Annotated in this window: 56 protein-coding genes, 1 tRNA gene and 1 riboswitch (2 of these 58 running past the window's edge); of the genes, 20 read left to right on the top strand and 37 right to left on the bottom strand. The window is 40.5% G+C overall.

What is annotated here, in order from left to right:
- Window positions 1-317: the 3' portion of an exodeoxyribonuclease I gene (sbcB, locus tag QMA12_RS02395; RefSeq protein ID WP_290208628.1), read on the top strand. It extends 1,129 nt beyond the left edge of the window; only the last 317 of its 1,446 coding nucleotides appear in the window; its start codon lies beyond the left edge, outside the window; it ends in the stop codon at window positions 315-317.
- A gap of 84 nt (window positions 318-401) precedes the next feature.
- On the opposite strand, the gene QMA12_RS02390 is transcribed toward sbcB, so the two are convergent.
- The 11 genes from QMA12_RS02390 to QMA12_RS02340 all read right to left on the bottom strand — a co-directional run bounded on the left by QMA12_RS02390 (window position 402) and on the right by QMA12_RS02340 (window position 9,444).
- Entirely contained in the window at window positions 402-1,106 is a 705-nt protein-coding gene (locus QMA12_RS02390) for a hypothetical protein (RefSeq protein WP_290208629.1), read from the bottom strand.
- Complete coding sequence (locus tag QMA12_RS02385; protein WP_290208630.1) at window positions 1,103-1,843, bottom strand: iron transporter; 741 nt, start codon at window positions 1,841-1,843, stop codon at window positions 1,103-1,105. The genes QMA12_RS02390 and QMA12_RS02385 overlap by 4 nt, the downstream gene beginning before the upstream one ends.
- Window positions 1,830-2,156, bottom strand: a complete 327-nt coding sequence (locus QMA12_RS02380; RefSeq protein ID WP_290208836.1) for a cupredoxin domain-containing protein — start codon at window positions 2,154-2,156, stop codon at window positions 1,830-1,832. Before QMA12_RS02380 ends, QMA12_RS02385 begins: the two co-directional genes overlap by 14 nt.
- 13 nt (window positions 2,157-2,169) lie before the next feature.
- Window positions 2,170-3,474 (bottom strand): ATP-binding protein, encoded by a 1,305-nt coding sequence (locus QMA12_RS02375; RefSeq protein ID WP_087531623.1) that lies wholly within the window; start codon window positions 3,472-3,474, stop codon window positions 2,170-2,172.
- Window positions 3,474-4,133 (bottom strand): response regulator transcription factor, encoded by a 660-nt coding sequence (locus tag QMA12_RS02370; RefSeq protein WP_290208631.1) that lies wholly within the window; start codon window positions 4,131-4,133, stop codon window positions 3,474-3,476. Before QMA12_RS02370 ends, QMA12_RS02375 begins: the two co-directional genes overlap by 1 nt.
- A gap of 1 nt (window position 4,134) precedes the next feature.
- Window positions 4,135-4,782 (bottom strand): hypothetical protein, encoded by a 648-nt coding sequence (locus QMA12_RS02365; RefSeq protein WP_290208632.1) that lies wholly within the window; start codon window positions 4,780-4,782, stop codon window positions 4,135-4,137.
- Between the two features lie 2 nt (window positions 4,783-4,784).
- Entirely contained in the window at window positions 4,785-5,579 is a 795-nt protein-coding gene (locus tag QMA12_RS02360; RefSeq protein ID WP_290208633.1) for an SDR family oxidoreductase, read from the bottom strand.
- Window positions 5,576-6,265: an iron-containing redox enzyme family protein gene (locus QMA12_RS02355; RefSeq protein ID WP_290208634.1), complete on the bottom strand. Its 690-nt coding sequence runs from the start codon at window positions 6,263-6,265 to the stop codon at window positions 5,576-5,578. Before QMA12_RS02355 ends, QMA12_RS02360 begins: the two co-directional genes overlap by 4 nt.
- Complete coding sequence (locus QMA12_RS02350; RefSeq protein WP_290208635.1) at window positions 6,262-7,734, bottom strand: AMP-binding protein; 1,473 nt, start codon at window positions 7,732-7,734, stop codon at window positions 6,262-6,264. The genes QMA12_RS02355 and QMA12_RS02350 overlap by 4 nt, the downstream gene beginning before the upstream one ends.
- Window positions 7,734-8,372 (bottom strand): thermostable hemolysin, encoded by a 639-nt coding sequence (locus QMA12_RS02345; protein ID WP_290208636.1) that lies wholly within the window; start codon window positions 8,370-8,372, stop codon window positions 7,734-7,736. Before QMA12_RS02345 ends, QMA12_RS02350 begins: the two co-directional genes overlap by 1 nt.
- Before the next feature lie 190 nt (window positions 8,373-8,562).
- Window positions 8,563-9,444 carry an NAD(P)-dependent oxidoreductase gene (locus QMA12_RS02340; RefSeq protein ID WP_290208639.1) on the bottom strand — a complete coding sequence of 294 codons (882 nt, stop codon included), beginning with the start codon at window positions 9,442-9,444 and terminating at the stop codon, window positions 8,563-8,565.
- 122 nt (window positions 9,445-9,566) lie between these two features.
- Between QMA12_RS02340 and QMA12_RS02335 the strand changes: the two genes are divergently transcribed.
- The 5 genes from QMA12_RS02335 (at window position 9,567) to QMA12_RS02315 (ending at window position 13,009) form a co-directional block, all read left to right on the top strand.
- Window positions 9,567-10,088 (top strand): glutathione peroxidase, encoded by a 522-nt coding sequence (locus QMA12_RS02335; RefSeq protein WP_087531631.1) that lies wholly within the window; start codon window positions 9,567-9,569, stop codon window positions 10,086-10,088.
- Window positions 10,054-11,034 carry a 2-hydroxyacid dehydrogenase gene (locus tag QMA12_RS02330; RefSeq protein ID WP_290208837.1) on the top strand — a complete coding sequence of 327 codons (981 nt, stop codon included), beginning with the start codon at window positions 10,054-10,056 and terminating at the stop codon, window positions 11,032-11,034. Before QMA12_RS02335 ends, QMA12_RS02330 begins: the two co-directional genes overlap by 35 nt.
- Before the next feature lie 279 nt (window positions 11,035-11,313).
- Window positions 11,314-11,401 (top strand) — tRNA-OTHER (locus QMA12_RS02325).
- Between the two features lie 13 nt (window positions 11,402-11,414).
- Window positions 11,415-12,233 carry a hypothetical protein gene (locus QMA12_RS02320; RefSeq protein WP_290208642.1) on the top strand — a complete coding sequence of 273 codons (819 nt, stop codon included), beginning with the start codon at window positions 11,415-11,417 and terminating at the stop codon, window positions 12,231-12,233.
- Between the two features lie 92 nt (window positions 12,234-12,325).
- The gene (locus tag QMA12_RS02315) at window positions 12,326-13,009 is read left to right on the top strand and encodes a hypothetical protein (protein WP_290208644.1); all 684 of its coding nucleotides are present in this window, start codon (window positions 12,326-12,328) and stop codon (window positions 13,007-13,009) included.
- Between the two features lie 140 nt (window positions 13,010-13,149).
- On the opposite strand, the gene QMA12_RS02310 is transcribed toward QMA12_RS02315, so the two are convergent.
- From QMA12_RS02310 to QMA12_RS02300, 3 genes are all read right to left on the bottom strand, one after another.
- Window positions 13,150-13,629, bottom strand: coding sequence for a zinc-ribbon domain containing protein (locus QMA12_RS02310; RefSeq protein ID WP_290208646.1), 480 nt, complete (start codon window positions 13,627-13,629; stop codon window positions 13,150-13,152).
- Between the two features lie 5 nt (window positions 13,630-13,634).
- Window positions 13,635-14,039 carry a biotin/lipoyl-containing protein gene (locus QMA12_RS02305; protein ID WP_290208649.1) on the bottom strand — a complete coding sequence of 135 codons (405 nt, stop codon included), beginning with the start codon at window positions 14,037-14,039 and terminating at the stop codon, window positions 13,635-13,637.
- Between the two features lie 81 nt (window positions 14,040-14,120).
- Complete coding sequence (locus QMA12_RS02300) at window positions 14,121-15,443, bottom strand: sodium-dependent transporter (RefSeq protein WP_290208650.1); 1,323 nt, start codon at window positions 15,441-15,443, stop codon at window positions 14,121-14,123.
- A 153-nt stretch (window positions 15,444-15,596) separates the two neighbouring features.
- Between QMA12_RS02300 and QMA12_RS02295 the strand changes: the two genes are divergently transcribed.
- Window positions 15,597-16,346, top strand: a complete 750-nt coding sequence (locus QMA12_RS02295) for a 4'-phosphopantetheinyl transferase superfamily protein (protein ID WP_290208652.1) — start codon at window positions 15,597-15,599, stop codon at window positions 16,344-16,346.
- On the opposite strand, the gene lysC is transcribed toward QMA12_RS02295, so the two are convergent.
- Both lysC and nhaD read right to left on the bottom strand, forming a co-directional pair.
- Complete coding sequence (lysC, locus tag QMA12_RS02290; RefSeq protein WP_290208654.1) at window positions 16,320-17,720, bottom strand: lysine-sensitive aspartokinase 3; 1,401 nt, start codon at window positions 17,718-17,720, stop codon at window positions 16,320-16,322. The two genes, QMA12_RS02295 and lysC, sit on opposite strands and share 27 nt — an antisense overlap.
- Window positions 17,721-17,795: 75 nt before the next feature.
- A riboswitch (Lysine riboswitch) is annotated at window positions 17,796-17,967 on the bottom strand.
- Window positions 17,968-18,081: 114 nt separating this feature from the next.
- On the bottom strand, window positions 18,082-19,329 hold the full coding sequence (nhaD, locus tag QMA12_RS02285) for a sodium:proton antiporter NhaD (protein WP_290208838.1): 1,248 nt from the start codon (window positions 19,327-19,329) through the stop codon (window positions 18,082-18,084).
- 162 nt (window positions 19,330-19,491) lie between these two features.
- Between nhaD and QMA12_RS02280 the strand changes: the two genes are divergently transcribed.
- The 4 genes from QMA12_RS02280 to QMA12_RS02265 all read left to right on the top strand — a co-directional run bounded on the left by QMA12_RS02280 (window position 19,492) and on the right by QMA12_RS02265 (window position 24,818).
- Entirely contained in the window at window positions 19,492-20,772 is a 1,281-nt protein-coding gene (locus QMA12_RS02280; RefSeq protein WP_290208656.1) for a hypothetical protein, read from the top strand.
- A 5-nt stretch (window positions 20,773-20,777) separates the two neighbouring features.
- The gene (locus QMA12_RS02275; protein ID WP_290208658.1) at window positions 20,778-21,323 is read left to right on the top strand and encodes a hypothetical protein; all 546 of its coding nucleotides are present in this window, start codon (window positions 20,778-20,780) and stop codon (window positions 21,321-21,323) included.
- Window positions 21,323-24,100, top strand: a complete 2,778-nt coding sequence (locus QMA12_RS02270) for an ATPase (RefSeq protein ID WP_290208660.1) — start codon at window positions 21,323-21,325, stop codon at window positions 24,098-24,100. Before QMA12_RS02275 ends, QMA12_RS02270 begins: the two co-directional genes overlap by 1 nt.
- A 169-nt stretch (window positions 24,101-24,269) precedes the next feature.
- Entirely contained in the window at window positions 24,270-24,818 is a 549-nt protein-coding gene (locus QMA12_RS02265; RefSeq protein WP_290208661.1) for a DUF4136 domain-containing protein, read from the top strand.
- 62 nt (window positions 24,819-24,880) lie between these two features.
- Here QMA12_RS02265 and QMA12_RS02260 read toward each other — a convergent pair whose 3' ends face one another.
- On the bottom strand, window positions 24,881-25,381 hold the full coding sequence (locus QMA12_RS02260; RefSeq protein WP_087531643.1) for a peptide-methionine (S)-S-oxide reductase: 501 nt from the start codon (window positions 25,379-25,381) through the stop codon (window positions 24,881-24,883).
- A 159-nt stretch (window positions 25,382-25,540) separates the two neighbouring features.
- Here QMA12_RS02260 and QMA12_RS02255 point away from each other — a divergent pair, with 159 nt between their 5' ends.
- On the top strand, window positions 25,541-27,388 hold the full coding sequence (locus tag QMA12_RS02255; protein WP_290208665.1) for a TonB-dependent receptor: 1,848 nt from the start codon (window positions 25,541-25,543) through the stop codon (window positions 27,386-27,388).
- Between the two features lie 68 nt (window positions 27,389-27,456).
- Here QMA12_RS02255 and QMA12_RS02250 read toward each other — a convergent pair whose 3' ends face one another.
- Window positions 27,457-27,720: a YkgJ family cysteine cluster protein gene (locus QMA12_RS02250; RefSeq protein ID WP_087531645.1), complete on the bottom strand. Its 264-nt coding sequence runs from the start codon at window positions 27,718-27,720 to the stop codon at window positions 27,457-27,459.
- A gap of 126 nt (window positions 27,721-27,846) precedes the next feature.
- On the opposite strand from QMA12_RS02250, the gene QMA12_RS02245 reads away from it, so the two are divergent.
- The 3 genes from QMA12_RS02245 to QMA12_RS02235 all read left to right on the top strand — a co-directional run bounded on the left by QMA12_RS02245 (window position 27,847) and on the right by QMA12_RS02235 (window position 33,831).
- A complete protein-coding gene (locus QMA12_RS02245) occupies window positions 27,847-29,019 on the top strand; it encodes an efflux RND transporter periplasmic adaptor subunit (RefSeq protein WP_087531646.1) in 1,173 nt (390 codons plus the stop codon).
- Window positions 29,020-29,024: 5 nt separating this feature from the next.
- Complete coding sequence (locus QMA12_RS02240) at window positions 29,025-32,204, top strand: efflux RND transporter permease subunit (RefSeq protein WP_290208671.1); 3,180 nt, start codon at window positions 29,025-29,027, stop codon at window positions 32,202-32,204.
- 172 nt (window positions 32,205-32,376) lie between these two features.
- A complete protein-coding gene (locus QMA12_RS02235; protein WP_087531648.1) occupies window positions 32,377-33,831 on the top strand; it encodes a serine hydrolase in 1,455 nt (484 codons plus the stop codon).
- Between the two features lie 27 nt (window positions 33,832-33,858).
- Here the strand turns inward: QMA12_RS02235 and QMA12_RS02230 are convergent, their stop codons facing one another.
- Complete coding sequence (locus QMA12_RS02230; RefSeq protein ID WP_087531785.1) at window positions 33,859-34,794, bottom strand: LysR family transcriptional regulator; 936 nt, start codon at window positions 34,792-34,794, stop codon at window positions 33,859-33,861.
- A 116-nt stretch (window positions 34,795-34,910) separates the two neighbouring features.
- On the opposite strand from QMA12_RS02230, the gene QMA12_RS02225 reads away from it, so the two are divergent.
- Entirely contained in the window at window positions 34,911-35,201 is a 291-nt protein-coding gene (locus QMA12_RS02225; RefSeq protein WP_087531649.1) for a putative quinol monooxygenase, read from the top strand.
- Between the two features lie 23 nt (window positions 35,202-35,224).
- Complete coding sequence (locus QMA12_RS02220; protein WP_087531650.1) at window positions 35,225-35,881, top strand: nitroreductase family protein; 657 nt, start codon at window positions 35,225-35,227, stop codon at window positions 35,879-35,881.
- 39 nt (window positions 35,882-35,920) lie between these two features.
- On the opposite strand, the gene QMA12_RS02215 is transcribed toward QMA12_RS02220, so the two are convergent.
- From QMA12_RS02215 to dapB, 5 genes are all read right to left on the bottom strand, one after another.
- Window positions 35,921-36,964, bottom strand: a complete 1,044-nt coding sequence (locus QMA12_RS02215; protein ID WP_087531651.1) for a S66 peptidase family protein — start codon at window positions 36,962-36,964, stop codon at window positions 35,921-35,923.
- A 170-nt stretch (window positions 36,965-37,134) separates the two neighbouring features.
- A complete protein-coding gene (gene greA, locus QMA12_RS02210) occupies window positions 37,135-37,611 on the bottom strand; it encodes a transcription elongation factor GreA (protein ID WP_087531652.1) in 477 nt (158 codons plus the stop codon).
- 51 nt (window positions 37,612-37,662) lie between these two features.
- A complete protein-coding gene (gene carB, locus QMA12_RS02205) occupies window positions 37,663-40,881 on the bottom strand; it encodes a carbamoyl-phosphate synthase large subunit (protein ID WP_087531653.1) in 3,219 nt (1,072 codons plus the stop codon).
- Between the two features lie 16 nt (window positions 40,882-40,897).
- Window positions 40,898-42,034: a glutamine-hydrolyzing carbamoyl-phosphate synthase small subunit gene (carA, locus tag QMA12_RS02200; RefSeq protein WP_087531654.1), complete on the bottom strand. Its 1,137-nt coding sequence runs from the start codon at window positions 42,032-42,034 to the stop codon at window positions 40,898-40,900.
- A gap of 207 nt (window positions 42,035-42,241) precedes the next feature.
- Window positions 42,242-43,042, bottom strand: a complete 801-nt coding sequence (gene dapB, locus QMA12_RS02195; protein ID WP_290208679.1) for a 4-hydroxy-tetrahydrodipicolinate reductase — start codon at window positions 43,040-43,042, stop codon at window positions 42,242-42,244.
- A gap of 260 nt (window positions 43,043-43,302) precedes the next feature.
- On the opposite strand from dapB, the gene QMA12_RS02190 reads away from it, so the two are divergent.
- Window positions 43,303-44,616, top strand: coding sequence for a Na+/H+ antiporter NhaC family protein (locus QMA12_RS02190; RefSeq protein WP_087531656.1), 1,314 nt, complete (start codon window positions 43,303-43,305; stop codon window positions 44,614-44,616).
- Between the two features lie 89 nt (window positions 44,617-44,705).
- Window positions 44,706-45,482, top strand: a complete 777-nt coding sequence (locus QMA12_RS02185; RefSeq protein ID WP_087531657.1) for a nucleoside-binding protein — start codon at window positions 44,706-44,708, stop codon at window positions 45,480-45,482.
- A 67-nt stretch (window positions 45,483-45,549) separates the two neighbouring features.
- Here the strand turns inward: QMA12_RS02185 and QMA12_RS02180 are convergent, their stop codons facing one another.
- The 13 genes from QMA12_RS02180 to QMA12_RS02120 form a co-directional block, all read right to left on the bottom strand.
- Complete coding sequence (locus QMA12_RS02180; protein WP_087531658.1) at window positions 45,550-46,338, bottom strand: putative porin; 789 nt, start codon at window positions 46,336-46,338, stop codon at window positions 45,550-45,552.
- A gap of 218 nt (window positions 46,339-46,556) precedes the next feature.
- The gene (locus tag QMA12_RS02175) at window positions 46,557-46,931 is read right to left on the bottom strand and encodes a PH domain-containing protein (protein WP_087531659.1); all 375 of its coding nucleotides are present in this window, start codon (window positions 46,929-46,931) and stop codon (window positions 46,557-46,559) included.
- Entirely contained in the window at window positions 46,931-47,842 is a 912-nt protein-coding gene (locus QMA12_RS02170) for an ABC transporter ATP-binding protein (RefSeq protein WP_087531660.1), read from the bottom strand. The genes QMA12_RS02175 and QMA12_RS02170 overlap by 1 nt, the downstream gene beginning before the upstream one ends.
- Entirely contained in the window at window positions 47,839-48,657 is an 819-nt protein-coding gene (locus tag QMA12_RS02165) for an ABC transporter permease subunit (RefSeq protein WP_254911144.1), read from the bottom strand. The genes QMA12_RS02170 and QMA12_RS02165 overlap by 4 nt, the downstream gene beginning before the upstream one ends.
- 120 nt (window positions 48,658-48,777) lie before the next feature.
- On the bottom strand, window positions 48,778-49,959 hold the full coding sequence (locus QMA12_RS02160) for a cystathionine beta-lyase (RefSeq protein WP_290208685.1): 1,182 nt from the start codon (window positions 49,957-49,959) through the stop codon (window positions 48,778-48,780).
- Between the two features lie 13 nt (window positions 49,960-49,972).
- Complete coding sequence (gene nudC / locus QMA12_RS02155; RefSeq protein ID WP_087531662.1) at window positions 49,973-50,896, bottom strand: NAD(+) diphosphatase; 924 nt, start codon at window positions 50,894-50,896, stop codon at window positions 49,973-49,975.
- 135 nt (window positions 50,897-51,031) lie between these two features.
- Entirely contained in the window at window positions 51,032-51,826 is a 795-nt protein-coding gene (nagB, locus tag QMA12_RS02150) for a glucosamine-6-phosphate deaminase (protein WP_087531663.1), read from the bottom strand.
- A 215-nt stretch (window positions 51,827-52,041) separates the two neighbouring features.
- Window positions 52,042-53,184 carry a transmembrane glucosamine N-acetyltransferase NagX gene (gene nagX, locus QMA12_RS02145; RefSeq protein ID WP_290208687.1) on the bottom strand — a complete coding sequence of 381 codons (1,143 nt, stop codon included), beginning with the start codon at window positions 53,182-53,184 and terminating at the stop codon, window positions 52,042-52,044.
- Between the two features lie 63 nt (window positions 53,185-53,247).
- Complete coding sequence (nagA, locus tag QMA12_RS02140; RefSeq protein WP_290208689.1) at window positions 53,248-54,366, bottom strand: N-acetylglucosamine-6-phosphate deacetylase; 1,119 nt, start codon at window positions 54,364-54,366, stop codon at window positions 53,248-53,250.
- A complete protein-coding gene (gene nagK, locus QMA12_RS02135) occupies window positions 54,366-55,280 on the bottom strand; it encodes an N-acetylglucosamine kinase (RefSeq protein ID WP_290208690.1) in 915 nt (304 codons plus the stop codon). Before nagK ends, nagA begins: the two co-directional genes overlap by 1 nt.
- 349 nt (window positions 55,281-55,629) lie before the next feature.
- Complete coding sequence (locus QMA12_RS02130) at window positions 55,630-55,842, bottom strand: helix-turn-helix transcriptional regulator (RefSeq protein ID WP_290208691.1); 213 nt, start codon at window positions 55,840-55,842, stop codon at window positions 55,630-55,632.
- Between the two features lies 1 nt (window position 55,843).
- Window positions 55,844-56,272, bottom strand: coding sequence for a hypothetical protein (locus QMA12_RS02125; RefSeq protein WP_290208693.1), 429 nt, complete (start codon window positions 56,270-56,272; stop codon window positions 55,844-55,846).
- Window positions 56,273-56,413: 141 nt separating this feature from the next.
- Window positions 56,414-56,932 carry an NYN domain-containing protein gene (locus QMA12_RS02120; protein WP_290208694.1) on the bottom strand — a complete coding sequence of 173 codons (519 nt, stop codon included), beginning with the start codon at window positions 56,930-56,932 and terminating at the stop codon, window positions 56,414-56,416.
- 154 nt (window positions 56,933-57,086) lie between these two features.
- On the opposite strand from QMA12_RS02120, the gene QMA12_RS02115 reads away from it, so the two are divergent.
- On the top strand, window positions 57,087-57,671 hold the 5' portion of the coding sequence (locus tag QMA12_RS02115; protein ID WP_290208695.1) for a hypothetical protein. Its footprint extends 42 nt past the window's final position; 585 of the gene's 627 nt are visible here — the first part of the coding sequence; the start codon lies at window positions 57,087-57,089; its stop codon lies beyond the right edge, outside the window.

Genomic DNA, 57,671 nt, shown 5'->3' with positions numbered 1-57,671 from the left:
ATAAAGCCAAGTTTGCTATTATTCGTGATGCCAGCCCTGAGCAATTAGCAGGTATGCAACTTGATTTTGAAGATAAGAAGTTTGATAACTTATTATTTAAATACCGTGCCCGCAATTGGCCACAATCACTTAGCCAAGACGAACTCGATCAATGGCGTCAGTATTGCCAAAACAAACTCATGCATGGTGAAGATCAACCATCGATCAGCGCGCAAGATTTTATGATCACGCTTGAAAACCTTGCCCATGAACATGATGATAATGAAAAGAATTTAACTATTTTAAAGGCGCTGTATAACTACGCGCAGAGTATGTAGTTTCCCTATTGCTTATAAACAAACAGCGCTAGTTTGCAAAACTAGCGACGAGATTTAAGGCCGCGATTAGTCGCGGCTTTTTACTTAAAATTCAAACTCTAGGGCAAGACGAAAACTGTGATCTTTACCTGGTTGGCTAAGCTCGGTGACAAACCCTGCTTCCCACTTGAGTTGTCGCTTCGCCGAAAATCGATGCAGGCCAATAAAACCGGGGCCAATCCCCAAGAAGTCTTCTCCGGCGTATAGCTCTAAAGCAGGCTGAAACTCAGAGCGAAAACGATAGCGATACTGTGCGCGAAACTCAGTTTCCCATTCGTTTTTAATATCACCGCCCCATTCATACACTAAAAATGCATTCATAGTGAGGCTAGTACGACCAAACTCTTTTTCCCATAAAAAGCCCGTTGTGGCTTCATAACTGTCTTTGCCTTCTTGCATTTCAAGTTCAAATAAAGCGCCCCAGTCAGCCCAAAAGCGCCCTTGTTCAACCAACTGCCAACGCAGTTCTAACTCGTAGGCTGAAAAGCCAAAGTTACCGTCATCATCGCGCTCTCCAACCGCATAGCCTTCCAAACTCATGGTGTCGTTAAATGAGCCACCTAAGCCAACTCGTTGGGCTAAAATATTGCCTTTATCGGTTTGGTGAGAGATCAAACGCCATTCAAATTCGCGTTCAAATGGTAAAACGTAAGGGTGGTAAACTTTGTCTACGACTATTCCATCGGCTCGCACATTAAACGATGTTATAAACAAAAGTGAAGTTAAGCACCACGCGAGAATAAATCTCATGATTGCTCCTTTTGAGAAAATTGCCGATTAAATACCATACTGGTGCCAATAAAGGCTAAAACCGCTACTAGATACAACCATAATGCAGTTTTGCTTGGCGTTGCTTCATAGCCCACTAAGGCCTTTAGTACACGACCTAACTCCGAGTTTTCGACTAGCACGACACGCCAATCAAAGTAATTGGAGGTAATATTGATCAAATCAATTTGGCTGGCTAAATCTAATGCGATAAGTAGTTTTGCCGAGGCATTAAAAGCCAAAAATAACATCAGTGGATATACACCAAATCGTGCTTTAACACTGTGCAGTAAAAATAATAGCAACACACCAAAACTACCGCAGATCCCGATTCCCAGAGATGTTCCTATAAGCAAGGGTTTTGCTGTGTCAGTGTTATGCCAAAAACCAACCAGATAAATAAAATAGTGACTCAGATACAACGCCATAACCGCCACTATTGCAAGTAATGCGAATAAATGTCGCTGCTTACAACTTACAAGTGACGCAACATACACAATGACGCACAACAGCATTTGACTAAACTCTAAGCCGCGATAATCAAATAACTGGCTCAACCACGCTGCACTTTGTACATAAATAATACTACACAGCAACCCAACAAAAGCGGTTGCTATGAGCATTCGCTGGTTTAGTGTTAGCAATGACTGTAACAGCACGAGCAAAATTACGACTGGTAAAAGCTGATTAATACTCATCAACAAACTAGTTATCAGCATCAGTCTTTCCTTCTACTAATACTGCGCCATGGGCCGTATTAGGTGAAAACTCGCCAAAAAACTCATAACGCCCAGGGCTCAGTGGCCCAATATAAATCACACTACGGCGATTTGGATACAGCACTTTCTCACGATTTAAATCGAAGCTGTCAAACTCTTCTGGTGTACTATCTTGATTTTCAATCAAAAGTTTTAGTTTAGTATTGGCCGGTACGATGATCTCCGCAGGGTAAAAAAGATGATCTTTTAAAATTAATTTATATTCTTTAGCAACACACGAAAACGGTAATACGCTAAATAGCAGCAGGCTAATAAACCCTAAGCAGTTATTCACTCCCTGCTCCTTGCATAAATTCAACTCGCACTTGTAAGCCACCTAATTCACTATCAGCTAAAGAAATACTCGCGCCATAAATTGTTACTATATGTTCAACTATCGCCATACCTAATCCGGCACCTTGCTCACCAGAGGGGTGTTTATCACCTCCAACACGGTAAAAGCGATTAAAAATTCGTGCTTTATGGGCATCATCAATGCCAGAACCTGAATCATCAATTTGCCAACCTAACACACCGTGTATATTGTTTAAGCGGATCACTATATTACCACCACTTGGCGTATACTTTATGGCGTTACTTAATAAATTACTAAATAGGGTTGCTAAGGTAAATTGGTCGCCATTAATAACATAATCATCGCCTTCAATACTGATCGTATGCTGTTTTTCATCAAGTCGTTCGTATAGCTGTGCAACCACTTGCTGGCTGATCTCAAGCACTGAAATTGGGCTAAATTGCGCCTGCCATTGCTCAGGATATGTGCGCCCTAAAATCAACATTTGTTCAACAATATTACTTAGTTTATCGATACCTTTAGCCATTGCATCAAGCTCTAAACTATTATTACCTTGAGTGCGTAAGTTATGTACATTTATTTTTAAACTACTTAATGGAGTACGTAATTCATGGGCAGCATCTGAGGCAAAAAAGCGCTCTCTTAAGTAAGCACTTTCTACACGCTTAAACAGGTCATTTAAACGTGAGATCACCGGTTTAATTTCATGCGCGTTTACTTGCCAATCAATTGCAGTGAAGTCATTAGCTTGCCTCGTCTTTAAAAGCTTTGAAAGACGAGTTAAAGGGCTTAGACCTTGCTTAACGAATAAACTAATTAATATCGCCAGTAACGGCACGCTCCAAAGCAAAGGAGTCATTGCTGATAAAATCATCGTTTCGCTAAGGGCATAGCGTTTACTTAATGGCTCTGCCACCAGCACTTGTTTTGTCTGCATGGTTAACCTAAATACTCGCATACGCTGCCCAGCTAAGTTTTCAACACTAAATCCATTCAGACTCGGTTTTTGCGCAAGCTCGGCTAATGATTCAGACGCACTGAGTAAGTTGTTATCTTGCCATATTTGAAACAGTAATTGGGTGAGATCACTGCGTAGCATCGGCGCATCTGTGTGTATAGGTTGTTCGATTAATACATGAGCAATAGTCTTTAATTCATTATCAAGTAACTGCTCAGCTTGCATCATGCTTTCGCGGTAACCTTTACTAAAGGCTAAAAAACAAGTCAAAATCACTGTTGATAAAATAATCAGCGTGAGTCTGCGTTTGATTGACACTAGCGCTTGCCTACCACGTAACCGATACCTCGTAAGGTTTTGATCAACTCTTTAGGAAGTTTTTTACGAAGATGGTGAATGTGTACTTCGATAGTATTTGACCCGACTTCTTCTCCCCACTCGTAGAGCTTGCTCTCTAATTGTTGTTTAGATAACACGCGACCTTGGTTTTCGAACAGTGCTTTAAGAAGCATGAACTCTTTACGTGGTAAATTAATAGCTTGCTGATCCACTGACACAGTGAATGCTGAAGTATCCATCACAATGTTAGCCACTGTAATTTTACTTGATTGCGTTTGAGTTACACGCCGACTAGCGACTCTTAAACGGGCAAATAACTCAGCAGGATCAAATGGTTTAGCTAAATAATCATCAGCGCCTAAATCTAACCCTTGTACTTTATCGTCAATACTACCGCGTGCCGTTAAAATAACGACAGGTAAGTTAGGGCGATGTTTTTTGACGTATTTTAAAACATCGATACCATCGCCATCAGGTAGCCCTAAATCCAATACTAGCAGTTCAATTTCATCGCTTTGTAACCATTGCATCGCTGAACTTATACTCGCACAATGTTCAACACTGTAACCTTGTTGGCGAAGTGATCGACATAAGCCTTCAGCCACCAATTTATCATCTTCAACAAGCAATAAATGCATATTATCTCTTTAGTTTCTTCTCGACTTTGGCCAACAGTTGAGTTATTTCTTGCTGGCGATATAAATCTGCTTTTGGTCTTTCTGGGCGAGCCGGTGCCTGTTGGGCAGCAAGTAAATGTTTTTTGGCCTTTTTGTACTCTCTTTCGTCATACAAAAATGCCGCGTATAAATAATTACTATCGATGCCGTTTGGATTTATAGCAAGCGCTTGGTTAAATAGTTCATTCGCTTTGTCATCATCACCAAATCCAATTGGCCAACCCGGTACTTTACTGTAAAGAGTCGCTAAACTGGTGTAAGCAGAGCCTGATAACGCATTAGCATCAATTTCTATGGCTTGCTCTAACTGTACTTTAGCGTCTTTTGCAAATCCTAACGCACCTAAGCCCCCTTTTGCCCCAGCGTAACTCGAAAGCACAATACCATACCAAATATGGCTTTGAGCCTTATCATCATAGTTTTTTGCAAACCCAGCAGCCTGCTTTGATAACTTTTCAAATGCATTGAGCTGCGCTTTATCTACTAATTCATAATTCACAGTAGCCCAACTGGTTTGCACTTGAGCTAATTCGCTAGCAAGATCAGCATGTGCAGTACTGGTTAAAAATATCCCAGATAACAAGCAGCTAGTATAAAGTAGTTTAGTCATAATCATTCACCTTTATCAATTTTATCTACAAAAAAACTTTTAATTTTAGGAAGTTGCTTTGCAATTGCGTTATCTACTAAGGAGGGAAATGCCCCATTTAGTTTGACAAATAAGCGCTCTGGAAAGCCAATGTAACTGCGTGAGTTTCCGGATTTTAATAATGAAATAAGCGCATCTGCCACTTTATCAGGGGGATCCATTGTATTGCCTAAAGCTTTATTCATCGCCCTTACCTGCACTGAATTGATAGTTGTATCAGTAGCTCTAGGTGCTAAATATAATATTTTTACATCACAGTGACTGAGTTCGCGGGCCAGCGCTTCTGTCATTCCTCGTAAGCCAAATTTACTTGCGCAATATAAGGTTTGATAAGGGTAACCAATACTGCCAAACGATGATCCCACATTAACTATTGAGCCTTTTTTAGCTAAAATTTGTGGTAAAAATAGCTGGCATAGCTTAATTGGCACCGACAAATTAACTATCAGTAAGTCATCTATTTGCTGCTCCGTCATTTCACTAAAACCTTGCATCACATTAATGCCAGCGCTATTTATAAGCATTGCTGCACCGCCGAGTGATTTAGCATGTTCGAGTAAATTTTGCCGAGTCTGTGCTGATGTTAAATCGCCAATAAATATCTCACAGTCTTGACCACACTTAACCTGTAATGCCTCAAGCTGTGCTTGTTGACGACCCACTAACAGTAAACGCCAGCCATGCTGAATCAACTTTAATGCCACGGCTTGACCAATTCCGCCTGTCGCACCTGTTAACACGCAAAGTGGGCGGTTCATGCACTTTGCTCCAAGTCGCTAGTTACAAACTGTGGATCTGTATCTAATTCACGGAAAATATTGCCATATAACTTATAAAAACATTTAGCGGCATACACAATTGCTTGTTGATCTGCAGGAGACTCTATTTTATTCATTAAATCTTCAAAAAATTTCACATGCTCAATGTCCAAAGCGCCATGAGATGTTAAATAGCTAAATGCTTTTTTAGGTAACCCGGTCATATTGGCTATGTTACTTGCCGCATTATCGGCTAACGCAATTGATGTACCTTCGAGCACATGCACCATGCCAAAAAATGCCAATGGGTTACCCCGATTAATTGTATCGTAGGCATAAGCTACCATTAATTCAGTGGCAAATTTGGGAGCACTTTGACGTACTTGTTGTTTATCAAAACCACAGGCTGCAATATCATTGAGCACCCATTCTTGATGACCTATTTCTTCTTCTATATATTCTGCAACAGCCTCGCGGATCCACTCTTGTTCAGTCGATAATTTCGCGCCCACGGCCATCATTAATGGCACCGTATGTTTAACGTGATGATAAGCTTGAGCTAAAAATGAAGCATACTCAGTCGTGCTTACTTGCCCGTTAAATACCCGGGTAATGATCGGTGCAGCCAATAAATACTCGCGCTCTGCTTGGGTGTGTGATTTTAATGTCTCGAAAAAATTACTCATAATATTGCCTCACTGTACAGTGCTGTTAGTTGTGCATGATAATAGTTTGCTATTGCTTGACGTTTAGGACGGTTATTACTGGTTAATAACCCCCTCTCTGCAGTAAATGGTTCAGCTAAGCGATGAAATGTTTTAATTTGGGCATATTCAGGCAATTGTGCGTTAATACCTCTAAAATGCTCGGCTAACACAGCATCAGCCATATTTACTGATGTATAAATAAGCGCCACTAAATGCGCTTTACCTTCACCAAAGACTACAGCTTGTTGTACTTCGCTGTTACTGAGTAGCAAAGATTCAGGCCACTCAGCGCTGATGTTGCGCCCAAAGCTAGTAATAATTTGGTTTTTTAAACGCCCCTTAATAGTTAACCGACCTTGTTGTTGAGAAACCAAATCTCCCGTTGCATACCAACTCGTTTGATCATGAGACTGTTGGCCTAAATAGCCTAAAAATAAGGGTCCTTTAATAAATAGCTGTCCGTCTACCAGTTTGCTTTGCAAGTGATTTAACACCCGCCCTGCACACTCTATATCATCATCATTTGGCGTGTTTAAGCTCACGACTGATGAAGCTTCAGATAAGCCATAACCTTGGTAAACTGGTAACCCTAAACTGCGCGCTATACTGATCAATTCACTGCTGAGTACAGCGCCACCAACGGCAATAAACTTCAGGCTCTTTGGTACTGTCCATCCCCGCTTGGTAAACCAGACTAAACAGGTCAATAATTCAGGTACCAAAATAAGCGTGTTCGGTTGCACACGATCAATGGCGTTGATCAGTTGACTGGCATCATTTAATTTTGCTCCAGAGAAGCCTAATTCTGGCAGTGTCATAACATGCACTTCACCTGCGGCTAATAACGGTGCAAAAACCCCTGCAATGTTTTCAAGTAATACTGGTAAAGGTAATAAACACAGATGTTTTGGCTGTTTTATCGCTATTTTTTTATGTAATGAGGTCGCCACTTGTAATTGACTTTGTAAAGATAAACACACTCCCTTTGGCTCACCGGTAGAGCCTGAAGTAAATGTCACCTTTTGGGTATCTGTAAAAAATGTTGTTGGGCTCGAAGCGCTTACTTTATAGATATAAAGTGAGTAGCGGGTTAACACGCTCAACGTCGTAATACATTCTAAGCCATCAAGTTCACAGAGAGTGTCGCTGACAAAATGCGAGACGCCGCTTTTATTCACGCTATTAGTTAGCTGTTGTGGACTAAAAAAGGTTGGCAACGGAATACTCACCTTTTGTAACTCAATCAATGCAAAGTCTACAATTAACCAAGCTGGTGTATTGTCCATTACAAACGCCACAGCTGATATATCCAGCGCTTTTAAGTCGTTAATTAACTCGGCCACTGCTTGCATTAGCGCCTGCTTACTGATCGGCTGCATTTGTTGGTCATGATGATCAACAATCACAGTATCAAGCGCTGCATGTGGTAGTTGCGATAAAAACCCCATTATGCCTCCAATTGAGATGCTAATTGGCAACTCGCTTGATGATAGCGCTGTTTAATATTAAATAAATGAGGAGTGTTTAATACACAATCATGAGCAGCCGCTAAATCAACTACACACAGTGTTGGTTTATTTTCATAATAAGTCCCCCAATCAGCTGGGTTATCAATTGCCTGACTATTAGCTAATGCAATTTCAGTGCAATTAACCCCCAGCACTTTTAATAATGCTCTCACCTTTACAGTGGCACAAAATACTAAGCATTTTGCGCCAATTTGGTAAAGTGCTTCAGTCGTTAGTACAAAATGAGCGAGAGTTGCTTTGCGATTGGTTGAACATAAATTACCAAGCTCGTAAATATCTACCCTCGGTACATCAACAAAGGTATCAATCGGCTCTGGTAAGTATTGCTCAATAAATAGTGATTGAGTAGCAGCTCTAAGTCCTAATGTGCAAGAATCAGCAGCAATACTTAATTGGCATAATATCGGCATAAACTGCTTAATATTAGCGCCATAGGCTCTGGCAAAACTCGCTTTAACAACCTGCTCTAGTTGCACACGCAATGGCATGTTCGCATTTGCACACACATAATCGTGTGTGTTCGTAATAGGCAAGTTAGTAACTTGAAGTGATTGCATAGTGTTCGCTCTTTTTAGACTATGGGTAAAATCTAACGAGCCAAACTTAAATAAACCTTAAGAAAAATTAATTTTTATAAAAAACCCAAACAATGTTTGGGTCAGTGATTACCTAAGCGAAGATTTCAGAGATAACAAAGCACATCTACCCGCTAACTACATGCTGAAAATAGATTTATTATCCGATAATCTACTTTTTATGAAGTGCTTCAATACGTGCTAATAAGCTTGAAGTGTCATAGCGACCACCACCAAGTGCTTGTACATCAGCGTAATATTGATCAACCGTTGCAGTCATCGGTAAAGTAGCGCCGTTGTTTTTCGCTTCATCTAACGCAATACCTAAGTCTTTACGCATCCAATCTACGGCAAAGCCAAATTCGTACTCGCCCTGCCACATGGTTTTATAACGATTTTCCATTTGCCATGAGCCAGCGGCTCCTTTTGAAATAGTTTCAATCACTTTTTCGCCATCAAGACCGGCTTGCTTGGCAAAATGCAGCCCTTCAGCCAAACCTTGTACAACACCAGCAATACAAATTTGATTAACCATTTTACATAATTGACCAGAGCCAACTTCACCAAGTAGCTGGCTAAAGCGACTAAAAGCAGCCATCACGGGTTGCACTTTAGCAAAGACGGTTTCGTCTCCACCAGCCATTACCGTCAATACGCCATTTTCAGCGCCCGCCTGACCACCTGAAACAGGCGCATCAATAAACGCGATATTTTGTAATGCCGCCTTTGCAGACACTTCGCGTGCAACTTCAGCTGAGGTTGTCGTGTGATCCACTAAAATAGTGCCATCTGTCATTCCTGCCAGAACGCCATCGTTACCGTAAACCACTGAACGTAAATCATCGTCATTCCCAACGCACATAAAAACAATATCAGCACCTTTAGCTGCAAGTGCTGGAGTCAGAGCAACATTACCTTTGTACTGTTGTGTCCATTGCTGTGCTTTAGCCGTTGTGCGGTTATACACAGTAACATTGTGCCCAGCATTGGCTAAGTGGCCTGCCATTGGGTAACCCATTACGCCTAAACCGATAAATGATACATTCATTGACATAAAACTGTCCTATTTCAGTGGTAACTTAAAAAGATACTTTGATTATCTCAACCGAACAGACAAAAAGCGAATGAAAAAGTCTTCATTAAATTTCTTCATGGACGACACAGTACAGGTAAACTATGGATAGCATATATCAATTCAGTGCCCCCCTTTATAACGGCGAAGATTTTGCTTTGAGCCAGTTAAAAGGTAAAACTATTTTAATCGTCAATACAGCGAGTAAATGTAACTTTTCAGTGCAATTAGCTGCGCTTGAAAAACTGTACCAACAATATAAATCGCAAGGCTTTATCGTTTTGGCTTTTCCATGTAATCAATTTGATTACAATGAACCTCTAGAAAACGCTGATATAAAAGATTTTTATCACCATCATTTTAATGTTAGTTTTCCAGTGTTTAGTAAGGTAATGGTAAACGGGCCTGACGCCCACCCGTTATTTAATTATTTAAAAACACATACTCGGGGAATTGCACAAAACCGCGCAATAAAATGGAATTTTACAAAATTTCTTATAAACTCAGAAGGTCAGTTGTCTGTGCGTTATGCCCCGCGCACAAAACCCGAAACCTTAAAAATGGTGATAGAGAGTACCCTCAATGAATCAGATGACAGTAGCGCTTTTCAGTTCGCAAAAATATGAGCAAACCCCTTTTGATACATGCTTGCAAGACCAACCAAGCATTTCAATCACTCATTTCGAACAAGCGCTCACTGAGCAAAGCACCATTTTATGCAAAGGTTTTGATGCTGTATGCATATTTGTAAATGATCTCGCTAATGAAGCAGTAATAAAGCAACTAGCAGAGCAAGGAATTAAATGTATTTTATTACGCTGTGCAGGCTTTAATAATGTGGATTTAACAGCTGCTAAAGCTCACAATATAAAAGTATGCCGCGTACCTGCTTACAGCCCTGAAGCGGTTGCCGAGCATTGTGTAGCCCTGATGCTCACGCTGAACCGCAAAACCCATAAAGCGTATAATCGCATACGTGAAGACAACTTTGATTTAAATGGCTTACTTGGTTTTAACCTGTTTAAAAAAACCATTGGCATAATTGGCTGTGGTAAAATAGGCCTTGCGCTGGTAAACATTCTAAACGGCTTTGGTGCTAACGTTTTAGTATGCGACCCCTACGCCGAGCAAGGTGACTATACACTTTGCGACCTTGATACATTACTAAGCCAAAGTGACGTCATCTCATTACATTGCCCTCTGAACGACCAAACACACCACATAATTAATGAGCACGCCTTTAGTAAAATGAAGCCAGGCGTAATGCTTATTAACACCTCACGCGGTGCATTAGTCGATAGTAAAGCATGCATTAGCGCACTCAAAAGCAAAAAACTTGGCTACTTAGGCCTTGATGTTTACGAGCAAGAATCAGAGCTCTTTTTTAAAGACCGCCGCGACGAAATAATGCAAGACGATATATTTTCACGCTTAGTAAGCTTTCCCAACGTGTTAGTTACGGGTCACCAAGGTTTTTTCACCAAAGAAGCATTGAGTGAAATAGCCCAAACCACCATTAATAACGCGATTGAGTTTGCCAATAAACAGCCACTGAGTAATGAGGTTAAATAGTGCTAGGTGCTAGGTGCTAGGTGCTAGGTGCTAGGTGCTAGGTGCTAGGTGCTAGGTCAAAGTTTACAAACCAAGGCAAAAAATCAAACAAGATAGAATCACTATTTGATTGTATTGCAATGTATAGCAATTAATTGGGGTAAATGGTAAAAATATATAATGTTGAAACGAAGCGACTTCAGGCAGAAAAATAACTCAATCGTTTGTGGACTAAGATTTGTTATGAGGCCTGAATTAGAGCAAACCTCTAGCCAAGCGTTTTAAGGTTAAAATCAAACTGGCATCATCGTCTAACGGTAAGACATCGGTTACTAAAAGCACTTATTCAAAGCCGAAAATGCAGGTTCGAATCCTGACAATGCCACCATTATAGGCTCTCTATGTCTGAAACGAAATATTTGAAAGTGTTCTTGGATGATATTGGACATAGCGTTCACTGTATGAACACGATCGCAGTTTCTCTTTCGAAATTAACTCAAGAAACAGCCCCTCCAAAAGAATTGAATATTTCTTGGAAGCCGGGAAATGTTTATAGCTCAAGCATTAATGCTAGGCGCTTTGCAATAAAATCTTCGATTGTTTACTCGGTCGAAAGCCTGTTCGAATACTTATCAAAGATAAGTAAGGATTATTTTTGGTCAGGAACTAAAAAAAACTTTAATGAGTCACCAAAACAAAATACTTCGAAAGCGGATAGAGTTACAGATTTCTTAACAGGAATTCCATTTATTGAAAAAGAATGGATAATTTTGACTGAGCTACTCTGTCACTGGAGAAATAAAGTAGTTCATGCAAACTCATCAAATGCTTGCATCTCGAAGTCATCTAAGGAGTATTTGGAGGAAAGATCACAGCAAATATTCGATGATTTTCACCATTTCGATGTGAATATTGCTTTAGATAATTTCGGAAACAATAAATTTACACTAAAAGATGTTACAACCTTAATTACCATGCTCATAAAGTGTGCTAAAGCTGTCGACGAGTACTATATATCAACAGCTAAATCTCTAAGCCTTTATTCTATCCATGAGGCATTACTAGATAACCATTCCTTCCAATCCATTGTAAAGCAGCAGGAAGGTGCTAAACGATATCGCCAATCCATAAAGTGGATTGAATTGAATTATGGTTTTTTAGGTAGGGATACAATTGAAAGTGTTGTTAAAGCTACATACCAATCAACTTTGCGCCTTTGACGCTTGACGCAGCAAAACAGCGTCGGTTATCTAAGTGTTATTTCTTCTATATAAATTCGTTTAAATCTTATCATCAGCGCGGGGAAAATATTATGTCAAGCAAGAAGGAAACTCTCGGTAGGTTATATTTATGGCAAGTGGCTCTCGGAAGGATTAACGATCTTTTGGAACTAAGGCTACGAGTTGTTCGTTTCTGTAGCACAGGAAGACCGCAGAACATTACTGAGTTATACGACACAGAGCGAGAAAGGTTAAAAACAGGTCTGCGACTTGAGGGAGAAGCATTAGACAACTTTGAAAATAAACATGGCTCGTTGTTTCCAGATATTCATGATGTTCACCTGATTGATGAGCTAATTACCGAAGAAATAATCATTAAATTCTGCACTATCTTTAACGTAGGTTATGGGAAAACAGGTGTAATTTCTAGAAATTATAAAGCGTTCTGGCAACCCATCCTTGATGAGCTTATTGCAGATGCATTTTCTGGTGAAATTAAGGAACGTTTTGATGAGTTTGTAGAAAATGCCAAAGCATATAGGGATCAGCAGGGCGCTCATTTTGATCAAGTGAGCTTTAATATGACGCATGGCGATAAACTTCCTAATGAAGATGGGCTTGTTTATATAGTAGGCTGGAATAGTGCTTTGCTTAGCTTTAATTGGGATTTTGTAGCTGAAAATATTCCAAAATTTAATAAGTCCTTAAATGACTATGTTAAAAAACTTCAACAAGAATCTCAAATGTGTAAATTAGAAGGTGGCTCCACCACATAACAATCGCAGGCAAGGCGACGGCTTTTTCAATGTGGCTTCGTCTTCACTACAAAACCACGCTTATTACAGGAGTGAAGATCCGCTTTTGGCACATCTTTGACCACTAGACTCAATCACATAAGCTCCCTGATTATGCCCACTCATATTTTACGAATAGCGTTTAGTTTATTTACCTTGTTGATCACACCTAAATCAAACAGTTGTTGCGCTGTAGACTTGAGCAATTGGATTTCCTCTGGCGTTCTATGCTGTTTAATGATTAAGTTTGCATAGCTAATTTGCAGCCGGTTTATTGCACGGGTTTTCTTTCTACATTCAAAACACTTGATAGCATGTGCATCAATCCAAAATTTTAATTGTTCAAACCAGTATTGCTGCTCTTTGGCAAAAAATATAAAAGCTCTGTGACAATCGACACATTGCTCTGCTATATCAATGTAGAGTTGCCTTGGATATACACTGTAACTTTGTTTTTCGGTTGCTGCGGGGATTGCCGTTTCTGGAAAGTAGCGAACACTTTTATAGCGCCAATAGGCATTATCGATTTCTTGTTTTGTATAGCTGTTTCCAGAAATGATTGGCTCATTGCCATACCTTGGGTGGTTCACATAATTGCTCATATTAGCTATTTTCCAAGCACAAAAAGGATAGCTAAAGCCCCTACTGCTAGCGCAATAATGAAACTTTTATTTAGCTTACTTAACCAAGGAGAAACAATAGCATTTTCTTCTGAGTCGCTTACTCGTGGTTGAGGCTGTTCAACAGTTGGTCGTGCTGGCAATTCGCTGTCGGCAAGCTGTTTTATAGTCATGACAACTTGCTCGCCAGTAACGGCATCGCCATTGGTAATCGTTAAATTCTCAATAATGCCATTACAGTCTGCCATCACTTCTAACACAACTTTGTCTGTTTCAACATCAAATAACACATCACCAGCATAAACTAGCTGACCTTTTTTAACATAAAGATTAGTAATATTTGCTGTTGCTACCGAGCCAGGCAAAACCGGTATTTTAACTTCTCTGTTCATAATCCCTCCTTGGATGTACTAACCCTCAAAACTGACGGCTGACGGCTGACGGCTGACGGCTGACGGCTGACGGCTAAACTATTAACCAAACGCTACATTAGCAAACACGGCGGTCATTAATATTGGGCACACAAAGCGGATATACTGAGCAAACCAAAACTTAAAGCCACTGCTTGCTTGGTGCAGTTGGTTACCACGGCGCCACAACCAACCTACCGTAATAAAGTAAAATAGCCCCATTAATGGTAATTGATACTGGGTAAGTACCATGATCACTAAGCCAAATAACCAATCAAAATTAAAGATGATTAATGAAGAGGCTGCAAGCACGGTGAGACTCACAATAAAGGTCGCTGATTTACGTTCTACTTGATGGTTTTCAACTAAAAATGCTACGGGGATTTCGGTCGATGAAATGGTTGAGGTTAATGATGCTATAGACATCAAAACAAAAAACAGTAAGCCTACCACTAAGCCTATTTCACCCATGGTATTAAATAGCTCTGGTAAAATTGCAAAAATAAGTTGGCCTTCACCAATGAGTTTACCGTCACTAAAAACTTGTACACCGTTGTGTTGCGCCACATAAATAGCAGGAATAATCAACAAACCAGCTAAAAACGCTACGCCAGTATCAAGCAATGCCACCGATGCAGTTAAGCGCGGTAAGTTAGCATCTGGTTGTAAATACGAGCCGTAAATCATCATACAGCCGACACCGAGCGACAATGAAAAGAATGCCTGCCCCATGGCTGCTATTATTAAGTTTGGGTCAAATATATGGCTAAAATTAGGCACTAAGTAAGCTGCAAACCCTTCACTTGCGCCATCGAGGGTGGCAATGTAAGCAATTAAACCCACTAGTAAAACTAACAACATTGGCATCAAACGACGAGACCAAGTTTCAATACCCGATTTAACCCCTTTTAAAATAATGCTGGCAGTCAAGATGAGCATCAGCGGCGTAAATACAAAATTTCGCGCCATTGAATCTGTTTGTAAAAAATTACTTATATCTGTAAAACCGAAAAAGGTGGTTATGGGTTCCAATGCATAGGCCAGCATCCACCCTGCTACAATCGAGTAAAAACTTAGCATCACTATAGCGCCTGCTAAGCCTAAATAGCCCGCAACCGCACCCACTTTGGGTGCTTGATCTTGCCACGCATTTTTAAGTGCTTTAACCGGATTCGCTTGTGCTTGGTGCCCTAAATACAGCTCGGTGTATAAAGCAGGCACAGCCAAAAGAAATATAACAATAAAATAAACCAGTAAGAACGCACCACCGCCGTGATTCGCCGCTTGTGTAGGAAAGCCCCAAATATTACCTAAACCAACCGCAGCACCAGAAGCCGCTAAAACAAAACCAAGGCGGCTTTGAAAACCATCACGCAATTGTGCCATACATCTACTATCTGTTATTATTTTTCATTATTGTGAATTAAACCATATTTCACAGCGACTGAGTAATAAATTTGTCAATGCTGGCACAGACCATTAGTAAATGCACACTTTATACCCAGCTTTTATATTTTCACTGCTAGCCACCTGGACTTTATGCTTAACCAATACTTTGATCAGTACCTGACTGTAAACCCATTTAATACCTCTGAGATTAATGCACAAAGCGTTTTATTGTTAAACGCAGAGTCTATTAACTTTGCTGATTTCGCATTAGATAATTTACTCAGCCCATTTGAGCAAGCTGTTATTGAACGTAGAAAAAGCGGTAAAGCAAAACAAGAGTATCTCGCCACACGTTTACTGCTTAAGATTTTAGTTAAACACTGTTTTACTGAATTTGCCAATACACCCGCTCATCACATAAGCTCTGAATTTGACGAGCAAAGCAGCAAACTCTTATTGCATATAAAAAACACCAATACCGTTTTGAGTAGTTGTTTATCTCATTCAAACGGTTTTGTGGGTGCGGCGCTCAATATTGAGCGGGTCGAGTTTGGATTTGATATAGAGAAGGTAAGCTTAAAACGCCCGTTTGAAAAACTGGCTAAGCATTTTTATCATCAACAAGAGGTCGACTTAATTACCCAAACCGAGCAATGTGCTGCCCAGCGTTTTTTTAGGATTTGGACCTTAAAAGAAGCACTAGCCAAAGCGACTAGCCGACCTATTGCTCAGCTGCTCAGTCCACATGTTTTCACCGAGCTCGCAACGGCTAATTTAAATGCTAAAAGCACGGTATTTGAAGGCTTTGACATATCTATCGTCAATAAAAAAAGCACTGACTGGCAGTGCTTTTATATCACTGACTTACAGCAATTAAGCAGCGCTTTCGAGCTCAAGTAAACGGCTATGAATAGCTTGAACAACTAAATCTGATTCAGCTTGTTCAACTAAAAAGCATAAATTGTGTTTGCTCGCACCGTGACAAATTAAACGAATGTTAAAATCGCTAAGCACATTCATTAAGTTTACTTCTTGTTGACGCAGCTGAATTTCAGAGCCAATGAGCGCCACCAGCGTTAGGTTATTTTCAACCGATACATGGCAAAATTCAGCAAGTTTATCTAAACAATCTTGATCAAGCTCAGGGCGAGACGCATTCGGTGCATTATCTAGCGTAATTGCCACACTGATTTCAGAGGTTGTCACTAAATCAACTGAGATATTAAACTCACTCAATATAGTAAATACGCGCGCTAAGAAACCACTGGCTAAAAGCATTTCAGGACTTTTTAGGGTTAACAAAATTTGGTTTTTACGTTGCGTAACAGCACGAATACCTGGCACTTGAGATTTTTCACGTTCGATCCACGTACCACCACGCTCAGGCTCTCGGCTTGAACCTACAAACACACTAATGTGGCTTCTACTGGCTGGTAAAATTGTTGCTGGGTGCAATACCTTTGCGCCAAAGGTGGCCATTTCTGCTGCTTCATCAAAGCTTAAACGGGCAATAGGTGTGGCTTTTACGCACAAACGCGGATCGGTGCTAAAAATACCCACAACGTCTGTCCAAATGTGTACACTTTTTGCGTTGACAGCCTCTGCTAGTAATGCCGCGCTGTAATCTGAACCACCACGGCCAAGGGTAGTTGTTTGCCCATGGACATCACTACCAATAAAACCTTGGGTAACGACAACATGTTCTTTTAGTAATGGAATTAAATGCGCTTTTGCCGCCATTGCAGTCGCTTCTACATCTGGCGTTGCTTTTGAGAACTGGCTATCAGTTTTTAATACTTGGCGTACATCAAAACGCACCGCATCTAAACCATTTAGGCGTAATACTTGGGTAAATAAATACGACGATAAACGCTCACCAAAGCTTAATAATTCATCATGTTGTTGCTTAGATTTAAGTGTTTCGCTGGCAAGCGATTTAAACGCTTTAATTGTTTCATCAAAACCATGGGCTAAATCAGCATCAAGCGACAGTTCATTTAAAATGGCGTCTTGAATAGCAATCACACCATTAATGTGTTCGCTGCGCTCTGGTACAGTTAAGTCTTTTTGGCATAAAGCAACGAGGTGGTTTGTTACACCGGCGCTGGCACTCACAGCTACAACGCGCACTGTGTTATCAGCTACAATAATTTCGCTACAACGGCTCATTGCGTCAAAATTAGCTACGCTTGTACCACCAAATTTAGCGACAACGTAATCTGATTTTGCATTGCTTAATTGTTGCGTGTTATTTGTAACTACTTGGGTATTCATGTCGTCTCCTGTTGTGGCATTAACCACGATAATACAAGAAGAACTTGGCAAGGGGGTGCTTGATAAGAAAAGTCCACTGCCAGAAGCTCTCCACCTAAATTGGTGACAGTTTTGAGGATTCAGCCCCATAAACCGAAAAACCACTGTGACGTCAGTTGTTCTTCTCGGCGAGTATTTCCCTCCTTAATGATCAAAAGCAAACGTCGCTTCACATTAAGTACCTAAATATCGCACCTCTTCTGAATGTTAGATTAACTACTTTAAATTAGTGGCTAAAATAACAAAGCCCGCTATAAAGCGGGCTTTGAAAGTTATCGTTTAGACGTCTAGCTGTCAAGTTGTTTTATTAAATCTCGTACGATTAAATAAAACTCCCGGCAACATAAGAGCCAACATAACCTACCGTATAAGCAATTAATAAATAAACCGACATACGTAAATAGCTCATAAAGGTCAGCGCTTTTACTTTACTCATGGCAATAATACCCGCGGCCGAACCTATAATAAGCATAGACCCACCCACACCCGTGGCATAGGTAAACGACAGCCACTGCTGCGGGCTCATTATGATATCGGCTTTTAACAATGCAGCTGTTAGCGGCACGTTATCAACCGCAGCTGATAGAATACCCATGAGGTAATTTGCATATTGCGCAGGCATTAGCTCATATAAGTTAGTGAACTTACTAAGCATACCCACTTCTTTTAATGCACCAACGAGTAACAGCACACCAACAAAAAATAGCAAAGTGTCGTATTCTATTTCGCGAATGTAATCGATGATTTTTTTGTTTACGTCTTTTTTGCGCATTAAAAACTGTGCAGTTAAAAACATCAGTGACAAACCAAACAAAAAGGTCAACAACGGCGGTACATGGTAAAGTACACTAAGCATTAATGTAGCCATAATGGTTGATAAGAAAATAACCGCGATAGTGATATCGGTTTTTTCAATGCGACGCTCTTCTTGTTTGGTAAACTCAACAGCACCATTTAAGCCAAACGACAGCATAATTGCCAACAGTGCAACACTTGAAAGTGCTGGCACAATAAGCAATAGCAAGTTTGCTATGCTGACTTTACCATCGAGGAAAATCATCAAGGTAGTTACATCACCGGTTATGAGTGACACCCCACCAGAGTTCACACTAAAAACGATTAGCGTAGCGTATTTAATGAGCTTTTTCGGATCGAGTTTTAACGACATCACGACTGCAAGTGAGATAAGCGTAGCGGTAATGTTGTCTGATATCGACGAAAATAAGAAGGAAAAGCCACCAATTAAAAACATCAGCTTACGTTCGCTAATGGCACTTGGCATCACTCTGTGCACAATATTTTGGATAAAACCTTTGGAGTTCAAATAGGCAACAAAAGTCATTGCAGCCATTAAAAACAACCATAGTGTGGCAATCTCTAAAATATTGTGATCAAGTTGATGTTGTATATTTTCGGGGCTTTGCCCGTTAAGCGGCGAGATAAATAAGATAATCCAGCATAAAGTGCCAAAGAAAAGCGTAGTTTTGGCCTTGTTTACATGGATAATATCCTCTATAACGATGAGCACAAATGCCAGCGTTATCAGGGTTAGGATAATTGACGTTACCATGGTATTTGAACAACCTTTAGAAAAATGTAAAAATTGCATTCTTGATGTCACTTATGTGACACGGCGCGCAGTCTAGCACCAAAGGCTTTGTAAAACTATTGCCAATTACCTATTTTATTACTAATCGCTGATACAGCCTAAAAAGAGATTTACTGGAGCGTTATGATCCCAGCTAAAAAGTTACTAAATACCCTAACCGAGCACTGGGGAATGCTAGAACTATTATTTAAACGATTTAAAATGGCTGATTTTAGCTTAAAAGACGTACAAAATGCGATCAAACAAAAACAACCAACTTGGTCAAACGAGCGTATTTACAAAGAAACCAACCGACTTTTAAATCAAGATATTATTATTCCATTAGCAAAATCGTCTCAGCTTGAGATTAACCGTGCTATTGCTGATTTTGCAACCTTTTTATTGCAAGAAGAACATTTGGGGCTTGCGCAAGAAATCAGTGTTTTAGTTGAAGATTTAGCACGCTTAGGCAACCGCTTAGCCAATGCTGGTGAAATTGAAGACTACGATGAATTACGCCGCTTTAGTCGCATTATGGATGACCGGGTACGTAAAATAATGAAGCTGTTTGCTCATAACGAAAACGCGATTTTAAATATTGTGGAGCAAGCAAAAGCCAATAACGCGGTGCAATCGTTGCAAAAACGCTACAAAGCAGTCATTGAAGCCTTTGACGAATACATCGAACCCATGCTCGAAATGGTTGATATTCGTGGTGACTTTCATGCTTGCTTTAGCACTATTGAAGAACAGATAAGTACGCAAATAGTGCATATAGAGCGCTCCGGTAAAGCGTATCAAGATAAACGTATGCTTGAACAATTGCGTACGCGTATTTTGGAAATGCACCTTGTTGGACGCGAGAGCTTACGTAAAAGTGCCGATATGCTTATGCCTCTGCGCGAAGAGCTGCGTCGTAATAATATGATCACCCGCCAAGCAGCGAAAGTACTTGGTTTGATTCGTAAAAATGGCGTAGACAACATGCTAAGCAGTGTGCAACCGCATTTTGTATCAGATGCTCAGCGCTTTTCACTGGGTCAACAACGCCACATGGTGGCTTATATGGCTGGCTTAGTGGAATTTGAACACAGTGAATATGAATTGCCTGACCAACAAGATGTGCCAGCATATGTGACACCGAATATTCCAGATTATAACAATGTTAAAACCAGCTTTAAAAAGCGTTTTAATGCTAAACGTAAAAAGCCAGAGCCTCTATTAACTTTTCTTGGAGAAAGTTACCCAGAACTCGAAGCCGACGAAATGCTGTTTTTATATCAAAAACTCGTTAGCGATACTGATATTGAAATCAGTCAAAGCGATGAAAAAATGCGGGTTAAAATCGCCGGACAACACTTTTCACTCTTTCCATTTAATACAAAGCCTGTTGATCCCAAGCATAACCAAACAGGGAATGAGTAACCTCTATGACACAAATTAATTTACATGAATTAACCCACCTACAAGCCATCAATAAAAAACTGGTAACGGGTTATCACATTAGTGAACAAGACACCTTAATGTGGCAAGAGCTTGATCAACACATTGAGCAATACAGCGCGCTATTTAGTTCACTCGGCCATGACTTACAACACGATAGCCGCGGCTTTTATTATTTTGCCAGCGACGAAAGCACGCCAAACATGGGCAAAATCTCCCGTGCCATTGCACTCACTGTTTACATATTAATTGAACACTACGCTAATACGGGTAAAGACCCGATGCGTGCACTATTTGATGAAGTAAACGATTTAGAGTTGATGCAAACCTTAGTGCAAATGAACAAACACTTGTTTGATCAGCTCGAGATTTTTTCAGGCTCAGATTTACGTAAAGATGTGTACTTACGTATGATTCGCTTAGGCCTTGCCCGTGAAGTTGAAGGCGGTTTTATGCTACAAGCCCCAATTTACCGCTACATCGATGCATTAATGGAAGTAAATGAAGAAACCTATATTGGAGAGGACGAATAATGAAAAACCTATACGGCCTCAGTAAGCTGGCATTATTAAACACCGCCGGTTATGCCAAATGTGTGATCCCGCTTGATAAAAGTAGCTCTATTTGCGCGCCAAATAATACCGGTAAAAGTTCGGTTATTAATGCTCTGCAGTTTCCACTTATCAATGATTTACGCCTTACCGAATGGGACGGTCATGATCTAGATGAAACCCGTAAGTTTTATTTCTCATCAGATCAATCTTACATTTTACTAGAAGCAAACTTACCGCAAGGCCCTGTGGTCATCGGTGTTGCGGGTCTTGGGAAAATTGCCGGTTACGCCCATCAGTTTTTTTGTTATCAAGGCAAACTGGAGCTTGAGCAATACACTCAGGGCAAAACCATTATTAAGTTCACCAAGCTGTTTAATCACTTAAAAGAGCAAGGCTTTAACCCGATTGAACTCAAAGCCCAAGAGCTAAACGCTTTACTAACAGGCGGCGCAACGCCGTTTGATGGCGACATTAATTTAAAAATGATCCCGCTTAATAATGTGCAAGATTCGGCGATTTATAAAGAAATATTCCGCCGGATCTTAAACTTACACAAGCTTGGCGCTGCCGATGTTAAACGTTTTATGCTGCGGGTGTTTGAGCGTCATATGTCTAACTCAAAAGTCGACTTTTATGAAGTATGGCGCCGCTCATTTGATAAAGTAAATCGCGCTAAACGTGAATTAAAAGCCCTTGAGTCAATGCAAGAGCCAATCAGCGCCCTTGAGTCAATGCTTGAAAATCAAACCGTTCTCAAAGGAAAATTGGCCGCTTACGCCCCTAAAATTGACCAAGCGCTAATAGACTTTGATACGTACCAAGAGGCGCAACTTAGCGAGCTTACTGTTGCCCTTGAGGACATTGAGCACGAAAAACATGAGTTTGAACAAAAGCAGCAACTCTACGTTCAGCAATCAAGAGATATTGAGCGTAAACAAACCCAGATTGAACAATGGTTTTTAGACTTTAATGCACTAAAAGCAGAGTTTGAACTGGTTAATATGGCAACGCTAAAAGTGAGCCTTAGTCAGTTAAAACAAGATTATGAGTCACTGTCGCATTCAATAAATAGTGCCCAAGGGCAAAGTTTACATACGCTTGATTACCGTATCAGCGAAACTCAAAAGCAAATTAAAAGTTTAAAACTGCAACTTAAAAACCTTGAATTTAATTTGTTCACCCGAATGCGTGAGGATTTATCGCTCAAAGAAGTGGAAGAAATTTCACGTATATTAAATCCTGATATTCTCTCGTTTGCGACCACCAGCAGTGGCGATATTGATATTAGCGATGAAGATGCCTTTGGAGAGTTTTTAACGCAGTTATCTGATAACGTAAAAGGCGGCGTACTTACCCTACCCGGCGCGACCATTAAATTGAAAAAGCTCTCTGTTGTGCAAATGCAAACAGGTGAAAATAAAGAGCAACTTACAGCGCAGCTAAGCGCCCTTGAAAATTCATTAAAAGAATTTAAACAGCAGCGCGAAGTAGCTGCAAATGTGGCTGATAAACAAAAAGAAAAAGATGCCCTATACGATGAGCTAATGAGCTGCGAAAGTGCACTAAAACGCTTTGAGCAATATGAGGTGATGTTGCAGTCAATTGACGCTCAAGCCATGCTAAAAGAGCAGTTAGTCGCCGAGCGCGATCAGGTTGATGACTATTTGCAAGATATTCAAAAAAATAGCGGTTCAATTGCGGATAGACGCTCAATTATTAAATCTAAAAAGGAGCTGATATCACGCCAAGCTGATCGCCTGCGCCAAGTTAAATCTGAGCGAATCGACCATACCCTTGATTTATACAGTGGTAAAGTCACCCCTTATATGATTGATATTCAAATCGACTTTGATAATTTGAGCGATTTAGTGCATCACTTTAATAAAGACTGCCAAGAGCTACGTAATTTTGATATCAACGTACGTAATACCTATTTGCATATTTATAATGCAGGTATTACTAAATTTGATAATGAAAACGATGAGTTTACTAAATACCAAAAACTGATCAGTGCATTTCATAATATTGATAACGAACGTGATGCAGTTGAGCGCCAAGCTCGTGTTGCACTGACCGAAGTTGCGGCAACCATTAAAGGCCTGCGTGAAGACTTAGACCGCTTGCGCCGTGAAATGAATAGCTTTAATAAAGGTATAAGTCAGCACCGTATTTCAAACCTACAAGCGTTTAAAATTAACGTAATACCGCGCAAAATGTTGGTTGATAGTATTGATACCATTATCAGTACTTCCAATCAGTTTGAGCAAGGCGACACGCTTGATTTACTAAGCCAAGAACCTTACAGCGAAAGCGCAGTGAACGAGGCAAAAGATCACTTGATTCAACTGGCTTCTGATAAAGCAGGTTTAACCCTAACCGACTTATTTGATATTCGCTTTGAAGTGGTCAATCGCGCAGGTGAGACTGAACACTTTGATAAAATTGATTCAGCAGGCTCAAATGGTACTCGTATAACCATTAAACTGTTATGCGGCATGCTGTTTATCCGTTACCTACTAAGCGACCAAGAACAAAACCTATACCGTATACCTATTTATATCGATGAAGCGGCCGATATTGACCCACAAAACCAAAAGGCAATTATTGAAACCGCCTTAAGTTTTGGCTTCGTGCCAATTTTTGCTTCAGTTAAACCACAAGTAAGCTGTGACTACATAGTGCCTATTCGCTCAGTAAAAGATGGTGCGCAAAACTGGGTAGACGAAAAAGATTGGATAGAAGTGGAGCATGAATAAGACCAGAGCGACGTTTCTATAAATTAATATATCATTCAGTCAAGGACGACTAAACTGATTAGTACGTATTGTTTACACAAATTACAGGCAAAAAATAACATTTCCTTGAATTCATTCTATGTTATGTTATCCAACGAATAGTCATTAAATTTGCCAAGGAGCAAACTCCATGAAAAATATATTAATTGCAGCTGCTGTATTACTACTTGCAGCCTGTGCAAAAACCCCTGATATTGATTACGACAAATCTGTGGACTTTGGTAACTACAAAACGTTTGCTTGGTTTCCACAAGCGACTTTGGCTAACGCGGATAATTATCAAATCAGCCCATTGATGGAAAAACGTGTGCGTGAAGCGGTAAATACACAATTACAAGCACACGGTATGACACCTGCCGACGAAGCCTCAGCAGATGTATTAATTAACTATCATGCCTCTGTTGATACTAAAGTTGATGTTGATACATTTAAGGTAGGCTATGGCGCACGTTGGAATTACTGGGGTATGGGTTATAACACACAAACAACAACCCATGAATATGATGTAGGTACTTTAGTTATTGATGTTGTTGATCGTGCCTCTAATCAGCTTGTTTGGCGCGGTGCTCGTGAAGGTCGCTTACAGAAAAAACAAACGCCTGAACAGCGTAACAAAGCTGTTCAACAAGCTGTTGCGACTATTCTAAGTGGTTTTCCACCAGAAAAGCTTGCACAATAAACTGCTATAATTAATTTTTAAAAAGCTCACTTTTTAGTGAGCTTTTTTGTATCTGAACAAATTTAATCCATTTTATACTTATACAAAAGATCATGCGGTATATGGCAGTAATCATCGGGGAAGTTAGTTAAGCGGTCTTGATGCTCGGGATCGCTTGCAACGTAGTTTATTAATGGTTGCACTTCTACTACGACTTTAACGGCATCATCACGTTGGTTGATATAATCTCGGGCTATAGTTAGGTGTGTTTGCTGTTTACTATAAATAGCTGTGCGGTACTTCGGACCAATATCATCGCCTTGCTTGTTTATACTGTAAGGGTCGATAATTTCAAAAAAGTATTCTATTAAACTGTTGAGCTCAACTTTAGCGGCATCAAAAACCACTCTCACACATTCAGCATAGCCGTCATATTCATCAGTTGTATTATTACTAGTGCCATTCGCACGACCAGCTTCTGTACCCACGACACCAGGTAAATGCTTAATAAACTCTTGTACGCCCCATAAGCAGCCGCCAGCAAAATAAACGGTTTCTAAATTGGTGTTATGTAATGTGTTCATATATTAAACCTATGTGATAGACATGAATGATTATCAAATGCAATTTTCTCTCATTAAGATACAATAGCGCTCTATTTAAAATGCGTACTAACAACGTAATAAATATGATAACAACAAATAATCACACCACTATAATTAAAAGCGCAAAGAGATTTTAACGTGATCAAAACTGTACACCTAGCAATACCAGCCATCTTATGTAATTTTTCAGCACTCACTCTGGCCTCAGATAATACCGATGATATTGAACAAATAACAGTGCACTCCTCTGCCACTGCAAATCAACTCCCAGTGGGTACATTTGATGCACCAGTGTCAAACTTAGAATATGACCCACGTGTTGATTTACAATCACGTAATATGGCAGAAGCACAAGCCGATGTCACAATACGTGGCGGTATTTTTGAAAATACTGGTTTTAGTGTTGGTAGCGTCACTTTATTCGATCCACAATCGGGGCACTACTTTGCTGAAATCCCTATTGCCCCACAAATGCTCAGTGGTGCTAAAATTTTTACTGGGGTTGATAATGCGTTTAATGGCATGAATAGCTCAGTAGGAACGGTTGCTTTTGGGTGGACACCAATCAACACCGGCGGCAGTGCCTCTTTAGGCGTTGGTAATAACGACTTTAATCTACAAAGTGTCAATGCTGGCATTAGTACTCCTCTTGAAGGGATGAACGATTGGCAGTTAGGCTTTCAAGGTGAATATTCGCACTCACAAAGTGACGGAACAATAGAGTATGGCGATCATGACTTTAGTCGCGCCTCAGGACGAGTACAATTAACTGGCCCGCAATCACAAACTGATATTTTTTATGGCTCACAGCAAAAGTTTTTTGGCTGGCCAAATATGTACACCCCTTTTGGTGTAAATGAAACCGAAGACTTAGACACTGAACTGTTTTTGGTTAATCATCAGCAAAACTATGCCGCTGATAGTTCATTTGAAATATCTGCTTATTATCGTAAGAATAACGATCATTATATATATACTCGTGAAAACCCTAGCGCCTTTGAAGCTTTTCATGAAACCGAAGTTAAATCGATTGGTTTTTCAGGACGTCATGCTCAAAATAAATCCTTTGCTTTAAACTACTCGGCTCAATTTATTGAAGACTCAATAGAATCAACCACCCTTGAAAATAACTTTACCTCGCGTAATTATTATAAACTCAGTGTGTTACCTGAATATCAAACAGCTATTGCGAACAATCAGTTACTGACCGTTCGTTTAGGTGCTACCTATGATGATACCAATAGAGATGACTCTGAGCTTTCGTTAATGGGTGATATAAACTGGAACACAGTAAATACTGATGGAACAGAACGCACTGTTTATTTATCGTTTGCGCAAGCAAGCCAAGTGGCAGGTTACACGGCGATTGGCGGCAGTGAGTCAGGTGGGTTATTTAGAAGTAACTATAATTTAGAACGCGAAACCACACAAAATCTAGAGCTCGGTTTGTTACTTGAACAGCAAACTTGGCAATTAAATTCTGCCTTGTTCTATCGACAAGATGACAACTTAACAGACTGGACTTACAGCTTTGACTCTGTGTATGCCCGTGCTGCAAACCCAGTAGATATTGATACGTCTGGCATCGAAATTTTAGCAACTAAACAATTCGATACTGTTGAATTAATAACAAGTTATACTTACCTGCATAAATCAGAAACATATGGCGCAGAAGAAATTGATGCCAGTTTTTATGCACTTAACTTTCCTGATCATCGTATAACACTCGGTGCAGTGTGGACGCCTACTGACATGTTAGAGTTTCGTGTTGATAATGAATGGCGTAAGCAGCATGAAAATGCATTACGCAGTGGCGATGACTCAGCGCTTTTTACCCACTTAACCTTAAAAGTCACACCGACAGGGTTTGATAACTTATTTATAACACTTGCTGCTGATAATTTATGGGGTGAATCGTTTGAAGAAATCCCTGGTACACCAGGTCGCGGTGAACAATATACTTTAAGTGCGACTTATAGTTGGTAAGATAAAAAATATATGTCAAAAACCGCGTTAAAAACGCGGTTTTTTTATAACCAAATAGCAGTAAAAACCTAGGTCATTTGCTCTAATTCAGTTATTAATTGTAACGCTTGGGCATTAGTCGTACCGCACACGTCAATAGCCGCACTAAAATCACTACATACTTTTGGGCGACTTTCATCACCAAACAATTTACATAAGTTATTGTTATCTAACTGAATGCAACGCTCACCGGCTTTTTTACCCTGAGGCATGCCAGGGATTGGAGAGCTAATACTCGGTGCTATACAACACGCTCCGCAGCCTAGCCTACACGCCATTGGTTGTGTATTCATTTTCACCCCTTAATTACCTATTACTGACACTTTGTTACTTATGTAATGCTTTGTTACATCTTCATACGACTTGTAAATACTTTATTCATTATGCTTACCCTGTCACCCAATTATGAGGAAAGCCCTGTGGCTACTAAAAAACAAATAATTCTACCTATTGCCGTACTGGTTGGCGGCATCGCCTTGGCAGCTGGTTTCTCATCAATGAAGCAGCCACCAGAAGAAAAACCAGAACAAGATACTCGCCCTTTAGTCTCAGCTGATGTAGTTCACCTTGATGCCATCAACCTTGATGTAAAATCGTATGGTGTAGTTAAAGCAAAAGACCATACACAGTTAGTTGCTCAGGTTGCAGGACAAGTCGTGTATGTCTCTGAGCAATTTGTTCAAGGTGGATTTGTTAAGCAAGGCGACATTCTAGCACGAATTGACCCAAATGATTATGAAGCTGCACTCATTGAAGCGCAAGCAGGCTTAGCGCAGGCAAGTTCAGCGCTTGAAATTGAACGAGCGCAAGCTCATGTTGCACAAGCTGAGTGGGATCGTATTAAAGATGACTCAAACGAAGTGATCCCTTCTAATCTCTATTTACGCAAACCGCAGCTGGCTGAAAAGCTGGCTCGTTATCGCGCAGCACAAGCAAGTGAAAAACGCGCCAGCCGTAATTTAGAACGCACCTATATTAAAGCCCCGTATGATGCCATTATTTCAGCGCGGGATATTAGCCTTGGCAGTGTAGTCAGCCTTGGTAGTAAATTTGGTGAACTAAGCTCAACATCTATTGCTGAAATCCGTTTACCTGTTGCCGACAAAGAGCTGCAGTACTTAACAAATGGCGGGATCGGTGCAACAGTAACGGTTAATGCCGAATTTGCAGGTAAGCCTACCACTTGGCAGGCTAGCGTTGTGCGCAGTGAAGGGGTGATTGATCAAACAAGCCGCATGAGCTATTTAGTCGCGCAAGTTAAAACACCGTATGCCAGCAAACAACCGCTTCGCTTTGGCTCGTATATAAATGCCACCATCTCAGGGCGCTCATTAGATAATGCTATTGTTGTACCACATCATTTAGTAAAAAATAATAAAATTGCAATACTCAACGATGACCTAACGCTTTCATTCAAAACGCTCAATATTGTGCGTGAACAAAACGGTATGATAATAGCCGATGCTGGTCTAAATGAAGGTCAGCAATTAATTACCTCAGCACTGGAATTTCCAACTGAAGGCATGCAACTGAAACTTAACGATAGTCCTGCTCCTTCAGGCGTAACGCAGCTTGCGTTGAAAGAGGAGTAAGCCATATGACCATTCATAGTGAAAAAGGGCTGATAGCCTGGTTTGCCCGCAACCCTGTTGCAGCCAATTTAATGATGATTTTTATCTTAGTTGGCGGCATCTTAACTGCGTTTTCAATTCGCAAACAGATGTTTCCACAATTTGAAAACAACTGGATCAGTGTACAAGCTGTCTACCCGGGGGCAGCGCCACAAGAAGTTGAAGAAGGTATCACAATCAAGGTCGAAGAAGCGATTGAAGGGCTCGAAGGCTTAAAGCGTAAAATTACCTATTCTAATCGTGGCTATTCTCAAGCATGGATTGAAATAGACGAAAAATACGATACTAAAGAAGTACTCGACGAAATTAAAATGCAGGTTGATTCAATCAATACTTTTCCTGCAGACATGGAACGCCCTATTGTTCGCCATGACAAATTTGAACAAGAAGTCATGATACTCGCGCTGTATGGTGATATGAGTAACTACCAGCTAAAAGAGCTTGGCAATAACATTAAAGACGAGCTACAAGCGTTACCGCAAATAAACCTTGTTGAATTTAATGGTGGTTTAAATTACGAAATTGGTATTGAAGTCAGCCCAGATAAACTACGAGAATACGGACTAACTTTTAGAGATATCTCAAATGCTGTGCGTGCCTTTTCGGCGAATATGTCAGCAGGACAAATCCGTTCTGACAATGGCTATATTTCTATGCGTGTAGAAAAACAAGCCTATCGCGGCAACGAGTTTGAAAAACTCCCATTAATACTTCTCCCTGATGGCGCCCAGATCTTTTTAGGAGATGTTGCAACAATTAATGATGCCTTTGAAGAAGGCTTACAATATTCAAAATATAACGGTAAAAATTCCCTCTCCTTTGAAGTTAATGCATCAAAAGATCAAGACATCACAAAAGTAGCTAAAGTATTAAAGCAGTACCTAGCCGATAAAAAAGATCAGCTGCCTGCTGGTGTAAAACTCTCACCTATTGTTGATTTAACCTACTACCTTGAAGGTCGCTTAGATATGATGATCGACAACATGGTGTGGGGTGGCATTTTAGTGATGGTTGTATTGGCACTATTTTTACCACTTAGATTAGCATTTTGGGTAATGATGGGCTTACCTGTATCCTTCCTAGGTGCTTTTTTAATGATGCCAATGGGCTTTTTAGATGTCACGATCAATTTGGCATCACTGTTTGCATTTATTTTAGTACTAGGAATAGTGGTAGATGATGCCATTGTTGTTGGTGAGTCAGCTAGCGCTGAAATTGAAAAACACGGCCACTCACTCGATAACGTTGTACGCGGCGTAAAGCGTGTCGCTATGCCGGCCACTTTTGGTGTATTAACAACGATTGCCGCGTTTTTACCACAAACCTTAACAACAGGTCCTGGCGCTGCATTTTCTAAAGCCATCGGTGGTGTAATTATTTTATGCTTAATTTTCTCTTTGATTGAATCAAAGTTAATCCTCCCAGCTCACTTAGCAGCAATGAAAGATCGTAAACCTAATCCTAAAAATCCATTACATCGCTTACGTAAGGTGATGGATGGTGGCTTAAAACGGTTTGTCGATAACTATTACACGCCGTTTATTGCACGTTGTATTCACTATCGTTATACCGTCATCATTGGTTTTGTGTGTGTGCTTATTGTTAGTGGCGGTATGTTTGCCGGTGGCTTAGTTAAATTTGTAGCCAACCCGAAAATCCCTCATGATTTCCCACGAATTTCAGTAGAAATGAACTTAGCCTCTTCTGAGCAAGCAACATTAGAAACTGCTAAAAAAATAGAAGACGTCATCTTAAAAGTTGATCAGCAACTGAAAGAGCAATATGGTACAGCGATGGTACGTGATTTATCAGTAAGCCTTCGCGGTCGTACTAATGCCAGTTTGATGGCTGTGCTTATTGAGCCTGATTTACGCCCTATTGATACCTTTGCACTAAGCGCACTTTGGCGCGAGCAGATGCCACCTCTTCCCGGTGTTAAAACACTCACAATAGAAGACAGCATTATGAATGGCGGCCGTGACGACGGTGATATTAGCTTCCGCCTTGAAGGTAAAGATGCAAAGCAACTTAAAGCAGTAGCAGCTCAGCTAAAACAGAAGTTAAACAGCATGGAAGGTGTTGGTGATGTGAATGACTCAATGCAAAGTGCTACTGACGAAGTTCAGCTTGACTTAAAACCACTGGCTTACAGCATGGGCTTAACCCTTGCTGATGTAGCATCACAAGTAAGCTTTAGTTACTACGGCTTGGAAGCACAACGCATATTGCGTGATGGCGAAGAAGTCAAAGTGATGATCCGCTACCCACAAGAAGCACGTAATTCAATTAGCGATATACAAAGCGTACGTATCATTACACCGAGTGATGTTGAGGTTCCGCTTACAGAAGTCGCAACTGTTAGCCTAGTAGATGGTGTTAACCGGATACGCCGGGAGAATTCAAAACGTACGGTCAACGTATGGGCTGCGGTTAATACGGATAAAGTAGAACCGTTCGCGATTGCACAAGAAATTCGTGATGAGTACTTACCTGCCTTACTGAAAAACTACCCTGGCGTACAAAGTAGTGTTGCAGGGCGTATTCAGGAGGAAATGGACAGTGTTGCAGAGCAAATGCGTGATTTTGCTCTGTCTATGATGATTATATTTGCATTATTAGCAATACCGCTGCGCTCATATTCACAACCTTTTATTATTATGTCTGTGATCCCATTTGGTGTCATTGGTGCCATGTTCGGTCACATGATTTTAGGTATGACCATGAGTGGCCTATCAATTTTTGGCATTATCGCTGTTGCAGGTGTTGTGGTGAATGATTCACTTGTTATGGTTGATTTTGTTAATAAAGCACGCGCAGAAGGCGTCGCAATAAAAGACGCCGTTATGCAAGCGGGTGCACGCCGTTTTAGAGCAATCTTACTCACCTCTATTACTACCTTTATTGGCGTACTGCCTATTATTATGGAAACTAGCTTACAAGCCAAAATTGTTATCCCAATGGCGGTATCACTGGCCTTTGGTGTGCTATTTGCCACTGTTATCACGTTAATTTTAATTCCATGTCAATATGTTGCACTAGAAGATATGAAGCGAGTGATACGTAAATTACGTGGTAAAGAAGCACTGATAGATGGTGCGCCAATTAATAACCAGGAAGATACGAAAGTCAGTCATTCAGCGTTATAAAATTTGTTATCCCAACCATCAAGCCCGGGCTGTTTACAACTCGGGTTTTTTATTGCAAAAAATAAAAAACAAACAAACTGAACACATAAGTGCAACACGAAATGAGTTTACTTTTCATACTAACCACGCTAAAAATTGATTTTAAAGCAAACAATAATAATTAAGGGAAATTATGAGTCACAAAACTAAAATCTGGCTAACTCAGTTATTAGCTATGAGTTTATTTTTTATATCTACAATAAGCTTAGCCGCTAATAAAGCCACAGAAATTGACTCTTTCATACAAGGCTTTCATGAGTTAAAACAATTCAATGGTAACGTGTTAGTGGCTAAACACGGCGAAGTTATTTTCGAAAAAAGCTATGGTTACGCAAACTTTGAATGGGATATTAAAAATACATCACAGACCAAGTTTCGAATAGGCTCGATTACAAAGCAATTCACAGCCCTACTCATTCTGCAATTGGTTCAACAAAACAAAATACAGCTCGATGCACCATTAAGCACTTACCTACCCGACTACCGTAAAGATATTGGCGATAAAATTACCATACGCCAAATCCTTAACCATACTTCAGGCCTAAGTAATTATACTCATGCAAAAGCATTTAGAGATGATTACAGTCGTAACCCTTACAGCGTTGATGAGTTTATAACGCTGTTATGCAGTGATGATTTATTATTTGAGCCCGGTACACAATTTCGCTACAGCAATTCAGGCTATTTTATTTTAGGTGCCGTGATTGAAAAGGTCACTCAACAAGCATACCAAGACGTACTACAGCAGAACATTTTTACCCCGCTGAATATGCATAACACCGGTTATGATTCTCATGAAAAGCTGCTCAAGCAACGTGCATCTGGTTATAACAATAACTTAGACGGTTACACTAATGCCGATTATTTAGATATGTCTATTCCCTATGCTGCAGGCTCACTCTACTCAACCGCACGTGATTTAGTTAAGTGGGATCAAGCACTTTATGCAAATAAGCTAATAAATAAAGAGCTAAAAAAACAAATGTATGCAATTTCTAAACAACGTAATTACGCACTTGGCTGGGAAGTTAATCAACTCGATGCTGATAAATATGGCAAACCACTAACACAAGTACAACATGGCGGTGGTATCGAGGGGTTTAATGCCTTTATTAGTCGTATAGTGGAGGATCAACTACTCATCGTGATTTTAAATAACACCGGCGGAGCTCCGCTCACACCTATGACGAAAGGCCTAACCAATATTGTTTATGGTAAATCTTACGAGGTAGCAACCGAAAATGTTGATAGCATGCTGTTTCAGGCAATAAAAAGTGGTGGCATTAGTGAGTTAAATAAGAAATACGCAGAATTGGTCTCTAGTGGTGATACTCCTCGCGAGCGCTCAATTAATTATTTTGGCTATGAACTACTCGAAATGAAGATGATTAAAGAAGCCATTGCTGTATTTCAACTCAATGTGCAAACAAATCCAGACTCTGCGAATGCCCACGACAGTTTAGCGGAAGCATATTTAGCTGATGGTAACATTGCAAAGTCACTTGAGTTTTATCAACAAACTTTAAAGCTCGACCCTACGAGTGACAATGCATCTCAAGCAATTAAAACACTCAGCAGCAAACTTTAAATCAACATGCACTTGGCTGAAAAAACATCACTCAAGTGCACTTTTTGCTAAAACACCTTTATCAACTAACTGTTGCAACAAACGAGTAGCTTTTTCTCTGCACGCATCTCTTAGCAATCTCACTGCAGGCGTAATGGATTGGCGGCTTGGGCATATCAGCCAAAGCTCGCCACAGGTGTGTTGATAACCAGGCATCAGCGTGATCACGCGCTCATTTAGCAAATCATCCGCAATGTCTAATGCTGATTTGACTGCGATGCCTTTACCAGCAACACACCAACGTCTTACTAAATCACCATCATTGGATGCGCGCTTGCCCTGCATTTTTACTTTGTATTTAGTATCACCATCAGTAAATTCCCAGACATTATTGATTATATCTTGTAACTGATAAAACAGACCTTGGTGCTGGCTAAGTTCGTCTGGGTGCTGAGGGTTACCATGTTGCTGCACGTATTCTTTGGTCGCGCACAGTAAACGTGGCACATTACAAATTTTAAAGCCATACACGTTTGTGTCACTGGGCGAACCATAGCGCAATGCTATATCCACTGAGTCACGATAAAAGTCTATGTTGCTGTCACTGATATGCGCACGTAAGCTTACCTTAGGGTACTTATCCATTATTTCATCAATCCAAGGGATCACTAAGTTACGCCCTAAATCAGACGATAACGCCACTCTGAGCTCCCCCTCAATTTCATCGTGCTCGCCTTTTAAATTTTGCCGCGCGTTTTCAAGCACTACTAAAGCTTGCTCGCATTGTGGTATATATCGCTCTCCTGCTGCTGACAGTCTAAGGTGGCGTGTTGTTCGTACAAAAAGGTCAACACCTAATGCTGCTTCTACACGTTTGATAGCAGCACTTGCTGTGGCGGTTCGCATATCAAGCTTTGCCGCAGCTAAGGTAATACTTTTGAACTCAGCCACTTTCAATATGAGTTTTAAATCATCTAACTGCATATTATCTATTTTATTTTGATAATGATTCAATAATTATGCTGTTTATCAAAAGCAATGCAAGGGCTATTATGCAATCCATAGTAAAACATTCGTTCTAAAACGCTTAAGGATTAACAATGAATCAGCTAACCGTTGTAGCAAATATTGTAGCCCATCAAGACAAAACTGAATTAGTAAAAAACGCACTATTTAAGTTAATTGACGAAACCAGAAAAGAACCGGGTTGCATTCGTTATGAATTGCATCAAGATGTTGATAATTCAAGCCATTTTATAATGTATGAACAATGGAAAACGACTCAGTTATGGTCAGAACATACACAAACTGAGCATATAAAAGCGTATTCAGCCACAGTAGAAGGCGCAATTGCGCATTTTACTATTAATAAATTGACCCTAATTAAGTAAACAGTTTTAAACAGGAAAGAAAAATGACACACCCTATCATTGCAGATTTAGAAGCACGTTATACTGCTAAAAAATACGACTCATCTAAACGCGTCTCTGAGCAAGACTTGGCGGTACTTATTGAGGCTATGCGTCTTTCACCATCCTCTATCAACTCACAACCTTGGAAGTTTATTGTGATTGAATCTGATGAAGCTAAAGAGCGTATGCACAATACTTTTGCTAATAAGTTCCAATTTAACCAACCCCATATTAAAGCAGCTTCGCATACGATTATATTCGCTTACAACCCACACTACACGCGTGAAGATTATGCAAAAGTGATTGATGCTGATATCGCCAATGGCCGTACACCAGAAGAAAATCGCGAGCAAGCATTTGGCGCTTACGCCTTTGTAGATTTAAATACTGATGAAGCTGGTAATAATGCCACTTGGACCAAAGCACAAACTTATATTGCGCTGGGTAACACTATGCACGCAGCAGCACGTTTAGGTATTGATTCAACGCCAATGGAAGGTGTTGATGCAGAGCTTATCGGTGAAGAGTTTAAACAAGAGCTCGGTGGTTATATTTGCGATGTAGCCTTAGTCATTGGCTACCATGATAACGCTGAAGACTACAACGCTAAACTGCCGAAGTCACGCTTAGCACAAGAGCATATTATCAATATTTTATAAATTCAGAAGGCTCATGGGCAACCATGAGCCTTACTCACCTTATTTTAATGAAGTTGTTACACTCACTTCACTCGCTAAGCCTTTATTAATTTTTGCTGTTAGTGTACAAAATGCGCCATTAACTAAACTCATATTAGGTGCAACATGACCTATATCGGCATCAATGATTACTGGAAAAATACACTTTCCAAGAGCAAACTCAATGGCATCATAATAATCAATACCTTGGTAAGGTGATTTAACTAATGCACTTCGTCCTAGTATAATTCCATTAATGTCAGCGAAAACACCATTCAGCTTCAACGCCATTAAGCTGCGCGCAACCGCACTCGGTGACAACTCTGCATTTTCTAAATAAAGTACCAGCCCCTCTTGAGCAAACTCTTGTTTAAAGCTGTGTAAGTCTAAATAAGGTGTCGCAAGTAATACATTTAGAGTATCTAAACAACCGCCAAAAAGTCGCCCTGTTAATTCTATCTCACGTTTATCTTTGTAATTTAAACATCGCCATTGGCTAGGCTCTGTTAAATCAAACAATGTATCAGGTTCGTTTGCGTAATCAATCGCCTTGCTTTGGTAAAACTTAGCGGGCTCTTGAATAAACTGCTCCCCTTTAGTAAGGGTCAAAACATCAAATACTTGCAAGCATGCACTATCACTTTCGTCTGGGTGAAGCTGCATTAAATTTGCGGTGTGTAAAGTTGCCCAGCCACAACGTGCTGTTAGTACACACATAAAAGTGCTGATATCTGAAAAACCAACAACCCATTTAGGGCGACACTTTTTAAGTGCACTAAAGTCAATATATTGCAGTATTTCCATCGCTAACTCACCACCCCAAGGTGGCATAACTGCAGCGATAGTATCATCCTTTAAAAATGCCATTAACTCATCTGCGCGGTCTTTGGCTGAATTGAGCTCTCTGAGGCACTGCCCTTCAATAACATCATAACCGCGTGTTTTAAGCCCATGTAGAACTTTATCCAAACGTGGTTGAAATTCAGCATCTACACAGCTTGAAAATGCACAAATTGCAATTTTATCACCTTGTTCCAAAGGTGCAGGAAAAATAATTGGTTCCATAAAACTCCTTGGTAAACTTCTGCGCCACTAAAAATGTAAACTTAATGGAATGGTTTTTACAAGACTCTAAGCTACCGAAATAATCAAGCTGTGTCTAATTTAGCTCACGCATAAAAAAACCGCTGCAGTTACGCAGCGGTTTCTATTAAAACGCAAAGTCAGTAAAGTATTTAAACGTACTCAACCTCGATAACTTCGTATTCAACATCGCCGTTAGGGGTTTTAATGATCACAGCATCATCTGCCTGTTTACCAATTAAACCGCGTGCGATTGGTGAATTTACCGAAATACGATTATTTTTTATATCTGCTTCGTCATCACCCACAATTTGGTACGTTACTTCGGCATCAGTTTCAACATTAACGATTGTTACTGTAGTGCCAAAGATAACTTTACCTGTATTTGGTAATTTAGTTACATCAATAATTTGTACGTTTGAAAGCTTCGCTTCAATTTCTTGAATACGGCCTTCGCAAAAACCCTGTTGTTCACGCGCTGCGTGATATTCAGCGTTTTCTTTTAAGTCACCATGTTCTCGTGCATCTGCTATATCAGCAACGATTTTAGGACGGGTAACTGTTTTTAATTCGTTAAGTTCTTTGCGCAATAACTCTGCGCCACGAACTGTCATCGGAATTGTTTGCATACTTTTCTCACTTAATCCCAAGGCCGAAAAACACGGCCTTGGCACATTTCCTTAGTTCAATCGCTGATGTAGTTCTTGAACTGACGTCACTTTGCTACGGTCATCCGCTTGGTTAGCAGTACAGTTAGCAAATGCCGCATTCAAGGTTGTCGTGTAATTGGTTTTGTTTTGCAATGCACCACGACGCAACACCTTCGAGTCTTCGATCGCTTGGCGACCTTCGGTCGTATTTACGATATAGCTGTATTCTTTATTCTTGATGTTATCAAGAATATGAGGGCGGCCTTCAAATACTTTATTTACACGGCGTACTTCAATACCCGCAGCTTTAAGGGCTTCGGCTGTACCACCTGTAGCATCTATTTTAAAACCAAGATCAGTCATAGTTTTAGCTAGTTCTACAATACGTGGCTTATCGCTATTACGTACCGATAGTAACGCGCGACCGCCGCGTGGTAAAGTATTGCTTGCACCTAATTGTGCTTTTGCGAATGCTTCGGCGAAAGTATCACCAACCCCCATAACTTCACCCGTTGAGCGCATTTCTGGACCACGGATTGGATCAACACCTTGGAACTTAGCAAACGGTAATACAACTTCTTTTACGCTGTAATACGGTGGAATCACTTCTTTTGTGATGCCTTGACTTGCAAGCGATTGACCCGCCATACAACGTGCCGCTACTTTTGCAAGTGCTACACCTGTTGCTTTAGATACAAATGGCACTGTACGTGCGGCACGTGGGTTTACTTCAATTAAATACACTTTGCCATCTTTAACAGCAAACTGTGTATTCATTAAACCAACTACGCCAAGCTCAAGTGCCATATCGGTTACTTGCTTACGCATCACATCTTGCACTTCTTGCGTTAATGAGTGAGCAGGCAATGAACACGCTGAGTCACCGGAGTGAACACCGGCTTGTTCAATATGCTCCATGATGCCACCGATAATTACTTGTTCGCCGTCGCAAATCGCGTCAACGTCAACTTCAATCGCGTTATCTAAGAAACGGTCAAGTAGTACTGGCGCTTCGTTTGATGCAGATACGGCTTCAGTCATGTAACGACGTAAGTCTTGCTCGTCATACACAATTTCCATTGCACGGCCACCTAGTACATACGAAGGACGTACAACTAGAGGGAAACCAATTTCAGCTGATTTAGCAATCGCTTCTTCTGTTGAAGTCACTGTCGCGTTTTCTGGCTGTAATAAATCAAGACGTTCAACTAATTGTTGGAAACGCTCACGGTCTTCAGCACGGTCGATTGCATCCGGCGAAGTACCAATCACTGGCACGCCATTGGCTTCAAGTTCACGGGCAAGTTTAAGTGGTGTTTGACCACCATATTGCACGATAACGCCTTTTGGCTTTTCAACACGTACGATTTCTAGTACGTCTTCAAGCGTAATTGGCTCGAAGAATAAGCGATCTGATGTGTCATAGTCAGTAGAAACCGTTTCTGGGTTACAGTTAACCATGATTGTTTCATAACCGTCATCACGAAGTGCAAGCGCTGCATGAACACAACAGTAATCAAACTCAATGCCTTGACCGATACGGTTAGGACCACCACCGATAACCATGATTTTATCACGATCAGATGGGTTCGCTTCACACTCTTCATCGTATGATGAATACATGTAAGCAGTATCAGAGCTAAATTCTGCAGCGCAGGTATCTACGCGCTTATAAACTGGCACGATGTTTAACTGATGACGTTTTTTACGAATTTCAGCTTCAGATACACCGGCAATTTCAGCGATACGTGGGTCTGCAAAACCTTTACGCTTTAATTTACGTAGGAAGTCAGCATTTAAGCCCGCCATGCCTACTTCGCTAATTTTTGCTTCGTCTTTTAAGATGTCTTCAATTTGTACTAAGTACCAAGGGTCAATCTTAGTCAGTTCAAATACATCATCAACGCTCATGCCATGGCGCATTGCATCTGCAATATACCAAATACGTTCAGCACCCGGCTCACGTAATTCACGAATGATTTTTTCTTTCGCTTTAGGATCATCTAAGGCAACTATCGGGTTAAAGCCCGTTGCGCCAACTTCAAGACCACGTAATGCTTTATGTAATGACTCTTGTTGGTTACGACCAATCGCCATTACTTCACCAACAGACTTCATTTGCGTTGTTAGACGGTCGTTAGCACCGGCAAATTTTTCAAAGTTAAAGCGTGGGATCTTAGTTACAACGTAATCGATTGAAGGCTCAAACGATGCCGGTGTTTTACCGCCTGTGATATCGTTTTGTAGCTCATCAAGGGTGTAACCTACAGCAAGTTTTGCTGCGATTTTAGCAATTGGAAAACCCGTAGCTTTAGAAGCAAGAGCAGATGAACGTGATACACGAGGGTTCATCTCAATGATAACCATACGGCCATCAACTGGATTAACACCAAACTGTACGTTAGAACCACCTGTTTCAACGCCAATTTCACGTAGTACCGCCATAGAGGCGTTACGCATTAATTGATATTCTTTGTCGGTAAGTGTTTGCGCTGGTGCAACCGTGATTGAGTCACCTGTGTGCACACCCATTGGGTCAAAGTTTTCAATAGAACACACGATAATACAGTTGTCTTTTTTGTCGCGGACAACTTCCATTTCGTATTCTTTCCAGCCAATTAATGATTCATCAATCAATAATTCGCTAGTAGGTGAAAGGTCTAAGCCACGCTCACAAATTTCTTCGAACTCTTCTAAATTATAAGCAACACCGCCGCCGGTGCCACCCATAGTGAAAGAAGGACGAATGATACATGGTAAGCCGATGCGCGTCATCGTGTCGCGAGCTTCTTCCATTGAGTGAGCAATTTCTGCACGCGGACATTCTAAACCGATGTTTTTCATTGCAACATCGAAACGTTCGCGGTTTTCTGCTTTGTCAATTGCATCTGCCGTTGCGCCGATCAGCTCAACGCCGTGCTTAGCCAATACACCGTGCTTGTCGAGTTCTAGTGCACAGTTTAATGCAGTTTGACCACCCATAGTTGGTAGTACTGCATCTGGCTTTTCTTTTTCAATAATTTTTTCAACAACTTCCCAGTGAATTGGTTCGATGTACGTCGCATCAGCCATTTCAGGGTCAGTCATAATTGTTGCTGGATTTGAGTTAACTAAGATAACTCGATAACCCTCTTCTCTAAGTGCTTTACACGCTTGAGCACCAGAGTAGTCAAATTCACAGGCCTGGCCGATTACAATCGGGCCAGCGCCTAGGATAAGAATGCTTTTTAAATCGGTACGTTTTGGCATTATTACTCCAGTTTAATTAGTTGTTACGCGCTTGCATCAGGTCGATGAAGTGGTCAAATAATGGGGCTGCATCATGCGGGCCTGGGCTTGCTTCTGGATGACCCTGGAAGCTAAACGCTGGCTTATCGGTGCGATGAATACCTTGTAATGTGCCGTCAAATAACGACTTGTGCGTTGCACGAAGGTTAGCTGGTAAGCTTGCTTCGTCAGCAGCAAAACCGTGGTTTTGTGCAGTGATCATTACAACGTCACGGTCTAAGTCTTTCACAGGGTGGTTACCACCGTGATGACCAAACTTCATTTTTGCGGTTTTTGCACCCGATGCTAATGCTAATAATTGGTGCCCTAAACAAATACCAAATATTGGCATGTCTGTTTCTAAAAAGGCTTTAATTGCATCAATTGCGTAAGTACACGGCTCTGGGTCGCCGGGGCCATTTGATAAAAAGATACCATCTGGATTTAAGGCTAACACGTCTGCTGCCGAGGTTTGTGCAGGCACAACGGTTAGTTTACAACCACGATCTACTAGCATACGTAAAATGTTACGTTTTACACCGAAATCGTAGGCAACAACGTGAAACTTTTCATCAGCCGCGTCTAAGGTTTTAAACCCTGCGCCTAATGTCCAGCTTGATTCACGCCACTCAAAATTTTCCTTGGTTGAGACTACTTTTGCTAAATCCATGCCTTTTAAGCCAGGGAAGGCTTGCGCAGCTGCGAGCGCTTTGCTTTCATCGATATCATCACCTGCAATAATACAGCCGTTTTGAGCACCTTTATCGCGCAAGATACGCGTCAATTTACGGGTGTCGATATCTGCAATACCTAAGATATTGCGTTGTTTTAAGTAATCATCTAACGATTGCTCGTTACGGAAATTACTTGCTAGCAGTGGCAAATCACGGATCACTAGGCCTTTCGCCCAAATGTGACCCGCTTCTTCGTCTTCGCTGTTAGTACCCGTATTACCGATATGTGGGTACGTCAAAGTTACGATTTGTTCCGCGTATGAAGGGTCGGTCAGGATTTCCTGATAACCAGTCATAGACGTATTGAATACTACTTCACCGACTGACATGCCGTCAGCGCCGATTGCAGTACCGCGAAACACTGTGCCGTCTTCTAGAACTAACAGAGCGGATTTAGTCAAGTTAACCTCCTAACAGTAAAAAACGGGAGTAAAGTCATTTGCTTTACTACCCGTTTATAGCGATTGGAAACACGCAATTATGAATTTTTGGCAAATTGGCGCTATTCTATAGTAATTTACGCTTTAGGTCTAACGATAATTCATTAAACAGCAAAAATAAGCACTATCAGCCAAAAAACACTTCAAACCGCCAAAAATGCACCTTAACTACTTCAAGTCAAGCACATCTTGCATATCATAAAGTCCAGCTGGTTTGTTTTTCAACCAGCCTGCAGCTCTTACCGCACCTAATGCAAAGGTCATTCGAGAACTCGCTTTGTGAGTTAATTCAAGCCTTTCGCCAGAAGTTGCGAAATATGCTGTGTGTTCACCAACTATATCGCCACCTCTGAGTACTGAATAGCCGATTTCTTTTTGCGATTTTGCTTGTTCAACCTGGCTACGATCATAAACCGCGACGTCATCATGATCCCACCCTTTTGCCTCTGCGATCGCTTCGCCAATGGCTAATGCAGTCCCTGATGGCGCATCAATTTTATGGCGATGATGTGCTTCAAAGATTTCGATATCAAGATCATCACCAAATTTAGTCGCAGCGGTTTGCACTAAGTTAAGCAGTAAATTAACGCCAACGCTATAATTACGCGCAAAAACGATTGGGATATGTTTAGCGGCTTCATTTAGAGCCTGCATATCATCATCGTTCAAACCAGTGGTGCCAATAACCATTGCGATATTATTTGCTACGGCAGTTTTTAAATGTGCGCGCATACCAGCAGGTAAAGTAAAATCGATTAAAACATCAATATCATTTGCCACTTCGCGCTCATCACTAAAAGTTACAGCAAGTGGCGCTGCACTATTTAATTGATTGACTGCAATATTCAGCAAAGGTGAACTACTACGAACATAGGCAGCTGCTAACTCGGCATTGTTATTTTTGTGTGTGGCTTCGACTAATGCCAACCCCATTCTTCCGTTTGCGCCAAATACGCCAATTCGATTCATATTACTAACCTTTGCAAAATTAAGTGAACTAGATTTTATCTAAAACTCGTGTAATAGTCAGGTAACCCTTTCAAAAAATAATAATAACAGATACTCATAGACTTTAGCCATCTATACATTTAAACTTCTCTTTTGCGCCGATTTGGTCTTTGGCTTGCGGGCGCTGTTGTTCATCTTATCATTTTGATAAGACAACCAACTAAATTCAGCTAAAAAAGGGAAGTTTTGGCTGTAGTATATGTTATCTAACGAGGAATATGATGCAGCCATCATTTAACAAAACTAACGCAAAGCTCTCTTTGCTGCCCCTACTTACCTTTGTAGCCTTATTTTTAGGCGCAGGTCTATATTTACAATCACAAGGGGTCGATTACGCCTTTTATCAGCTTCCAGCTCCTGTTGCGATTTTACCCGCCATTATGTTGGCGTTTATCCTCAATAAAAATACCATCAATCACAGCGTTGAAACCTTTATAAAGGGTGCTGGTCACAACAATATTATTACCATGTGTTTAATTTACCTACTCGCAGGTGCCTTTTCTGCTGTAGCAGGTGCCACTGGTGGTGTTGATGCGGTTGTAAATGCAGGTTTATCACTTATTCCTCCTGCTTTATTACTGCCAGGTTTATTTTTAATTGCCGCAGTAGTATCAACGGCTATGGGTACCTCAATGGGTACTATCGGCGCAATTGGTCCGATAGCTTATGCTGTATCAATTAAAACCGGTATCGATCCTGCCTTAATGGCTGGTACCATTGTATCTGGCGCCATGTTTGGTGATAATTTATCAATCATTTCAGATACGACTATTGCAGCTACACGTACTCAAGGCTGTGAAATGAAAGACAAATTCCGCGAAAACTTAAAAATAGCCCTACCTGCAGCAATCCTCACTATTGGCTTATTATTTTTCTTAACCCCTGCAGCGCAAGCGGTAGAAACCAAAGATTTCGATATTTTATTAGTCCTACCTTATGCCTTTATTTTAGTACTGGCGGTAATGGGCTTTAACGTATTTGTTGTGTTATTTAGCGGAATAATCTTTGCGGCATTGATGGGCTTTACTGGTAGTTATGAAGGCGCCAGTTTTGTAAAAGACATCTATAAAGGCTTTACCGATATGCAAGAAATATTTTTGCTGTCGATGTTTATTGGTGGTTTGTCTGAGTTTATCCGCATTAATGGCGGCCTTGATTATATTGCACAAAAAATTCAAGCCATTACAAAAGTAATCGCTAAATGGCACAGAAAAGTGGCTGACCAGTTAGGCATAGCTGCACTCGTAATGACCAGTAACTTATGCATTGCAAATAATACCGTATCGATAATCGTTGCAGGCCCTATCGCCAAAAAGTTAGCAGATGACGGTGAAATAAGCTCTAAGCGCTCCGCCAGCTTATTAGATATATTTGCCTGTGTAACACAGGGTTCACTCCCATATGGCGCACAAGCGCTATTACTCGGAGCAACCTTTAAAATTAGTCCATGGGAAGTATCCACATCCTCATACTACTGCTTTATCCTAGCATTTACTGCGATTACAGTGATTTGCTTGCGTCGCAATAAAGCTTAATATCTTTTGCAGATACGCTCAAATTTGTGCGTATCTGCTATAATCTCGTTTTTGGATTAATCAACAACCTTTAGATTCGAGATAACACATTGAACAAAACCGTCATCTTTGCTGCCATTTGCTTGGCCAGCGCTTCAAGCCAAGCGGCTAATTGGAGCACCACCGCACTACACCTCAACAATGGTGACTTTAAAAACCCATTTACAGGGCAAGAGTCAAATACCACCATAGCATCACTACAGCACGCTTCGGCTTATGATTATGGCGATAACTTTTTCTTCATTGATTACATTAACGATGCCACTGATGATGGCTACCAAGATAAAGACTTTTATGGTGAATGGTATTCAACGTTTAGCCTGTCGAAAATATCTGGCAACGATATGTCATACGGCGCAATTGCAGATATTGGCCTAACGGCTGGTTTTAATGCAGCTGGCGATTCAAAGGTGCTAAAGTATTTACCCGGTGTAAAAGTAAATTGGCAAGCGCCTGGTTTTAGTTTTTTGTCTACATTAGTTACAGCCTACATTGATGATAATGATGGCGTAGCCCGCGGTGGCGCGCCAATTGAAACAAATAGCTGGATGCTGGATGTTGCTTGGGGTTACCCATTTTCAATAGGCTCACAAAAATTCAATGTAACAGGTCACGTGGAGTACATCGCTGAACGTGAAAATGAATTTGGTGAAGATGTAAAAGCGTGGATCTTAGCTCAGCCCATTATTACTTGGGACTTAGGTCATGCCATGAGTATGAAAAAAAACACCTTACTGCTTGGCTTAGAATGGCAATATTGGCATAACAAACTTGGCACGGATACCACTGAGTCAGTGCCACAGTTCCACGTAGAGTGGACGTTCTAAAACATTAAATAATTTATTAGTCAAAAAAAAGCCTACTTAAAGTAGGCTTTTTTATACAAATTCATAATTAGAACTGTAAGCTTACATTTGCAAAGTATGCATCAAAATCTGAGTCATCCCAGTTATTCGCGTAACCCGCTTTTAAACCTACGTTCTTGTTGAAGAAGTGTTGTGCACCAAAGCTGTAGTCATCATTTTTGTCAAACGTAACAAATGCCGATGTAGCTTTAGAGAAGTAGTAGTTAGATCCTAACTCCCATGAGCTACCAACATTATCAGTATCTGAAATAGTCCCTTCAACAGTTAGGTAGTTACCTTGTTGAAGATCCATGAAGTATTTAGCATTCACTGCACGGTAATCAAACTCATCATCTGATGTTACTGTAAAGCCAACATAATCTGTGCTGTTTAACTGGTGGTTATACGCTAAATCAAATAAAACACGGTTTTCACCGTCTTCAACATCTTCAAATGTTGCTTTTAAAAGCAGATTTGGGTTGAAGAAGTAACCTGCTGAAAGCTGAATTACATCAGTGCTAGATGCATAATCTAGGTTTGAATATTCTGCACCCAGTACAAAGTCTTGTACAAAGTATTCGCCGCCAATTGTCGCTACATCACCAAAGTCATCATCGCTGTATGCACCATACACATTAGATTGCTTATTGATGTAGTCAAATTGATCGTAAGGACCTAGAGTCGCTTTTGGAGAAAAATAATATGTAGAGTCAACGCTTATAGTATCGTTGTTGTCCGTGTCCTTGTACCCTACATGGCTAATTGAATTATAGCTATCCGCAGCAGTCGCGGCGCTAGAAAGAAGAATGCTCGAAATAATAACTGCTAATTTTTTCATTGTAAGATTTCCCTATTTATCTTGTTACATTGCTGTTGTGCCTAGCCCATTGACTAAGGCGGATGCATGCTAACGCGGGTAAACTGAATGAAAACTTAACCAAGCCATTGTTTTTAAATAACTAATTGTAATAAATTGTGGGAAAATGTAAATAAAAAGTTTGCCAGCACATATAAGCACTGGCATCAATACAGGTAAAAAACCGTTATATCAAAGGATTACAAAGCATATTTAGCGATTATTCTATATACTTCATTAATGTTATCGCCAGCTTTGAAATCTTTACTAATCGGCGTTGGATCTGAGCCAACCCATATTTTAAGCTCAGCATCTAAGTCAAAATGTCCTGCACTTTCCTTACTGAACTTCGTTATTTTTGAATAAGCGACACTGACCATTTCCATTTTAGAGCCAGTCATACCTTGTTTATCAATTAAAATTAACCGTTTATTGGTGAAAATAAACATATCGCGTACCACTTTATACGCTTTTTCTACCTGCTCATCGTCAATTAAAGTATTAGCGAGCACTTTTTCTAAATCGTCATCATCTACTTCGCTAGCATTACCCATTAACCCACTTAATAAACCCATTATACTTTCTCCTGTGTAAAAATTTGATTTTCTAAGGTGTGGCCATTCACCAATTGACGGTAACGCCAGCCTTGTTGATGGCAAAAGTTTAGTAACTCAATATCAAACAAGTTATCCGATTTTTGATATTCAATTACATACTCTTTGGCCTGACTCATATACACCCGACTAACGCCATTTAATGATTGTATTGTTTGCTCAACATTAGAATAATTATCAGCAAGGAGTATGGTCATAAAATTCTGCGTTTGTTGGTCAGTGCTATCAGCTTGATGCTCTGTAAGCTTACCTTTATTTAAATGCAATACTTGCCCACAAAGCCGCTCTAACTCTGTGAGATCGTGAGAACTTAAAATAAATGTAGCTTCGTTACTTAAAGTCGCCACTAATTCACGCACTTCTCGCGCATGAATTGGATCAAGCCCTGCTGTGGCTTCATCGAGCATCACAATTTCAGGTTTACCTATCAGCGCTTGGGCAATCGTTACGCGTTTTCGCATCCCGTGAGATAAATCGTCAGAGCGTTGCTTAGCGACCTCCCCTAATCCGACTAAATCGAGCACCCGCAGTGCTTCAATTTGACTTTGCTTATTTGAAAGCCCTTGTAGTTGCCCATAAAATGCTAGCTGATGAGCAATACTAAAACGAGGGTCTAATTGTGCATCTTGCGGGAGCGCACTGAGTTTGCCAAATAATTCGCTGCTGCCAGGTTTATGTCCTAAGACTGTTAGCTGGCCATGCGTCGGTAAAATATACCCACACAGTATGCTAAACAAAGTGGTTTTTCCTGCGCCATTTGGGCCAACCAATGCAACGGGAGCGCCCTTTTTTACTTCAAAGCTAACATCATCTAATGCCAGCTTACTGCCATAACGTTTAGTTAATGATTGTGCTTGTATTAACGTACTCATAGCGAGCTCCTTACAAAAATACGTTGAGCAACAAGGAGTAAAATAGCGCTTTGGAGTAGCGGAATACCTAAACTACTAAACAAGCTTGAATTTTGTCCCGCCATTTGATCAAGTTGTACCCCTGGGAATATATAATCAAGGACGCTTAGCGCAGGTATTTGCCAAGCTAAAATGCCAATAACAATATTGCCTAGGGAAAAAAATAAAATAGCCAGCACCAATGCTAATCTAGCAGAACGAGCGAACGTGTTTAGTAGTGCCATTAACGCGATAAAAGGCATGACGGCCACAATCAAGTAACACAACATAATAAAACTGCGGCTGAGGCCATGCATTAATAAGCTGGCATCTCTAAACACCATAACAGCTAATGTTGCAATCAATGTTACAGCCATTAATGCGGCTAATATCAATACTTGGCCTAAAAATCGTCCCAATAAGATTTCATTTCTAGTCGCACGAAGAGTTAAAAAGCGAAGAGTACCTCGTTGTTTATCACCGACAATTTGGTCGCTGCATATAAACAAACAAAAACAGGGAAAGCTATACAAAGCAATAAGCCAGTACATCGCAAGTTCTGCTTCGGGCCAATCAAGCAATTTACTTAACCCTATTGCGCCAAATACCTGTTTAGCCAGTTCAGCCATTTCTGGCGAGCTAATAATACTAACCGCTTGCCCTATCGGGTAGCGTAAAACTAATAACCAACAAATGGTAAAGGCTGCTACTGCAAGTAGCCCGCGCTTAGTCATAAATAGCCTGACAAGCTCAAACTGTGCGATTTTCAATAATCGCTGTGGGTGTATTTGCGTCACAGGTGTTCCTTTTATTTTCTAGTTATATCTACATTAAGGGCAAACGTATTGAATTACTAGCAAAAAAAAACTCACCAACGGTGAGCTTTGTAACAATAGATGAAATTGTAACAGCCGTTTTTAAAGGTGCTGCTGATATACCTCTAAAGCTTGTGCTAAGTCAGCAATTAAATCATCCACATCTTCAAGGCCTATATGTAAGCGGATCACTGGCCCTTGCTCCCAGCCGGTTGCAGAGCGTAAATTTTTCATCGTTAAATTAGCAGTGACTAAACTTTCAAATCCGCCCCATGAAAATCCCATTTTAAAATGGGTTAAGCTATCTAAAAATGCATCTATAGCTTGCTGATTGCCTTGCTTCATAACAAATGAAAATAAACCATTACTGCCATCAAAGTCACGCTTGAAAAACTCATGCCCTGGGCAAGTACTAAACGCTGGGTGGCGAATATGATCAACAAGACTGTGTTGCTCCAACCACGTTGCCACTTCAATCGCCGCTTTTTCATGTTGGTTTAACCGCACGGACATGGTTCTGAGTCCACGAAGTGCTAAATAGGCATCATCTGCTGAAGTGCATTGGCCTAATAGGTAAGATTGCTCACGTAGTCTTGGCCAATATTTTTCATTGGCAACCGCAACGCCCATCATCACATCAGAATGGCCTACAATATACTTTGTTGCAGCTTGAATACTGATATCAACTCCATGTTCCAAAGGACGATAATGTAAACCATTGCCATAGGTGTTATCTAACATGGTCATTACACCTTGTTCATTCGCAACAGCAACCATGGCAGGCACATCTTGGATTTCCATAGTGATTGAACCTGGTGACTCTAAAAACAACACTTTTGTATTGTCTTTAATAAGCGACTTTATTCCGGCGCCGATAGTCGCTGGGTAGTAAGTTGTTTCCACACCAAAACCAGCTAAAATTTTATCGCAAAAATCTCGCGTTGGCTCATAAGCGGTATCAACCATGAGTATATGATCGCCCGCTTTTACAAATGCCAGAAGTGCACTGCTAATTGCTGCTGCACCACATGGGTATAAGGCACAACCTTCCCCCCCTTCAAGCTCAGTGATTGCCTCTTGCAAAGCAAAGTGAGTAGTTGTGCCGCGACGACCATAAAAAAGTGTTTTATCACCACGCTTTTTTGCCGCATTTTTTAATTCATCAACTGAATCGAATACCACAGTAGATGCGCGCTGTACCACGGGGTTTACAACACCATGCGTATAAGCTTTTTTTCTACCACTACTGACTAATTGCGTATTCATATTTTTTTTACTGGTCATTATTAATCCTTGTTTAGTCTTTTTGGTCAAGCCAATAATTTATTAAATAGCGAGATATTGAATCAGTCCGAGGTAACTTTAAGTGCTCCCCCTCTTCGTGCCAATTGCCAAATTTTCTAAGCTCTTCGCGGCTAAACCACTGCGCATCGTCTAATTCGTCTTTATCTACTTGAATTTTTTCTGTCACCGCTTCGGCGATAAAACCAAGCATGATAGAGGAAGGAAACGGCCAAGGCTGTGAAGCTATATAGCGAACATTATCAACCACAATCCCCGCCTCTTCCATCACTTCACGGGCAACAGCTTGCTCAAGCGTTTCACCGGGATCAACAAACCCCGCTAAAGATGAATACATACCTTGTGCCCAAGCAGCTTGCCGACCAAGTAAACAACGCTCAATACCATCTGAAAACTTACGTGTAACCACCATGATAACGGCAGGATCGGTACGAGGAAAAGTTTGATGTTTACACTTAGGATTAATACATAAACGCGAGTGCCCTGCTTCAACTAATTGATTTTGCGTGCCGCAACGGCCACAAAATTTATGGGTTGCATGCCAATAACATAAGCCTCGTGCCAGTGCTGCCATTGATCCATGTAACATATCCACTTGCGCGCCATAGTGACGAATATCAACAAACTCAGCGCCAGAAGTTAACGCTAATAAGTTGGCCTCATCAAGCTCACTGACGTCCAAAGCAAAGTGGTTAATTTTTTGTTTGTCAAAACCTAAAAACACACTGTTTTCTAAGTTGAGGTGACTGACTTTGTCGTGAGATAAAAAGGTCACGGCAACACTGTTTTTATTAAAGAGCGTATGATTGTTATGAACTAATAACCACCTACTTTGCTGATTTTTTTGTGCTGCCAACCATTGCGTATCTTTTCTTAAGTTTGATCCGCGATCCAATGCCATGTGACTGTAATTTAGCATTGTTACCCCTTTTGCTATTTAGATGGCTAAAACTAACATAACACCGTGTTAAACCCAATTGATTAATCAACTAAAAAACAAGCAAAAAAAAAGCCCCACAGGGCTTTTTTGAACACACAATAAATTAGCTTCTTATTACAAGGCTGCAAGTTGCGCCTGTAACTTTTGATTTTCAGCTTCGATATGCTGATAAAACTCTAAATCTTCTAGTTTACTTGCAGCGGCTTTATCAATCACGATAACAGCATCTTTATGTAATTGCAGTGCCGAAGCTGGACACTTCGCCATTAATGGCCCCTCAATCATTGCCAAAACTGCATCAGCTTTATTTTCACCCGTTGCTAATAGTACGACTTTTTTAGCTTCTAAAATTGTGCCAATACCCATCGTAATAGATAAGTGTGGTTGGTATTCATCAGCGGCAAAAAAACGTGCATTATCGTCGATGGTCGCTTTTGTCAGCGTTTTAACGCGTGTACGCGATGTTAAGCCTGATGATGGTTCGTTAAAGCCTATATGACCATTACGACCAATGCCTAATAACTGCACATCGACTCCACCTGCAGCTTTAATTTTGTCTTCGTATTCATTGCAAGCTGTCACAGGGTTTGTTGCATCACCCGGTGGTACGAATGTATTGGCAGTATTAATATCAACATGATTAAACAATTGTTCATTCATAAAAAAGCGATAACTTTGTGGGTGTTCACCTGTTAAGCCAAGGTATTCATCAAGGTTAAATGTCGTCGCTTGTGAAAAAGATATGTCACCGGCTTTATTTTTAGCTATTAATTGTTGGTATAACGCAACCGGCGTTGAACCGGTTGCTAAACCGAGCACTGATGTTGGCTTTTGTTGTAATTGTTGTGCGAAGATATTTGCGCCATATGCCGCTACGGCCGCCGCATCATTTAAAATGACTATTTGCATATTAGTTTGCTCAGTTATTAATTAGTTGATAAAAAAATGGGATCTAAAACCCAACTCCACGTGCAATCGAGTTGGGTTTTAGATCAAACCTGACTGGGATACATCAGTCTAAGTTAATACCATTATGACAACGCTGTCATTATTACTGTTTACAATTAGTTTGTAAAGTAAAAGTGAATAAAAAACTGTTTTTTATTGCACTAATCAAAGTTCGTCTAAACACTGACGAATATTTTACGTTTATACATCCAGTGCAATACCAGCATTTGTACTAGTAATAAAGCAATCACTGCGATGAGCGGCTGCCATGGCTCGCTGGCAGCCGAAATAAAGCCACCAAATACGCTAATACTGATAAACTCCCAATTGACTAAGCTAGATGCTAAATAAATAATGATCGAGTTAGCACCAATGATCACAAACGGGTAGGCCAACTTTTGCCCATTGAGAATATCGACCAATGCATAAAATACAGCCAATAATATGGCACTCCAGCCAACGGTAACGAGTACAAAAGAGCTGGTCCATAACTCTTTATTTACTGGGAACTGTAAATCCCACAGCCAGCCTAAACAAATACTGATAACACCTGCTACAAATAATATTGCTGTGGTTTTCCACTCACCAACTTTACTCGCTTTAGCAATTAGCTGACCTGCAAATACACCAATCATAGCATTGACAATCGCAGGTAAATTAGACAATACCCCTTCAGGATCAACGGCTCTATTTTGATAACTAATTCCCGGTAAAAAGTATTTATCAAACCATGCATTCCAGCTACCAGCTGCACTTAAGTCACCAGCACTACCACCTGGTACAGGTATAAAGCTCATTAATACCCAATAGCCAAACAGCAAACCAATGGCAGTAAATACTTGGGTACGAATACTTGTATGCCATACCAACATGGCGCAAAAGAACCATGCAATAGCAATGCGCCCTAGCACGCTGGCATAACGTATTTCATCCAGTGCCAGTGGAATGCCAGCCCCCCAACCATGGTTATACATGACACCTAAGGCACTCAATAGCAATAAGCGCTTAATCGCTTTGTGGTAAAACACTTTACGCTCATCCCAGGGCAAGTGATCTATACGCTTAGGTGCCAACCCCATCGCCACACCAGATAAGAATATAAATAACGGAAAAATTAAATCGTAAAATGTAAAACCATGCCATTGACTGTGAACAGTATGCGCCTCAAACGCCTTCCAACCAGTCCAACCTGTTAATACAAATAATGCGGCAAAAATTGATTGGCCACCTAAAATCCAAAACATGTCCATACCACGTAATGCATCCAATGATGCTAAACGTTTTTTAACCGGTTTTACTTGTGCTTGCGTTGTTGTCATATTTTTCTTCTCTTAAAACAAAAAGCCCCGCGATACAACGGCGGGGTTTTTTCCAGGGAAACGTTAAATTGCTTTACCTGCAATATAAGTGGCTTTGACATATTGATGCTCATCAAGCACCACAAAATCTGCATCAAAGCCATCAAGTAAACGTCCCTTTTTCTTGAGGTTTAAATATTGTGCTGGGTACAATGACGCCATTCGTAAGCTTTCTGCAAGACTTACATCCAGTGCATTCACTGTATTTCTAACCGCACTGGCCATATCAAGCACACTGCCTGCAAGCTCACCAGTGCTTGAGTTAAGTCTGTCGCCTGTTCGGATAACCTTTCGGCCATCAAAAAAGTCGAACTCCATATCATCGGTACCTACTGGTGGCATAGCATCGGTTACCAGCATTATTTTTCCGCGTTGCTTGGTACGAATTGCCAATTGAGCTGATAATGGATGAACATGATGACCATCCACTATCAAACCACACCAGCTATTATCATGCCAAAGCGCAGCACCAACAACACCTGGTTCACGTGAGGTAAACGCAGACATCGCATTATATAAATGAGTAAACCCATCAGCACCTGTATTGAGCGCCGCCATCGTGGTTGCGTAATCCGCATTTGTATGACCAATTGATACTTTAACGCCACATTCAACTAAGCGCTCAACATCAGCAACACTGACATTTTCAGGCGCTAAAGTGACCATTTTGATACCTAAATCTTGGCGTGCATAAATTGCGAATTCTTGTTCGCTAATAGGACGAATAAACTGCTCACTATGCGTGCCTTTTTTAGGCAGTGATAAGTGAGGGCCTTCAAAGTGAATACCTAAAACGCCCGGTACACCTTCGCTAATTGCTTTTGCTGTGGCGTCGGCCGCTGCTTGCATAATTTCGACTTTATCAGTAATGAGCGTTGGCATTAATGCCGTACTGCCAAATTGAGCGTGTGCTTTGACTATTCTATTTAAGCATTGTGGCGTTTGTTCAGCATTAAAAAACGCCCCGCCACCGCCATTAACTTGTACATCAATAAACCCTGGTGCCACTAGGCCTTCAAGTTCTGTAATCGCGCAATCGATTTGGGTTTCTAATTGAAAAACCCCATTCGCTACACTAAATAACGCGTCATCAATAAAGTTTTCACCAGTGAATAAACACTCAGCACGGTAAAATGTTTTCATTACAAAGCTACCTTTTTATTTTGTTCTAATACCGACTGCTGTGCAAAATAAATAGCGCCCATTTCAGGGGGTTGAATTGGTGCTTCAACCAGTTTTGCAATAGCAGGGTCAAGCCATTTATTTAGCGGCTCTGCAAGCCCGCCTATCATTGTTAAACGTGGTGGGTTGTTCTCTAATAAACGATGTGCTAATTGACTTACGTACGCTGCGCCTTCTTTTACTATCGCTAATGCAATTTCATCGTTTTGATGTGCTGCATCAAATACATATCGAGCAAGTTTAGCATAACTGCTTGAAGGCTGACCGGCCATCTGCTCAGCTATACCCATCGCGTTATCAGTATTAAAGTGTTCTTTAATTATTGCTGTCAGGGCAGTTTTAGGCCCTAAACCATCTAAATCAATTAATGCCGCTTTTATTGCTTCAAGTCCCATCCAGGCACCACTGCCTTTATCACCTAAGGCAAAACCATGACCGCCATAATTCACTGACTGACCCTTCACATATGAAAAACCACACGATCCGGTTCCCGTGATTATAACCGCGCCATCACCGCCATCATGTGCACCTATACAGGCTGTATGCAGATCTGTGGTTAAAAACATTTGTTTAAATGGGTGTTCCCATTCACTTATTTTTTCATATAAGCTGGGTAGGTTTACACCAGCCAAGCCAAGACCCGCATATATTTGATGGATTCTCTCTAGGGATAAGCCTGCGTCACGCATAGCGAGTTGTGTAGACACCATTATTGACTCTAATGTGCGCTCTAACCCGTGTAGTGGATTCGCGGGGCCGCCAAGACCAGTTCCTAATACCCCATTTTGAACAGAGTATATAGTTGCACGGCACTTTGTTCCGCCACCATCGATACCAATAAACAATTGGTCCTCATTCGCACTCTTAGCCATCATCTAACGACCTCTAACCTTCGTTTTATATTTGTTTCAACCGCACTTTTTTTATTATATTAATGCGATTCACCCTCAACCCATGTTGAATTAATGTTACACAACAAATGACAGCGTTGTCATTATATTTTTGATAAAAATTCATATAACTTTTATATTTATTCGTAATCACCTGAATTAACTATAAATTTAGTAAAAATAAATTTATACCGGTTATTTTAAATACAGGTTAGTTTTATAGTTTTCACTCGTTTTTGTATCGATAATAGTTAAAAGTTGTTTAAGAACGTTATTTTCATTTTAAATCAAATAACATTCTTAAGGTACAACTTAAAAATAAATTAGTAAAGTTTTAAGGTGAATATTGGAATATATTTTCTAGAGGCTGACCAAATACCGCTGCAATTTTAAATGCCACTTCCAATGAAGGAGAGTACCTAGCGGCTTCTATTGCAGCAATTGTTTGACGCGTTACGCCAACGTGATCGGCTAACTGCTGCTGAGTCATTTCATTATGATGAAATCGTTGGGTTCGAATTGTATTTGTGATTGCTAACTTTGCCATTTTAACCTCTGTGCAATAACCATGTTTCAACAGCTGCGCCAATCACCTCACTCAATAATGCAGCGATAACTAACTGATGTACTGGGCTCATTGGTATTGGGTAAACTTGGTCAACTAATAGGGCAAAAACAGCATTAACAACACCCAGCTGTAAAATAAATAAGCTCACACTTTTAGCTTTCAAGGCAATTGCTTGTTCACGCTCATCTTTAGCCTGGTTAGCGTATTTTGAGTTAAACGCAGCTAAAATACTATGCATAATTACCAGCATTACGACCGTCTGAATCACTAACTTAATTAGTAAGCCACTGGCAAGTGTGGGATCCATCTGTGCTTCTGGGGTCATCGACAGCACAGCTTGTAAATAATTAAACAGCACAACTAACGTGATGCCTGCTTCTAATAACCGTGTTTTTTGTGTGTAACTCATTATTTGCTCCTCGTGTAAAAAATTACAAGCTCAATGTTAAAAATAGTTAACATAAGCAAATATAGAAACACTCGCCCTCGATGTCAAATATTTTTAACATAAGGGCCAAGTTATTTTACATGGAAATTGAATAACTTTTCTTTAAAGCAATAATGTGTCATCAATGCAATAAAAATGCTCTGCACTTTGTTTTAACGCTTCGGCAGTTAATTTATCTGCGCCATAAACATCAGCGGGTACATTATACTTATGTTCTAAATGGCCTAATAATAACGCAAAATCACCATCACCTGAGAGCAAAATAACACGATCAAGGTTTTTACCCTGTTCGATCATATCGATGGTTATACCTACGTCCCAGTCCCCTTTCGCACTGCCATCTTTACGCTGAATGAACGGTTTTAGCTTTACCTCAAAACCTATTGCCCGCAAGATATTTTGAAATTGTGATTGTTTATCATCACCTCGATAAATAGCATAAGCAAAGGCGCAGTCAATATCGTAACGTTTACTTACGTGTGCCCAAAATGCATTGTAATCAAAATTTTTGCCATAACTTTGTCGGCAGGTGTAGTAAATATTTTGCACATCAACAAATATTCCGACCTTAGGCTTTGAGGCTATTTTTGATGTATCTAACAACTGTGATGATTGCGCCATAAACTGCTCTTCAATTAAGTTTTAAACAATGTAGCATAGTTAACTTGAAAAAAAGCTAAAAGTAACCTAAATTGGTTACTTAGTAACAAGTAACTGAATTTGGTTACATAACAAAAAGTAACTTATATAGGTTACATATAGCTGGGTAAAAATAATGATTGCTGTCATTAGTGGCGACTTGATCAAATCACAAAAAATTCCGCAACAACAATACGATGATATGCTTTATCAACTAGATCAAAGCTTACGCTTTATTGTAAGCAAATTTAATGGTCAATTCAGTGTTTATCGCGGTGATGCGCTACAAATACAATTACCCGATCCAACTGATGTTTGCAGTGCTGCCGTATTGCTCTACTTACAGCTAAAATCAGCCAATTATTCATTACGCCAAAGCCTAGCTGTTGGGGGGCTTGATAACCCTCGCGCTGATATAAAAACAGCCACGGGCTCTGCGTATACGCTCTCTGGCCAAGGCTTAGATGCAATGAACCAACTGTTATTATTGCAAATTGAGCATAGTCCGCTCGATACAAGCTTCGCACTTAATATAGATTTAATTGACGTATTACTTGATAAAATGAGCCAAAAACAAGCTAATGCGTTGTTCTACTATTTAACCACCAACAAAAACAGTCATAGCGAGCTTGCTAAAGAGCTTAAGACCAGTCGCGAAAATGTGACTAAGTTACTTAATTTAGCGCATTACCAACTTATAGAACGCTTTTTGAATTACAGT

The sequence above is a fragment of the Pseudoalteromonas sp. APC 3893 genome (genome assembly GCF_030408095.1).
In the GTDB taxonomy this organism is placed as follows: Bacteria; Pseudomonadota; Gammaproteobacteria; order Enterobacterales; family Alteromonadaceae; genus Pseudoalteromonas.
Note: the sequence above shows the minus strand (reverse complement) of the source record. Positions and strands in the feature narration are given on the sequence as shown.

Excerpts from the sequence above, each read along its gene's own strand:
- QMA12_RS02320 (WP_290208642.1), top strand. The coding sequence starts at position 11,415 with ATGTCTGAAACGAAATATTTGAAAGTGTTCTTGGATGATATTGGACAT.
- QMA12_RS02335 (WP_087531631.1), top strand. The coding sequence starts at position 9,567 with ATGGATAGCATATATCAATTCAGTGCCCCCCTTTATAACGGCGAAGAT.
- QMA12_RS02130 (WP_290208691.1), bottom strand. The coding sequence starts at position 55,842 with ATGGCAAAGTTAGCAATCACAAATACAATTCGAACCCAACGATTTCAT.
- nagA (WP_290208689.1), bottom strand. The coding sequence starts at position 54,366 with ATGAAAACATTTTACCGTGCTGAGTGTTTATTCACTGGTGAAAACTTT.
- QMA12_RS02260 (WP_087531643.1), bottom strand. The coding sequence starts at position 25,381 with ATGAACACATTACATAACACCAATTTAGAAACCGTTTATTTTGCTGGC.
- QMA12_RS02390 (WP_290208629.1), bottom strand. The coding sequence starts at position 1,106 with ATGAGATTTATTCTCGCGTGGTGCTTAACTTCACTTTTGTTTATAACA.
- nagK (WP_290208690.1), bottom strand. The coding sequence starts at position 55,280 with ATGATGGCTAAGAGTGCGAATGAGGACCAATTGTTTATTGGTATCGAT.
- QMA12_RS02310 (WP_290208646.1), bottom strand. The coding sequence starts at position 13,629 with ATGAGCAATTATGTGAACCACCCAAGGTATGGCAATGAGCCAATCATT.
- QMA12_RS02250 (WP_087531645.1), bottom strand. The coding sequence starts at position 27,720 with ATGAATACACAACCAATGGCGTGTAGGCTAGGCTGCGGAGCGTGTTGT.
- QMA12_RS02230 (WP_087531785.1), bottom strand. The coding sequence starts at position 34,794 with ATGCAGTTAGATGATTTAAAACTCATATTGAAAGTGGCTGAGTTCAAA.
- QMA12_RS02345 (WP_290208636.1), bottom strand. The coding sequence starts at position 8,372 with ATGCAATCACTTCAAGTTACTAACTTGCCTATTACGAACACACACGAT.
- QMA12_RS02220 (WP_087531650.1), top strand. The coding sequence starts at position 35,225 with ATGACACACCCTATCATTGCAGATTTAGAAGCACGTTATACTGCTAAA.
- nudC (WP_087531662.1), bottom strand. The coding sequence starts at position 50,896 with ATGCTAAATTACAGTCACATGGCATTGGATCGCGGATCAAACTTAAGA.
- greA (WP_087531652.1), bottom strand. The coding sequence starts at position 37,611 with ATGCAAACAATTCCGATGACAGTTCGTGGCGCAGAGTTATTGCGCAAA.
- QMA12_RS02170 (WP_087531660.1), bottom strand. The coding sequence starts at position 47,842 with ATGAGTACGTTAATACAAGCACAATCATTAACTAAACGTTATGGCAGT.
- QMA12_RS02330 (WP_290208837.1), top strand. The coding sequence starts at position 10,054 with ATGACAGTAGCGCTTTTCAGTTCGCAAAAATATGAGCAAACCCCTTTT.
- QMA12_RS02270 (WP_290208660.1), top strand. The coding sequence starts at position 21,323 with ATGAAAAACCTATACGGCCTCAGTAAGCTGGCATTATTAAACACCGCC.
- dapB (WP_290208679.1), bottom strand. The coding sequence starts at position 43,042 with ATGAATCGAATTGGCGTATTTGGCGCAAACGGAAGAATGGGGTTGGCA.
- QMA12_RS02215 (WP_087531651.1), bottom strand. The coding sequence starts at position 36,964 with ATGGAACCAATTATTTTTCCTGCACCTTTGGAACAAGGTGATAAAATT.
- QMA12_RS02175 (WP_087531659.1), bottom strand. The coding sequence starts at position 46,931 with ATGGGTTTATTAAGTGGGTTAATGGGTAATGCTAGCGAAGTAGATGAT.
- QMA12_RS02365 (WP_290208632.1), bottom strand. The coding sequence starts at position 4,782 with ATGACTAAACTACTTTATACTAGCTGCTTGTTATCTGGGATATTTTTA.
- nhaD (WP_290208838.1), bottom strand. The coding sequence starts at position 19,329 with ATGGTAACGTCAATTATCCTAACCCTGATAACGCTGGCATTTGTGCTC.
- QMA12_RS02180 (WP_087531658.1), bottom strand. The coding sequence starts at position 46,338 with ATGAAAAAATTAGCAGTTATTATTTCGAGCATTCTTCTTTCTAGCGCC.
- QMA12_RS02295 (WP_290208652.1), top strand. The coding sequence starts at position 15,597 with ATGCTTAACCAATACTTTGATCAGTACCTGACTGTAAACCCATTTAAT.
- QMA12_RS02240 (WP_290208671.1), top strand. The coding sequence starts at position 29,025 with ATGACCATTCATAGTGAAAAAGGGCTGATAGCCTGGTTTGCCCGCAAC.
- QMA12_RS02315 (WP_290208644.1), top strand. The coding sequence starts at position 12,326 with ATGTCAAGCAAGAAGGAAACTCTCGGTAGGTTATATTTATGGCAAGTG.
- QMA12_RS02275 (WP_290208658.1), top strand. The coding sequence starts at position 20,778 with ATGACACAAATTAATTTACATGAATTAACCCACCTACAAGCCATCAAT.
- QMA12_RS02160 (WP_290208685.1), bottom strand. The coding sequence starts at position 49,959 with ATGACCAGTAAAAAAAATATGAATACGCAATTAGTCAGTAGTGGTAGA.
- QMA12_RS02350 (WP_290208635.1), bottom strand. The coding sequence starts at position 7,734 with ATGGGGTTTTTATCGCAACTACCACATGCAGCGCTTGATACTGTGATT.
- nagB (WP_087531663.1), bottom strand. The coding sequence starts at position 51,826 with ATGCAAATAGTCATTTTAAATGATGCGGCGGCCGTAGCGGCATATGGC.
- QMA12_RS02355 (WP_290208634.1), bottom strand. The coding sequence starts at position 6,265 with ATGAGTAATTTTTTCGAGACATTAAAATCACACACCCAAGCAGAGCGC.
- QMA12_RS02190 (WP_087531656.1), top strand. The coding sequence starts at position 43,303 with ATGCAGCCATCATTTAACAAAACTAACGCAAAGCTCTCTTTGCTGCCC.
- QMA12_RS02370 (WP_290208631.1), bottom strand. The coding sequence starts at position 4,133 with ATGCATTTATTGCTTGTTGAAGATGATAAATTGGTGGCTGAAGGCTTA.
- carB (WP_087531653.1), bottom strand. The coding sequence starts at position 40,881 with ATGCCAAAACGTACCGATTTAAAAAGCATTCTTATCCTAGGCGCTGGC.
- QMA12_RS02340 (WP_290208639.1), bottom strand. The coding sequence starts at position 9,444 with ATGTCAATGAATGTATCATTTATCGGTTTAGGCGTAATGGGTTACCCA.
- QMA12_RS02225 (WP_087531649.1), top strand. The coding sequence starts at position 34,911 with ATGAATCAGCTAACCGTTGTAGCAAATATTGTAGCCCATCAAGACAAA.
- QMA12_RS02235 (WP_087531648.1), top strand. The coding sequence starts at position 32,377 with ATGAGTCACAAAACTAAAATCTGGCTAACTCAGTTATTAGCTATGAGT.
- nagX (WP_290208687.1), bottom strand. The coding sequence starts at position 53,184 with ATGACAACAACGCAAGCACAAGTAAAACCGGTTAAAAAACGTTTAGCA.
- QMA12_RS02360 (WP_290208633.1), bottom strand. The coding sequence starts at position 5,579 with ATGAACCGCCCACTTTGCGTGTTAACAGGTGCGACAGGCGGAATTGGT.
- QMA12_RS02265 (WP_290208661.1), top strand. The coding sequence starts at position 24,270 with ATGAAAAATATATTAATTGCAGCTGCTGTATTACTACTTGCAGCCTGT.
- QMA12_RS02305 (WP_290208649.1), bottom strand. The coding sequence starts at position 14,039 with ATGAACAGAGAAGTTAAAATACCGGTTTTGCCTGGCTCGGTAGCAACA.
- QMA12_RS02120 (WP_290208694.1), bottom strand. The coding sequence starts at position 56,932 with ATGGCGCAATCATCACAGTTGTTAGATACATCAAAAATAGCCTCAAAG.
- QMA12_RS02385 (WP_290208630.1), bottom strand. The coding sequence starts at position 1,843 with ATGCTGATAACTAGTTTGTTGATGAGTATTAATCAGCTTTTACCAGTC.
- QMA12_RS02280 (WP_290208656.1), top strand. The coding sequence starts at position 19,492 with ATGATCCCAGCTAAAAAGTTACTAAATACCCTAACCGAGCACTGGGGA.
- QMA12_RS02300 (WP_290208650.1), bottom strand. The coding sequence starts at position 15,443 with ATGGCACAATTGCGTGATGGTTTTCAAAGCCGCCTTGGTTTTGTTTTA.
- lysC (WP_290208654.1), bottom strand. The coding sequence starts at position 17,720 with ATGAATACCCAAGTAGTTACAAATAACACGCAACAATTAAGCAATGCA.
- QMA12_RS02125 (WP_290208693.1), bottom strand. The coding sequence starts at position 56,272 with ATGAGTTACACACAAAAAACACGGTTATTAGAAGCAGGCATCACGTTA.